The organism is Viridibacillus sp. NPDC096237, from assembly GCF_050278625.1.
Taxonomy (GTDB): Bacteria; Bacillota; Bacilli; order Bacillales_A; family Planococcaceae; genus Viridibacillus.
Window position 1 is genome coordinate 1 of sequence record NZ_JBNNTI010000004.1, and the last position, 50,361, is coordinate 50,361.

General features: G+C 36.3%; 51 protein-coding genes, 2 pseudogenes and 1 riboswitch. Of the genes and pseudogenes, 21 read left to right on the top strand and 32 right to left on the bottom strand.

The window, feature by feature from the left end; genetic code table 11:
* Window positions 1–414: 414 nt before the first annotated feature.
* Window positions 415–1,290, bottom strand: coding sequence for a nucleotidyltransferase-like protein (locus ACQKMD_RS04590; protein WP_427749877.1), 876 nt, complete (start codon window positions 1,288–1,290; stop codon window positions 415–417).
* 140 nt (window positions 1,291–1,430) lie between these two features.
* Here ACQKMD_RS04590 and ACQKMD_RS04595 point away from each other — a divergent pair, with 140 nt between their 5' ends.
* A complete protein-coding gene (locus ACQKMD_RS04595; protein ID WP_427749879.1) occupies window positions 1,431–1,787 on the top strand; it encodes a YgzB family protein in 357 nt (118 codons plus the stop codon).
* Window positions 1,788–1,905: 118 nt separating this feature from the next.
* Here the strand turns inward: ACQKMD_RS04595 and perR are convergent, their stop codons facing one another.
* The 3 genes from perR to bcp all read right to left on the bottom strand — a co-directional run bounded on the left by perR (window position 1,906) and on the right by bcp (window position 4,018).
* Window positions 1,906–2,349 (bottom strand): peroxide-responsive transcriptional repressor PerR, encoded by a 444-nt coding sequence (gene perR / locus ACQKMD_RS04600; protein ID WP_427749881.1) that lies wholly within the window; start codon window positions 2,347–2,349, stop codon window positions 1,906–1,908.
* Between the two features lie 247 nt (window positions 2,350–2,596).
* Window positions 2,597–3,541, bottom strand: a complete 945-nt coding sequence (locus tag ACQKMD_RS04605) for a D-2-hydroxyacid dehydrogenase (RefSeq protein ID WP_427749883.1) — start codon at window positions 3,539–3,541, stop codon at window positions 2,597–2,599.
* Window positions 3,542–3,544: 3 nt separating this feature from the next.
* Window positions 3,545–4,018 carry a thioredoxin-dependent thiol peroxidase gene (bcp, locus tag ACQKMD_RS04610; RefSeq protein ID WP_427749885.1) on the bottom strand — a complete coding sequence of 158 codons (474 nt, stop codon included), beginning with the start codon at window positions 4,016–4,018 and terminating at the stop codon, window positions 3,545–3,547.
* A 189-nt stretch (window positions 4,019–4,207) separates the two neighbouring features.
* Between bcp and ACQKMD_RS04615 the strand changes: the two genes are divergently transcribed.
* Entirely contained in the window at window positions 4,208–5,299 is a 1,092-nt protein-coding gene (locus tag ACQKMD_RS04615) for an FUSC family protein (protein ID WP_427749887.1), read from the top strand.
* A gap of 51 nt (window positions 5,300–5,350) precedes the next feature.
* Here the strand turns inward: ACQKMD_RS04615 and ACQKMD_RS04620 are convergent, their stop codons facing one another.
* The 9 genes from ACQKMD_RS04620 to mutY all read right to left on the bottom strand — a co-directional run bounded on the left by ACQKMD_RS04620 (window position 5,351) and on the right by mutY (window position 14,983).
* Window positions 5,351–6,247 (bottom strand): ABC transporter permease, encoded by an 897-nt coding sequence (locus ACQKMD_RS04620; RefSeq protein WP_427749888.1) that lies wholly within the window; start codon window positions 6,245–6,247, stop codon window positions 5,351–5,353.
* Between the two features lie 17 nt (window positions 6,248–6,264).
* Window positions 6,265–7,269, bottom strand: coding sequence for an ABC transporter permease (locus ACQKMD_RS04625; protein WP_427749890.1), 1,005 nt, complete (start codon window positions 7,267–7,269; stop codon window positions 6,265–6,267).
* A 97-nt stretch (window positions 7,270–7,366) separates the two neighbouring features.
* Window positions 7,367–8,980, bottom strand: coding sequence for an ABC transporter substrate-binding protein (locus tag ACQKMD_RS04630; RefSeq protein ID WP_427749892.1), 1,614 nt, complete (start codon window positions 8,978–8,980; stop codon window positions 7,367–7,369).
* A 31-nt stretch (window positions 8,981–9,011) separates the two neighbouring features.
* The gene (locus tag ACQKMD_RS04635; RefSeq protein ID WP_427749894.1) at window positions 9,012–9,995 is read right to left on the bottom strand and encodes an ABC transporter ATP-binding protein; all 984 of its coding nucleotides are present in this window, start codon (window positions 9,993–9,995) and stop codon (window positions 9,012–9,014) included.
* Window positions 9,970–10,989 (bottom strand): ABC transporter ATP-binding protein, encoded by a 1,020-nt coding sequence (locus tag ACQKMD_RS04640; RefSeq protein WP_427749896.1) that lies wholly within the window; start codon window positions 10,987–10,989, stop codon window positions 9,970–9,972. The genes ACQKMD_RS04635 and ACQKMD_RS04640 overlap by 26 nt, the downstream gene beginning before the upstream one ends.
* A gap of 180 nt (window positions 10,990–11,169) precedes the next feature.
* Window positions 11,170–12,918 carry an ABC transporter ATP-binding protein gene (locus tag ACQKMD_RS04645; RefSeq protein WP_427749898.1) on the bottom strand — a complete coding sequence of 583 codons (1,749 nt, stop codon included), beginning with the start codon at window positions 12,916–12,918 and terminating at the stop codon, window positions 11,170–11,172.
* Window positions 12,919–12,973: 55 nt separating this feature from the next.
* The gene (gene ntdP / locus ACQKMD_RS04650; protein ID WP_427749899.1) at window positions 12,974–13,519 is read right to left on the bottom strand and encodes a nucleoside tri-diphosphate phosphatase; all 546 of its coding nucleotides are present in this window, start codon (window positions 13,517–13,519) and stop codon (window positions 12,974–12,976) included.
* Window positions 13,520–13,655: 136 nt separating this feature from the next.
* Window positions 13,656–13,844: a hypothetical protein gene (locus ACQKMD_RS04655; RefSeq protein WP_427749901.1), complete on the bottom strand. Its 189-nt coding sequence runs from the start codon at window positions 13,842–13,844 to the stop codon at window positions 13,656–13,658.
* 65 nt (window positions 13,845–13,909) lie between these two features.
* Window positions 13,910–14,983 carry an A/G-specific adenine glycosylase gene (gene mutY, locus ACQKMD_RS04660; protein WP_427749903.1) on the bottom strand — a complete coding sequence of 358 codons (1,074 nt, stop codon included), beginning with the start codon at window positions 14,981–14,983 and terminating at the stop codon, window positions 13,910–13,912.
* A gap of 127 nt (window positions 14,984–15,110) precedes the next feature.
* On the opposite strand from mutY, the gene ACQKMD_RS04665 reads away from it, so the two are divergent.
* On the top strand, window positions 15,111–16,088 hold the full coding sequence (locus ACQKMD_RS04665) for a metal-dependent hydrolase (protein WP_427749905.1): 978 nt from the start codon (window positions 15,111–15,113) through the stop codon (window positions 16,086–16,088).
* 373 nt (window positions 16,089–16,461) lie between these two features.
* Here ACQKMD_RS04665 and ACQKMD_RS04670 read toward each other — a convergent pair whose 3' ends face one another.
* Genes ACQKMD_RS04670 through recX form a run of 3 tightly spaced genes read right to left on the bottom strand, consistent with a single transcriptional unit; the run spans window position 16,462 to window position 17,851 of the window.
* Window positions 16,462–16,722, bottom strand: a complete 261-nt coding sequence (locus ACQKMD_RS04670) for a YfhJ family protein (RefSeq protein ID WP_427749907.1) — start codon at window positions 16,720–16,722, stop codon at window positions 16,462–16,464.
* Window positions 16,723–17,049 (bottom strand): YfhH family protein, encoded by a 327-nt coding sequence (locus ACQKMD_RS04675; protein ID WP_427749908.1) that lies wholly within the window; start codon window positions 17,047–17,049, stop codon window positions 16,723–16,725.
* Complete coding sequence (gene recX / locus ACQKMD_RS04680; RefSeq protein WP_427749910.1) at window positions 17,042–17,851, bottom strand: recombination regulator RecX; 810 nt, start codon at window positions 17,849–17,851, stop codon at window positions 17,042–17,044. Before recX ends, ACQKMD_RS04675 begins: the two co-directional genes overlap by 8 nt.
* Before the next feature lie 181 nt (window positions 17,852–18,032).
* On the opposite strand from recX, the gene ACQKMD_RS04685 reads away from it, so the two are divergent.
* From ACQKMD_RS04685 to ACQKMD_RS04700, 4 genes are all read left to right on the top strand, one after another.
* A complete protein-coding gene (locus ACQKMD_RS04685) occupies window positions 18,033–18,932 on the top strand; it encodes a TIGR01777 family oxidoreductase (RefSeq protein WP_427749912.1) in 900 nt (299 codons plus the stop codon).
* Window positions 18,933–18,983: 51 nt separating this feature from the next.
* Window positions 18,984–19,805 (top strand): polysaccharide deacetylase family protein, encoded by an 822-nt coding sequence (locus ACQKMD_RS04690; RefSeq protein ID WP_427749914.1) that lies wholly within the window; start codon window positions 18,984–18,986, stop codon window positions 19,803–19,805.
* Between the two features lie 33 nt (window positions 19,806–19,838).
* Window positions 19,839–21,209, top strand: a complete 1,371-nt coding sequence (rlmD, locus tag ACQKMD_RS04695; protein WP_427749916.1) for a 23S rRNA (uracil(1939)-C(5))-methyltransferase RlmD — start codon at window positions 19,839–19,841, stop codon at window positions 21,207–21,209.
* A gap of 265 nt (window positions 21,210–21,474) precedes the next feature.
* The gene (locus ACQKMD_RS04700) at window positions 21,475–23,223 is read left to right on the top strand and encodes a methyl-accepting chemotaxis protein (RefSeq protein WP_427749918.1); all 1,749 of its coding nucleotides are present in this window, start codon (window positions 21,475–21,477) and stop codon (window positions 23,221–23,223) included.
* A 121-nt stretch (window positions 23,224–23,344) separates the two neighbouring features.
* On the opposite strand, the gene ACQKMD_RS04705 is transcribed toward ACQKMD_RS04700, so the two are convergent.
* The 3 genes from ACQKMD_RS04705 to ACQKMD_RS04715 form a co-directional block, all read right to left on the bottom strand.
* Entirely contained in the window at window positions 23,345–24,187 is an 843-nt protein-coding gene (locus tag ACQKMD_RS04705) for a class I SAM-dependent methyltransferase (protein ID WP_427749920.1), read from the bottom strand.
* A gap of 111 nt (window positions 24,188–24,298) precedes the next feature.
* Window positions 24,299–25,150: a D-alanyl-D-alanine carboxypeptidase family protein gene (locus ACQKMD_RS04710; protein ID WP_427749921.1), complete on the bottom strand. Its 852-nt coding sequence runs from the start codon at window positions 25,148–25,150 to the stop codon at window positions 24,299–24,301.
* 165 nt (window positions 25,151–25,315) lie between these two features.
* Entirely contained in the window at window positions 25,316–26,491 is a 1,176-nt protein-coding gene (locus ACQKMD_RS04715; RefSeq protein WP_427749923.1) for an MFS transporter, read from the bottom strand.
* Between the two features lie 428 nt (window positions 26,492–26,919).
* On the opposite strand from ACQKMD_RS04715, the gene ACQKMD_RS04720 reads away from it, so the two are divergent.
* The 3 genes from ACQKMD_RS04720 to ACQKMD_RS04730 all read left to right on the top strand — a co-directional run bounded on the left by ACQKMD_RS04720 (window position 26,920) and on the right by ACQKMD_RS04730 (window position 30,928).
* Window positions 26,920–27,111, top strand: coding sequence for an SE1561 family protein (locus tag ACQKMD_RS04720; protein WP_427749925.1), 192 nt, complete (start codon window positions 26,920–26,922; stop codon window positions 27,109–27,111).
* A 132-nt stretch (window positions 27,112–27,243) separates the two neighbouring features.
* A complete protein-coding gene (locus ACQKMD_RS04725; RefSeq protein ID WP_427749927.1) occupies window positions 27,244–28,779 on the top strand; it encodes a fumarate hydratase in 1,536 nt (511 codons plus the stop codon).
* 244 nt (window positions 28,780–29,023) lie between these two features.
* Window positions 29,024–30,928, top strand: coding sequence for a heavy metal translocating P-type ATPase (locus ACQKMD_RS04730; protein ID WP_427749929.1), 1,905 nt, complete (start codon window positions 29,024–29,026; stop codon window positions 30,926–30,928).
* A gap of 54 nt (window positions 30,929–30,982) precedes the next feature.
* On the opposite strand, the pseudogene ACQKMD_RS04735 reads toward ACQKMD_RS04730, so the two are convergent.
* From ACQKMD_RS04735 to ACQKMD_RS04750, 4 genes and pseudogenes are all read right to left on the bottom strand, one after another.
* Window positions 30,983–31,238: pseudogene (locus ACQKMD_RS04735) on the bottom strand (IS3 family transposase); the annotation flags it as partial.
* A 120-nt stretch (window positions 31,239–31,358) separates the two neighbouring features.
* Window positions 31,359–31,550, bottom strand: a complete 192-nt coding sequence (locus ACQKMD_RS04740; RefSeq protein ID WP_427749930.1) for a transposase — start codon at window positions 31,548–31,550, stop codon at window positions 31,359–31,361.
* A gap of 60 nt (window positions 31,551–31,610) precedes the next feature.
* Window positions 31,611–32,543, bottom strand: coding sequence for a YihY/virulence factor BrkB family protein (locus ACQKMD_RS04745; RefSeq protein WP_427749932.1), 933 nt, complete (start codon window positions 32,541–32,543; stop codon window positions 31,611–31,613).
* A 23-nt stretch (window positions 32,544–32,566) separates the two neighbouring features.
* A complete protein-coding gene (locus ACQKMD_RS04750; protein ID WP_427749934.1) occupies window positions 32,567–32,917 on the bottom strand; it encodes a YtxH domain-containing protein in 351 nt (116 codons plus the stop codon).
* A 211-nt stretch (window positions 32,918–33,128) separates the two neighbouring features.
* Here ACQKMD_RS04750 and ACQKMD_RS04755 point away from each other — a divergent pair, with 211 nt between their 5' ends.
* Both ACQKMD_RS04755 and ACQKMD_RS04760 read left to right on the top strand, forming a co-directional pair.
* Window positions 33,129–34,511 (top strand): alanine/glycine:cation symporter family protein, encoded by a 1,383-nt coding sequence (locus ACQKMD_RS04755; protein WP_427749936.1) that lies wholly within the window; start codon window positions 33,129–33,131, stop codon window positions 34,509–34,511.
* Between the two features lie 71 nt (window positions 34,512–34,582).
* On the top strand, window positions 34,583–34,807 hold the full coding sequence (locus ACQKMD_RS04760; RefSeq protein WP_427749938.1) for a DUF1128 domain-containing protein: 225 nt from the start codon (window positions 34,583–34,585) through the stop codon (window positions 34,805–34,807).
* A gap of 55 nt (window positions 34,808–34,862) precedes the next feature.
* Here the strand turns inward: ACQKMD_RS04760 and ACQKMD_RS04765 are convergent, their stop codons facing one another.
* The 4 genes from ACQKMD_RS04765 to motA form a co-directional block, all read right to left on the bottom strand.
* Complete coding sequence (locus tag ACQKMD_RS04765; protein ID WP_427749940.1) at window positions 34,863–35,771, bottom strand: pseudouridine-5'-phosphate glycosidase; 909 nt, start codon at window positions 35,769–35,771, stop codon at window positions 34,863–34,865.
* A 3-nt stretch (window positions 35,772–35,774) separates the two neighbouring features.
* Entirely contained in the window at window positions 35,775–36,866 is a 1,092-nt protein-coding gene (locus ACQKMD_RS04770; RefSeq protein WP_427749942.1) for a carbohydrate kinase, read from the bottom strand.
* 553 nt (window positions 36,867–37,419) lie between these two features.
* Window positions 37,420–38,211, bottom strand: a complete 792-nt coding sequence (motB, locus tag ACQKMD_RS04775) for a flagellar motor protein MotB (RefSeq protein WP_427749944.1) — start codon at window positions 38,209–38,211, stop codon at window positions 37,420–37,422.
* Complete coding sequence (gene motA, locus ACQKMD_RS04780; RefSeq protein ID WP_193737513.1) at window positions 38,195–38,998, bottom strand: flagellar motor stator protein MotA; 804 nt, start codon at window positions 38,996–38,998, stop codon at window positions 38,195–38,197. Before motA ends, motB begins: the two co-directional genes overlap by 17 nt.
* A 191-nt stretch (window positions 38,999–39,189) precedes the next feature.
* On the opposite strand from motA, the gene ACQKMD_RS04785 reads away from it, so the two are divergent.
* From ACQKMD_RS04785 to ACQKMD_RS04800, 4 genes are all read left to right on the top strand, one after another.
* Entirely contained in the window at window positions 39,190–40,422 is a 1,233-nt protein-coding gene (locus tag ACQKMD_RS04785) for an aminopeptidase (RefSeq protein ID WP_427749946.1), read from the top strand.
* Between the two features lie 192 nt (window positions 40,423–40,614).
* Window positions 40,615–40,749, top strand: coding sequence for a hypothetical protein (locus tag ACQKMD_RS04790; protein ID WP_427749948.1), 135 nt, complete (start codon window positions 40,615–40,617; stop codon window positions 40,747–40,749).
* A 236-nt stretch (window positions 40,750–40,985) separates the two neighbouring features.
* A complete protein-coding gene (gene mreBH, locus ACQKMD_RS04795) occupies window positions 40,986–41,993 on the top strand; it encodes a rod-share determining protein MreBH (RefSeq protein ID WP_427749950.1) in 1,008 nt (335 codons plus the stop codon).
* Window positions 41,994–42,064: 71 nt separating this feature from the next.
* A complete protein-coding gene (locus ACQKMD_RS04800) occupies window positions 42,065–42,625 on the top strand; it encodes a beta-class carbonic anhydrase (RefSeq protein WP_427749952.1) in 561 nt (186 codons plus the stop codon).
* A gap of 161 nt (window positions 42,626–42,786) precedes the next feature.
* On the opposite strand, the gene ACQKMD_RS04805 is transcribed toward ACQKMD_RS04800, so the two are convergent.
* The 3 genes from ACQKMD_RS04805 to ACQKMD_RS04815 all read right to left on the bottom strand — a co-directional run bounded on the left by ACQKMD_RS04805 (window position 42,787) and on the right by ACQKMD_RS04815 (window position 45,941).
* On the bottom strand, window positions 42,787–43,332 hold the full coding sequence (locus tag ACQKMD_RS04805; protein ID WP_427749953.1) for a GNAT family N-acetyltransferase: 546 nt from the start codon (window positions 43,330–43,332) through the stop codon (window positions 42,787–42,789).
* Between the two features lie 6 nt (window positions 43,333–43,338).
* Window positions 43,339–45,129: a M3 family oligoendopeptidase gene (locus ACQKMD_RS04810; RefSeq protein ID WP_427749955.1), complete on the bottom strand. Its 1,791-nt coding sequence runs from the start codon at window positions 45,127–45,129 to the stop codon at window positions 43,339–43,341.
* Between the two features lie 62 nt (window positions 45,130–45,191).
* Window positions 45,192–45,941, bottom strand: a complete 750-nt coding sequence (locus ACQKMD_RS04815; protein ID WP_427750069.1) for a polyphosphate kinase 2 family protein — start codon at window positions 45,939–45,941, stop codon at window positions 45,192–45,194.
* 242 nt (window positions 45,942–46,183) lie between these two features.
* On the opposite strand from ACQKMD_RS04815, the gene ACQKMD_RS04820 reads away from it, so the two are divergent.
* The gene (locus ACQKMD_RS04820; protein ID WP_427749957.1) at window positions 46,184–46,912 is read left to right on the top strand and encodes a tryptophan-rich sensory protein; all 729 of its coding nucleotides are present in this window, start codon (window positions 46,184–46,186) and stop codon (window positions 46,910–46,912) included.
* A 56-nt stretch (window positions 46,913–46,968) separates the two neighbouring features.
* Here ACQKMD_RS04820 and map read toward each other — a convergent pair whose 3' ends face one another.
* Both map and thiT read right to left on the bottom strand, forming a co-directional pair.
* On the bottom strand, window positions 46,969–47,721 hold the full coding sequence (map, locus tag ACQKMD_RS04825) for a type I methionyl aminopeptidase (protein ID WP_427749959.1): 753 nt from the start codon (window positions 47,719–47,721) through the stop codon (window positions 46,969–46,971).
* Window positions 47,722–47,926: 205 nt separating this feature from the next.
* Window positions 47,927–48,487: an energy-coupled thiamine transporter ThiT gene (gene thiT, locus ACQKMD_RS04830; protein WP_427749961.1), complete on the bottom strand. Its 561-nt coding sequence runs from the start codon at window positions 48,485–48,487 to the stop codon at window positions 47,927–47,929.
* A gap of 135 nt (window positions 48,488–48,622) precedes the next feature.
* Window positions 48,623–48,728: riboswitch (TPP riboswitch) on the bottom strand.
* 127 nt (window positions 48,729–48,855) lie between these two features.
* Here thiT and ACQKMD_RS04835 point away from each other — a divergent pair.
* The 4 genes and pseudogenes from ACQKMD_RS04835 to ACQKMD_RS04850 all read left to right on the top strand — a co-directional run.
* Window positions 48,856–49,032: pseudogene (locus ACQKMD_RS04835) on the top strand (M20/M25/M40 family metallo-hydrolase); the annotation flags it as partial.
* A gap of 356 nt (window positions 49,033–49,388) precedes the next feature.
* A complete protein-coding gene (locus tag ACQKMD_RS04840) occupies window positions 49,389–49,532 on the top strand; it encodes a hypothetical protein (protein ID WP_427749962.1) in 144 nt (47 codons plus the stop codon).
* A gap of 242 nt (window positions 49,533–49,774) precedes the next feature.
* Window positions 49,775–50,038 (top strand): hypothetical protein, encoded by a 264-nt coding sequence (locus ACQKMD_RS04845; protein ID WP_427750070.1) that lies wholly within the window; start codon window positions 49,775–49,777, stop codon window positions 50,036–50,038.
* Window positions 50,039–50,096: 58 nt separating this feature from the next.
* A complete protein-coding gene (locus tag ACQKMD_RS04850) occupies window positions 50,097–50,225 on the top strand; it encodes a hypothetical protein (RefSeq protein ID WP_427749963.1) in 129 nt (42 codons plus the stop codon).
* Window positions 50,226–50,361 lie beyond the last annotated feature (136 nt).

The window sequence follows — 50,361 nt, forward strand, 5'->3', positions numbered from 1 at the left end:
TGTATTAGGCACGCCGCCAGCGTTCGTCCTGAGCCAGGATCAAACTCTCCATAAAAGTAGTTTGAAAGCTCATTAGCTTTGCTAGCGTATCATCCGAAGATGATATCTATTTTTTCGTTTTGACCCACCAACAGAGTTGGTGTCCAAAAACATTTATTGATTAACGTCTTGCTTGTTCAGTTTTCAAGGTTCATTTTGTTGTTGATGTCGTTACTTGCGACAGCGACTTTAATATCTTAACACCATTCATTTTCTGTGTCAATAACTTTTTCAGAAAAGTTTTTCAAGTGAAAGTTTTAAGTTTCAACAACACGTCTTAGCGACAATTAATATAATACAATAGTGTCGATATATATGTCAACACTTTTTCAAAAAGAATTTTGAGGCGTTTTGAACGCCTCAATTACTATACAACTAATCAGCAATTTCTTCAACCTTATAATCTCTATGATATATGTTATTTCCCTTAGTCTCTACACGCTCTACAGAGATATATCCTTTGTCTATTAAGTATTCGATGAAAACTTCAAGGTTAACTGAATAGTTTTTTAGCTCCTCTTGTTCATGCAATTCTTGAATTGTCCAGAAGTCTTTCTGAGACATTACTTCTAAAACATGCGTTGCTCCATCTGCAGTACGAGAATGAATGAAGAACTCACTTGCTAAAAATAATAGCTCTAATCGTTTGTCCAATGATTCTTCACTCGTAATAAGTTCTTCATATAATTTATAAATGGCTGGATCAATTTGTTTTACTTGCGACCATACTGTAACCTCAGGATATAGTCCTCTATCCATTACAGCAAGACGCGCTAAATGATGCAATGATTCAACAACATGATTATATGCATCTAAGTAATTTTTCTCTTCGAAGCATACTTTGCCTTCTAAGTATCTGCGAATTAACTTTGCAAATTCAATACCCATTTTGATTTTCCGACCATAGAAAGGGAACTCTTTTAGTTCCTTTTTCAAATTAGAAAGATACTCATTACGATCAAATAGTACTTTTCCAAAGAATAGCCAATCTACTATCTTCTTATTAGTTCCTACTAATAACCATTTGTTTAACTGCTTCTCAGAAATAATATGCATAGCAGCCTTCTTATCTTTAAATGTATAGTGTTTTGTAAAGACAGGTCGCTCACTTTGTTTTGTTATAATAAGAAGAATCGTATCAAATGTATCTGTTATCGGGCTAACTTCTTCCCTTTTTTCTATTAAAATCACACCTATTGTATTCGGGTGACTTGCTCGTTCTTGGTATATGGGTCGTAGTAGCTGCTCCATAATGATCCTCCTATAGTCAATAGTCAATTTACTCTGTCTTAAACTTTCGACAAAAATAATAAGATTCCTGCATAAAATTTTCACTTCATATTACGATATCATTTTGTGTTATAGTATGTTGTAGATTAGGAGGCTTACAAATGAAACCATATAAAAACAAGATAAATAAAATTCGTTCATTTGCTTTATCTCTCATATTTATTGGGTTTATCATCATGTACGGTGCCATTTTCTTCAGAGAACACCAATGGTTAGTTATTATCTTCATGACGCTAGGTATCCTCTGTATTCTTGGAAGTACTTTTGTTTATGGATGGATTGGATTCCTTTCAACTCGAGCAGTATTAGTAGAATGTCCGGGTTGCCATAAACACACGAAAGTTCTTGGCCGTGTAGATATGTGTATGTATTGCAATGAACCACTTACTTTAGATCCTTCATTAGAAGGACAAGAGTTTGATCAATCACTCAACAATCGCACAAAGCGTAAAGATTAATGCCTTCGCCTCGTTACTAAATTGTAACGAGGTTTTTTTATCAAAAAGAGCATTAAATAGTTTACCATAAAAAGAAGCTACCTATGTGTCATTATTGACAGTTAAGTAGCTCCCTTTCTTATTGAACTTTCGTAGCTTGCTCAGTACACGTTGGACAAGTTCCGTAAATTTCCATACGGTGTGAATTGATTTTGAAGCCAGTGACATGAGCGGCGAAATGTTCAACCTCATCAAGCCCTGGGTAATGGAAGTCTACGATTTTTCCACAGCTTTCACAAATAATGTGATAATGCTTATTTGTAACAAAATCAAAACGACTAGCGTTATCCCCGTAAGTTAATTCTTTTACTAACCCTGATTCTCGGAATACACGTAGATTATTATAAACCGTTGCTACACTCATATTAGGGAATTTCCCTTCAAGTGCTTTGTATATTTCATCAGCTGTTGGATGTGACATTGATTCGATTAAGTACTCTAAAATAGCATGACGTTGGGGAGTAATCCTTACGCCAGTTGTCTTTAGCGTGTCTAGAGCGCTTTTTAATTGCACCTCAGTCATCGCCATGCACCTCAATTCATAAAAATTATTAGTTTATAATTGTTATAATTAGTTTACTTAACAACTAGGGCAAATGTCAACATATCCATCTACAAGTCACCTTTTTGGTCGTGTATTCAATAAGGTATTATTTATTATCAATAGAAAACCGGTATAAATTAGCATAAATTTATCATTTCATTCCTAATAGCATTCTCAATTGCCTTACATGAATGATACTTTCTCCATCAACTTTAAAAGTTCCTGATTAGTATCCCTTAGTAATATCCATTTTGTTAATGAGTTCTGTATCTCCCTCTAACCATTTTTTTAAGTTAGTTTTAAAAATTTCTAAACTACGCTCCAAATATCTAGAAGAGTGGCTTGAGACATGAGGTGAAACAGTTACATTAGTCATCTGCCAAAAAGGATGACTTGATGGAAGAGGTTCTTCTTCATATACGTCCAATATTGCATGTGCGATCTCGTCCTCATTTAACGCATCCATCAATACATCCGTTGACACTAAATCTCCGCGGCCAAAGTTCATGAATAAAGTAGTGTCTTTCATCGCTTCGAAATGTTCGCTTTGTAACAAATGACGTGTACCAGGAGTACTTGGCAAAACAGAAATAACTATATCCGAACTAGATAAAGCCTTTTGCAAAGTACTAAAAGAAATCATATCATCCATATAATCTGCCTGATGTCCTGAACGATTACATCCTATTGTATGTACACCAAAAGCTTGTAACAATCGCCCAATCTCTGAACCAATTGCGCCAGGTCCTAAAATGAGTGCCGTTGAACCATGAAGCTCTGTAGCTTTCGGCTTACGGCTCCATCCTGCTTTCTTCTCTTGTTCATATATCCATGTCAGTCCACGTTTATACGATAGAATATGTGCGAGTACAGATTCTGCCATTGGAATTTTATGAATACCACGTACATTTGAAACAACAATACCACGCTCAGCGATTTCCTTTTGAGGCATCTTCTCGATCCCTGCAGAAGCGACCATAATCCATTTTAACTTCTCTGCTATACTGACATGCTGTTCTCCAAGATCTTCACCATAAGTGACAACAACTTCTGCCTCTTTTAAAACAGCATGATCTATTTTTTCATGAAAGATAAACTCAATAGTAGGAAAATCTTGTAGGATTCCCTCTTTTAAATCCGGTCTCGGATCAAATGTAAAATATACCTTCATCTATTACTCTCCCTTCTCACGTATATAAGTTAGGACTGCTTCAATATGCCCCTTCACCCGGACTTTTCGCCACTCTTTAATAACTACCCCATTTTCATCTATTATTAAAGTAGTGCGTTCAATCCCCATATATTCACGACCATACATTTTCTTCAATTTCCAAACGCCGTATTCCTCCGCAACAGCATGATCCTCATCCACTAATAACGAAAATGGTAAACCATGCTTTTCTATAAATTTCTCATGTCTTTTTTCATTATCAGGACTTATACCTAAAACAACAGTATTTAAATCCGAAAAATCACCGTAATGATCTCTAAAATCACACGCTTCTGTAGTGCAACCTGGTGTCATATCTTTTGGATAAAAATATAGCACAACTGATTTTTTTCCATTATAATCTGCAAGTGATACCAGTTCGCCTAGCTCATTTTTTAATGTGAAATTTGGTGCTTGTTGACCTTCTAGTATTGTCATATTTTTCCTCCTGTTCACTTTTACAATAATTGTATCAATTTTTTTGAAGAAACGTCGTTTTTTTGTCTACACTATAGTTTATCAGCATAAGTTAATTAAGATAATGGATAATCCATTGTTGACCATTTTTAGGTAATCAGTTAAAGTAGCGGAATACTAGTATACAGAAAGAGAGGTTACCCATTTCAAATGAAATTAGGTGCCCGTATTTTAAAAACCGGTGTAGCAATTGTATTTGCACTATATATTGCAAATTTGCTTAACTTGCCATCGCCCGTCTTTGCTGGCATTGCTGCTATTTTCGCAATCCAACCATCTATTTATCGCTCATATTTAACAATTCTAGAACAAGTACAATCGAATTTAATTGGCGCTGCAATCGCTGTATCATTTGGGTTATTATTCGGCCATCAATATGTAGCTGTTGGATTAGCTGCTATCATAACTATTTCTATCGTCATTCGACTTGGTTTAGAAAATTGTATTTCCTTATCTCTTGTAACCGTCATTGCGATTTTAGAAGTCCAAGGTGATGATTTTCTTACTTTCGGTTTGATTCGATTTGTTACAGTACTCATCGGGGTACTTGCAGCCTTTGTTGTAAACCTTGTCTTTTTACCACCTCGTTATGAGACAAGATTATTTCATTCAATCCATCTATTGCAGGATGAAATTATTCGCTGGACACGTCTTGCTGTTCGTCAAGCATCTGAACATACATCAACGAAACAATCTTTGAGAAAATTAAAAGAGCATTATCTAAAGCTCAACCAGTTGTATTCATTTTATAAGGAAGAACGTAGATATATAAAAAATGAAAAGCATGTAAAAGCAAGAAAGCTAGTTGTTTACAGACAAATGATTACAACATCAAAAAAAAGTTTAGAAGTTTTGCAAAGACTTCATTTACATGAAAACGAGTTATCAAAACTTCCTGAGCAGTTTCATATTATGATTCAAGAACGTTTAGATTTCTTACTCACCTATCACGAACAACTCTTTTTGAAATATTCAGGGAAACTTAAACCAGAACATAAGGCATGGATTGGTCAAGAGGAGTATTTACAAAGAAACGAAGTAATGGATATTTTCGCAGAACAAATTGCAATTTCACGCGAAAATGATGAGGATGAAGAATTTTCAAGCTATCATTTACTGCATATACTCTCTCGTATTTTAGATTACGAGGAAAACTTAGAACATCTAGATACTCTTATAATGTCGTATCAAAATCATCACGGTGATGAAATCAAACTTGAAATTGAAGACAGCATATTCTAAAAAAAGCATCCAATGTATCGTTTTAACCGACACATTGGATGCTTTTATCATTTAGTTTTTCATTTTAGGATCAAGTGCGTCTCTTAAACCATCACCCATTAAGTTAAACCCTAAAACAGTTAGCATAATCGCTAAACCTGGGAAAATCATAGTCCACGGGGCATTTATTAAATAGATACGTGCATCTGCTAGCATTTTACCCCATTCAGGAGTAGGGGCTTCTGCTCCAAGCCCCAGAAAACCAAGTGCAGCCGCTTCAATAATTGCAGATGCGATGGCAAGTGTTCCTTGCACAACAACCGGTGTCATTGAATTCGGTAAAATATGCGAAAAAAGAATCCGAGCATCCTTCATACCGATCGCTTTTGCAGATGTAATATACTCTTCCTGCTTAATACTCAATACCTTCGAACGAATAAGTCTTCCAAAGTTAGGAACATTAATAATTGCAATAGCAATTAATGCGTTTTGCAAAGATGGTCCAAGTATTGATACAACTGCTATGGCAAGTAATATACTTGGAAACGCTAACATAATATCGAAAATTCGTGAGATGATTGTATCAATCCACCGGCCATAATAGCCAGCAATAATCCCTAACATACTTCCTACTACAACTGAACCAATTACCGAGAAAAAACCAACCCAAAGTGATATTCTTGCGCCGTGAACGACCCGTGAAAAAATATCCCGACCAAAATCATCTGTACCAAACCAATGATCAGCTGATGGTGGCTGTAATCGATTCTTTAACACCTGGTCATTAATTCCTTCTGGAACAAACAGTGGACCAAATATAGCGAGAAGGATGAAGAACAAAACGATTACTGCCCCAACAAGCGCAGCTTTACTTTTCTTAAAACTACGCCACGCTTCTTTCCATGGACCAACCGATTGATCTTGTTTAATAACTACGTCTCTAGTTGCATTCGGTGCCATTTCAGACATATTGGACTCCCCCTTCCTTAGTCATATTTAATCCTTGGATCAATAAGACTATATAAAATATCTACAATTAAATTAATCATGACGAAAACAAAAGCAATCACTAAAATACCAGATTGTATAACCGGATAATCTCGGAATCCAATAGCATCGTAAATGTAGCGACCAATACCTGGCCAACTGAAGATTGTTTCTGTTAAGATAGCCCCACCTAATAGGAGTCCCATCTGCAAACCAATTACCGTTAATACAGGAATGATGGCATTTTTGAGAGCATGTTTATATACAACCCAAAACATCTTCTGCCCCTTGGCTCTTGCTGTTCGAACATAATCAGAACGCATCACTTCGAGCATACTTGAACGAGTCATTCGTGCAATAATTGCCATTGGAATTGTCGCTAATGCAACTGCAGGCAATATTAAATGTTTTAATACATCCCAAAGCTGATCAAATCGACCATGAATAATCGTATCTACAACATACAAGTATGTAATAGGATCGACAGGATTCCTGGCATCCTCTCTACCTGATGTCGGGAGTAAATCCATTTGAACACCAAATACCCACTGCCCCATTAAACCTAACCAGAAAATAGGCATAGATACACCGATAAGCGCTAAAATCATTGCAAAATAATCAAACCAAGAATTTTGGAACCATGCTGAAACAATTCCTGCATTCACTCCAATGATTACTGCTAAAATCATTGCAAAGAGAGCCAATTCAAATGTCGCTGCTAAATACGGCCACAATTCACTTGATACAGCTGCTTTCGTACGCATTGACTCACCTAAATCACCTGTCAATAAGTCACCTAAATAATTAACGTACTGAATATACCAAGGGTTATCCAATCCTAGGCTTGCTCGCAATGCTGCTCTTGCTTCTTTTGTAGCCTGCTGTCCTAAAATTACTTGAGCAGGATCCCCCGGAATTGCACGTATAATTAAAAACACAATAAAGGTCATTCCGAGCAAAACCGGGATTAACTGTAATAGTCTTTTTCCAATATAGTGAAGCATCTTCTTCACCTCTCCATCTCAATCATGTTGAATAACTCTCGTTTGAAAAAACTCGCCCTCCGCCAAATAAGCGAAAGGCGTAGTTTAGTTGTCTATCTTATTTAAAATCTACTTTTTCTAATCTGTCAGAACCAGTTGGGTGTGGTAGTAAATGAATGACATCTGACTTACTAGCTAAAAGTGGTGTAGAGTGAGCTAGTGGTACCCAAGGTGCCTCTTCATTTAATATTTCTTGAACTTCTTTGTATAGCGCATTACGTTTCTCTTCATCTACTTCTGTTTGAGCTTCGATTAATAATTTGTGTGTTTTAGCATTTTGGTAGTAAGTGTAGTTGTTACTGCCGATGCTATCCTTATCAAGAAGAGCATATAAGAAGTTATCAGCATCTCCGTTATCGCCGGTCCATCCAAGTAAGAATGCATCTGCTTCTCCTTTTGAAGCTTTATCTAAATATACACCCCATTCATATGAAACAATTTTACTCTTCATACCAACGTCAGCTAAGTTCTTTTGAATTGCTTCAGCAATTTTTTTGCCATCTGGCATATACGGACGTGGTACAGGCATTGCCCATAATTCAATTTGTTTACCATCATAGCCTGCTTCTTTTAATAGAGCCTTAGCTTTTTCTGGGTCATATTCATAGCCTTTAGCATCATCATTGTAGCCACTAATTAATGACGGCATTTGGCTTTTCGCAACTTCAGCTTGACCTTCGAAGAAAGCATCAACAATCGCTTGCTTATCGATTGCATAGTTCATCGCCTGACGAACTTTTACATTATCAAAAGGTGGTCTCGTTACAGTTAAACCAAGATAACCAATGTTCATAGATGGACGTTTAAGTAATTGTAAATCAGCATTACCTTCAATCGATGCTGCATCCGACGGACTAATACCATCTGCTAAATCAATTTCGCCTGTAATTAAATCGTTTAAACGAGTTGAGTTATCTTGAATAGCACGGAATACCACTTTATCAAGCTTTGGTAGCCCTTCTTTCCAGTAATTAGGATTCTTCTCAATTGTAATTGAATCGTTGCGTTTCCAAGAAACAAATTTGAATGGTCCAGTACCTACTGGATTGTCACCAAATTTATCACCAAACTTTTCGAATGCCGTAGGACTCGCAATAGCAAATGGACTCATTGCAAGGTTTTTCAAGAATGGAGCTTGAGGTTGTTTTAAAGTAATGATTACTTTAAAATCACCTTCTGCTTTAACAGATTTAATTACTAAACTTTTATCATCTTTAAATCCACCAAATACCGATTTAAAGTAAGGAAATTTATCTGCATCGCCGTTCATCCAGCGCTCAAAGTTCTTCACTACTGCATCAGCGTTGAAGTCTGTTCCATCATGGAATTTTACGCCTTCTTGTAAGTCAAATGTGTAACTTAAACCATCTTTAGCTACCTTCCAAGACTTAGCTAAACCCGGATTTAATGTTGTATCTTGTTCACCAAAGTTGATTAATTTTTCATATAAGTTCTCTGTTACTTTGTAAGTCTCTCCCTCTGTAGTACCAATAGGATCAAGTGTTACAGAATCTCCTCCACGACCAAAGACTAACGTTTTTTCTTTTTGCTCTCCGCCGTTTTTCTCACCACCCTTACCAGCATCCTTTTTATCGGATGAACATGCTGTTAATGCTGTAGACAGTACTAGCAATAACATTAAGCCTAGCGCCAACCATCTCTTTTTCCTCATATACAAAACCCCTCCACACTTTGTTCTATTATCATTGTTGACCTTGCTCATTATATAAATGACAAGCAACAGAATGACCTTTCTCAACTTCCTTTAATACAGGTACTGTTCTAGCACAAGTATCCATTTTAAATGGACATCTTGTATGGAAAGTACATCCCTCAGGAGGATTCGATGGGCTTGGAATATCGCCTTTTATCAATATTTGCTCCCGCGTAAAGTTTGGATCTGGTACCGGAACGGCTGATAATAAAGCTTGAGTATATGGATGCAATGGCTTACCATATAAGGATTCACTATCTGCCAACTCAACCATCTTCCCTAAATACATCACCCCTACACGGTCACTAATATGACGAACAACCCCTAAATCATGCGCTATGAATATATAAGTAAGCTTTAAATCTTTTTGCAAATCTTGCATTAAATTTAAAACTTGAGCTTGAATCGAAACGTCTAAAGCAGATACAGGTTCATCCGCAATAATCAATTTTGGATTTGTCATTAATGCTCTTGCTATACCAATACGTTGCCTTTGTCCCCCACTAAATTGATGTGGATATCGTCTTGCATGGTAGCTACTGAGACCCACGATTTCAAGGAACTCATTGACCTTTTTCTTACGTTCCTTTGCATCTCCAATACCATGAACAACTAGAGGTTCCTCTAGAATTTTACCTATTGAGTGCCTAGGATTTAGTGAAGCATACGGGTCTTGGAAAACCATTTGAATTTCACGACGAGCTTTACGCATTTCCTCTTTAGATAAATCGGATAGTAACTTACCATCAAATTCAATGCTTCCTTCTGTTGGCTCTAGCAATCTCATAAGCATACGTCCTGTAGTAGATTTTCCACAGCCGGACTCTCCCACAATCCCAAGCGTTTCACCTTCATTCACATAAAAGGAAACATCATCAACTGCCTTTACCTGACTAGACACTTTTCCAAGCATCCCTTGGCGAATCGGAAAGTATTTCTTCAATCCTTTAACTTTCAACAACGGCTCTGTCAACTGCAGACACCTCCTTTCTTTCGTGCAAGAAGCATCTCGTCTTATGTTCTGGGCTTGTTTGATATAGATTCGGATTTTCTACATTACATTGCTCAAATGCAAACTCACAACGAGCAGCAAAACGACAACCAGTACGAACAGACCCCGGTTTTGGCACGTTTCCGGGAATAGAATATAGCCGCTCTTTTTTAAAGCGCATATCAGGTACAGAATGAATAAGCCCTTTTGTATATGGATGCTGTGGATCATTGAATATTAATTTGACAGGACCTTCTTCTACTACTTGCCCGCCATACATAACAATAACTCGCTCACAAGTTTCTGCCACAACTCCTAAATCATGTGTAATCATCATAACGGCTGTATTCAACCGTTCATTCAAGTCTTTCATCAATTGTAAAATTTGTGCTTGAATCGTTACGTCTAACGCAGTTGTTGGTTCATCTGCTATGAGCACCTTCGGATCACAGACAAGAGCCATTGCTATCATCACACGTTGACGCATACCACCAGATAGTTGGTGAGGGTATTCCTTAACCAATTCTTCTGCTCTTGGTAATCCTACTAACTTCATCATTTCAATCGCACGATTTCTAGCCTGTTTTTTTGACCAATCTTTTTGATGGATTAATATCGCCTCCATCAACTGATTCCCTATTGTAAAAAGAGGATTTAATGAAGTCATTGGTTCTTGGAAAATCATTGCAATATCTTTGCCACGTACTTTACGCATTTCTTTTTGAGAAAGCTTAGTTAAATCCTTGCCCTCAAATTGTATTTGACCACCTGTAATTTTACCCGGCGGAGATGGTACAAGCCCCATAATTGATAAAGCGCTTACACTCTTACCACAACCCGACTCTCCTACAATGCCTAGTATTTCACCTTCTCTTACTGAAAAATCAATATTATCTACTGCAGGGATTTCACCATCATCTGTGAAAAATGTCGTCTGAAGTCCTCTCACTCGTAGTAATTCTTTACGATCACTCATATAGTCCCCCCTTAAAATTCAATAATTCGATATTTTCTAAACATTTAAATCTTTTTATCTATTTTATACTGTTAATTCGAAAAAATGCAATACTTTTTATTATTAAGTATTTTTATGACAAAAAAATAAAGACTCCCCATAAACGGGAAGTCTTTATTTTATGCTATTTTTACAGTCCTATTATGCATCTAGCCTTTGCATATGGAACAAATTGTGATAAATGCCCTGTTGCTTTATCAACTGCTCATGTGTACCTTGTTCTTTTAGTTCACCATGATCTATAACTAGAATTTGATCTGCATGTGTGATTGTTGATAAACGATGAGCTACGACGATTGTTGTTCTATCATGTGCTAACTTGTCTAATGATTCTTGAATTAGTGATTCACTTTCTAAATCTAGAGCTGATGTTGCTTCATCTAAAATAAGGATTGGTGGGTTTTTCAAAAAGACTCTGGCAATAGCAACTCGTTGTTTTTGTCCACCAGATAATTTAACACCGCGTTCTCCAACCTTAGTATCGTAACCTTCTGGTAATGACATGATGAAGTCATGAGCATTAGCGGCTTTGGCTGCTAATATTACTTCCTCATTTGACGCATCTGGACGCCCCATTAAAATATTCGATTTAACTGAATCGCTAAATAGAATGTTATCTTGAAGTACGATTCCGATTTGTGAACGGAGCGAATGGTTTGTCGCCTCTTTAATATCAATTCCATCAACTTTTATAGCGCCTTCCACCACATCGTAAAATCGAGGTATTAATCCAACTATCGTGGATTTACCACCACCACTCATTCCGACCAGCGCAATCGTTTGACCTGATTGAATGTTAAAGCTCACATTGTTCAATACATTTTGCTCATCATCAGTATAACGGAATGATACATTTTGAAATTTCACATCTCCTTGTAGTGGAGGTAATGTAATTGCATTTGGCTGATCTTCTACATCGTATTTTTCATCTATTAACTCGAATACGCGGTCCATAGAGGCAATTGATTGCGTAAGTGTTGTTGACGAAGTTACAAGTCTACGTAACGGTCCATAAAGGCGATCGATATAAGCAACAAACGCTACCATCGCACCAACAGAAAGTGGTCCTTGAATAACCATATATCCTGCAAAACCAATAACAAGCAACGGAGCTACTTCGGTAATCGTATTGATTACAGCAAAAGCTTTAGCATTCCACTTAGTTTGATCAAGTGCCTTGTCCAAAAATTCTCCGTTTGTCTCATCGAAAATTTTCTGTTCATGCTTCTCTAAAGTAAAGCTTTTGATAATACTCATTCCTTGAACACGTTCATGTAAATAGCTTTGCACTCCTGCTAATGCTTGTGAACGTTTGCGTGTTAAATCACGCAGTCTACCAAAGAAATATTTTACACAAAACGCATAGAACGGAAAAACGATTAGCGTTACTAATGTCAGCTTCACATCTAATGTTAGCATTATCCCAATAGCAATTAGAATGGTTGCTAAGTCCAGCCAAACATTCATCAGACCAGTCATGATAAAGTTCTTTGTTTGTTCTACATCATTGATGACACGTGAAATGATTTCTCCAGCACGTGAATTTGCGTAATAGTTCATGCTTAGTTTTTGGAGATGTCCATACAATTCCTTGCGAATATCATATAATATCTTATTACTTACATGCTGTGCAAAATATTGTCGATAATATTCTATTGGGGGTCGTAAAATGAAAAATACAACCGTTGTCCCACCTAGCCAATAAAATAGCTGTACTGTTTTTTCATCACTTGTTAAATCTTTAGCCATCACGATATCATCAATTACAATTTTGATTAATATTGGAATGAACAATGGAATAGCAAATTTAACAACTCCTATAACAAGTGTTAATAGAATTTCCCAATTATACGGCTTTACGAAGCGCATATAACGTTTAATACTGTCCAAAAAATCACTTCCTTTTCAAGCGAAAAGCCTGCTGGTTTTCACCAACAGGCATTTATTAGTCATTTTCATGAAGCTTTCTTTGAAATTGATAACGGTTCGTCCAAGCCTCTATAAAGTCAGACGCAAAGGGTCCACGTCTTTGTTGAATCCAACTAAGTAACTTATCTACATTTGATTTTAATATTTGATCAATTACAGATGGATAACTCATTTCCTGCTTGTGTTGTTCATACTCATCTTCATCAAGTAAAGTATAAGACATATCTGGAAATACCTTTACGTCTAAATCATAGTCAATATACTTAATAGCGTTATTATCAAAAACAAATGGAGAGCTCATATTACAGTAGTAATATACTCCATCTTCTCTCAACATACAAATAATATTAAACCAGTGCTCTGCATGAAAGTAACAAATGGATGGTTCACGTGTTAACCATGTTCGACCATCTGCCTCCGTTACGAGTGTGCGTTCATTCGCTCCGATGACTATATTTTTTGTGCCTTTCAATACCATCGTTTCTTGCCAGACACGGTGGATACGGCCATTGTGTTTATAACTATGTATTTGTATTGTTTCACCTTCTAATGGAATCGCCATGTTAATGCCCACCTTTTCGATAAACACTTATTGGAAAAGCGCTCTTTGCTTAACATTATAACAATCATGAATAAAAACTTGTAGCAAAAAATAAGCGAAGGCCAAAAGCCTTCGCTCATTAGAGAGTAACCCATGATTAGTTCGAGTTATTTTGATTATTCTTAGCATATTTACCCGAAGCTTTTTGCTTATTTTGCTCAGCTTTATTATTTTGCTTCGCTACTTCGCTGAAATCAGTTTCAGCTCCAAACTCCTCAAACATATTTTGCGCATTATTTTGCGCATTGTTTTGTGATTTGTTTGCACCGTTTTGATTATTTTTCATGGAAATCACCTCCGTGCTATCTAATTTGCGTAGCTTGGAGAAATTTATTCTTGGTAATATTTCCTTTATAAATTGGACGTTTCGATTTGATAACTTTGCCACACTTTTTGCATTGGAACTGGCATTGGTAAAACAGCCATCTCTTCAACCGTGAACCATCGACAATTATCAGGTATAACCTGTTGCACTTCACAACCAACAAAGTAACTTTCAATATGCCAAGTTAAATGAGAAAAAATATGTTTGAATGAAGTCAATTTTTCGCGTGATAATAAACTTAAGCTATATTGTTCAACTAATGTCGTTTCGTTTGTAGTATCGTTATCTGCATTTTGCTCAATCATTGGAAATTGCCACATATTTGCTAGCAGGCCTTTTTCCGGACGCTTTTCAATTAAAAATTGGCCTTTAGTATTTCTCACAACAAACACATCATAAGGAATATGTTTCATCTTTATTTTTTTCATTTTAATAGGTAGCTTCTCCGTATTCCCCTCATTAAAAGCTGTACAAAATTCACGTACTGGGCATAATAAGCACTTAGGAGAAGTCGGAGTACAAATCATAGCACCTAGCTCCATCAACCCTTGATTAAATTCGGATGGATGAATTGGATCAATGAGTTCCATAACCGCATTTTCAAACGTTTTTTTCGTCTTTGGCAGTGTAATATCTTCCTCTATTAGTAAAACTCGGCTAAGAACACGCATAACATTGCCATCTACAGCATGCTCTGCTTTATTATAGGCAATACTAAGAACCGCTCCTGCAGTATATGGTCCAACGCCTTTTAATTTTGAAATTTCTAGGCGATTATCGGGCACTTTACTATTGTAATTTTCAACTACTTCTCGAACACCTGCTTGTAAATTACGCGCACGTGAATAGTACCCTAGCCCTTCCCATTGCTTCAACAATTTTTCCTCTGGGGCTTCCGCCAAATGTCGAATTGTTGGAAATTCACTAAGGAATCGTTCATAATATGGGATAACCGTGTCGACTCTTGTCTGTTGCAGCATCACTTCTGATACCCAAATTTTGTAAGGATCATTTGTTCTTCTCCACGGTAAATCTCGTTTTTCTTTTTTAAACCACTCGACTAATGCTTGTTGAAATTGATGTTTATATTGATAGTACACTTTTTCCTCCTAGGTATTTTCGATTTATTTTAAAAATGTATAAAGCTATAAAATGTAAACCAACCGATAATTTCACCTTATAAATTTAAAACAATTTCTCTCCCAATATTTAAGGAGCTGATTATTTTTGGATTCAGGTACACATTTAGTAATGGGTATTGCACTAGGTGGTTTAGCATTAGCTGACCCAGTTGTAGCAGGTAGTTCCATGACAACAGCTGCAGTTATTACAGCAACAATCATTGGATCACAAGCACCCGATATTGATACAGTTTTAAAATTGCGCAATAATGCAGTTTATATACGGAACCACCGTGGTATTACACATTCTATTCCTGCAATTATATTATGGCCTATTTTGATTACAGGGGTAATTTCTTTGTTATTTCAAGGCGCCAATATATTGCATCTATGGCTTTGGACATTTTTGGCCGTTTTTCTTCACGTTTTTGTTGATATTTTTAATGCTTATGGAACACAGGCACTACGGCCAATATCGAAAAAATGGATTGCACTCGGTGTTATTAACACGTTCGATCCTATAATCTTCAGCTTACATGTAATAGCACTTATGCTATGGGCATTTGGCTTCAATCCCGTTTGGACGATAGCCAGTTTATATTGCATCCTTGTGCTTTACTATTTAATTCGCTTTACCTTACAGCAAGCCGTTAAGTATGCTGTCAAAAAGACCATACCAGATGCCGAAAAAATAATACTCTCACCTACAATGCGCTTTTTCCAATGGCGTGTTGCAGCCAACTCAAGCTCTACTCACTTCGTCGGACGAGCATATGGGCGTTCTATCACCATATACGATAAATTCCCAATCGAACCACTACCAGACACTCCATTATTCCACGCAGCATTAGAAGATTCCAATTTAGCTGCATTTGTATCATTCTCTCCCCTTTACCGTTGGGAAGTAAGTGAGCTTGAAAATAATTATCACGAAGTACGATTAATCGACCTACGTTATCGAAGCGAAAATCACTATCCATTCGTAGCCGTCGCCGTACTAAACGCCAATCACGAAGTAGTCCAATCCTACACAGGCTGGATCTTCAGTGAAGATAAACTACAAAAGAAACTAATTGTGGAATAACTTTAATGCTGAAGGCGCTCGACCAGCTGCGAGGTCGTTGGAAGGCGGAAGCCAAAGTCGCTCTTTGACTTTGTGCGCCCGACTGAAACGACCCGAGCCCTGATTGTTGCACTAACTTGATTGATTGTTGCACTAACTTGATCGATTGTTGCACTAACTTGACTGATTGTTGCACTAACTCAATTCATTGTTATTTAGCAGAATATTCACGTCCTAAGACCACTATATTTCTGCTCTGTGGAGTTGCTCGATAAGGATTATGAACCAGTCTCCATTCATAATGAATTATCTCATTTTAAGAATGTTATCAATAAAAAAACAGCCTCAACAAACTGACCGCTACATATTGAACGTAGCGGTCAGTTTATTATTATCAGTTGTTAGTTGCATCTAATAAGTGAGCGTATTTTGGATTACGTCCTGCAAATTCATGTAGCTGATGACCATAACCTTGGATCCATTGGCGAATAATCTTCTCAGTCATTTCAGCTCCTTGATAATCATAACCAGCCTTTGCGTATGTCGCTTCAAAATCAGACCACAATAATTCAATCCACACGCGAGCGCGTTCTTCAGTTATTAATTCATTGCTATCTTTTAACTCTAATACAAGTTGATCTATTATTGCTTCCAATTACATGCCCCCCTTTACTGGTGTTAACATTGAAATTGGTAAAGCTTCTTCATAATGATCGCCGCCAAGTCTATATCCCCATCCAAAGCGCCCTTTTAAGTATTCCAGTTGGAAGAACACTCCAGGATCGCCTTCTATACGATACATTTCACCTGGTTTAAAATCGTCTGGATTCAATAAAAAAGCTTGCGCCATCAATGCTTTACGTTCATAAACGGCAAATTCATTGAGAATACCTAGTTGCTCTGCTTTTCTCGCTTTTTCTTTTAATGTTGCGATTTCTTCACGTAATTCTGATGGTGTCATATCGCTATATTTTTTATCCATGATCTTGCTCCTTCTCTTCTATGAAAGTTTCTATAATATCAGCTGGAAAGCCTTTTTGATATAGTGTTTGCTTTACACGCATATGTAGATCATAACCACTATATTTTGTAACATATTTACGCCACGCTTTATCACCTTGTACCTGAATCATTTGTTGCCATTCATCAACTTCTCGTGAAAATTCTATTTGTTCGAGTACTTGCTCTATTATCGCAAACGAATATCCTTTACGCATTAAGTTATCTTGAATTTTCTGCTTTACTTGAGTTGGCGTTTTACGTCGTTCAGAAAAAGCTACTTTTTCGCCTAGCTTTAAAGCAATACTAAGCTGCTCTTTCTCTGAAAAAGTTTCAAGCACTTCTTCTTGTAATTTCTTATCTATGCCCTTTTTTTGCATATCTTGTCTAATCGCCCGAGGACCTTTTTTAGCAGTCTTTTTCTTTGTTTCAAGTAGTGCCTTTGTATATGTGGCATCATTTAAAAAGCCATGTTTATTTAGTTTTTGAATAGCCTCTTGAATAACAGCCTCTCCAAATTCTAAGTCAAGAAGCTTCTTCCTCACTTCATATTCACTACGCATTTGATAACTCAGAAAGCTCAGTGCACGATTGTACGCTCTTTGAATTTCATCATCAAAGGCAATCTCATCTAGTTCAAGCCCTTGAATCACTTTGCCCTTTGTCAGGCCAAATTGAATTAGAATGGTTTCATCGACACTAAAAGCATATTCTTCATTTAAAAAAATATTATAGCGCTCTTGATTTTTCTTTTGGCGCGTAATTTTTGTGATTACTCGAGTCATTGAAACACTCCTTCACTAAAATATAGTATACAACTTTTCTCTGTTACCTTCATTTCATCTATACTTACATACAATGAAAGCATACATATAGATAGAAAGCCATTACACTTATTTAATTGGAGCTTTCTTACTGAAGTAGTTCATGTTATTTACAAAGCTTATATGGAGGGACGGCGAGAATATGAAAATTGCAATTACAGGTGGTACAGGTTTTGTAGGAAGTGAGCTTACAAAACTTTTACAACAACAAGGTCATGAAATTTTTATTTTAACACGAAAAAAAAGCCATAAAACTAATGGTATTCACTTTATACAATGGCTTACCGAAGATGCGATGCCTGAAGCGCATTTACAAAATATAGATGCCTTTATTAATCTAGCTGGTACTTCCTTAAATGAAGGTCGATGGACAGATAAGCGAAAAAAGGACATCTACGACAGTCGTATCTCTGCTACTAAAGAAGTTCTACGTATTATTGAAACACTTGATGTGAAACCTACAGTACTAATAAATGCCAGTGCAATTGGCATCTATCCTTCTTCAAAAGCTGCAACCTACACAGAAAGCTCCGTACAAGTGGCAAAAGACTTTTCAGGTAAAACCGTCAGACACTGGGAGCAAGAAGCGAAAAAGGCAGAAAACTTTGGGGTTCGAGTAGCAATGGCTCGTTTCGGTGTTATTTTAGGTAAGAATGCTGGTGCACTACCTCTAATGGTTTTACCATATAAACTTTTTGTAGGTGGTACAGTTGGTTCTGGCTCACAATGGGTTTCTTGGATTCATGTCAAAGATGTCGTATCTGCATTAAGTTTCGCATTAGAAAATGATCATATAGTTGGACCATTTAATGTAACATCACCTAATCCAGTTCGGATGAAGCAAATAGGCGAAATAATTGCTGCAGTTCTTGACCGACCTCATTGGTTTCCAACTCCATCATTTTTACTAAAAATTGCATTAGGTGAAAAAAGCAATCTCGTTTTAGAAGGACAGCATGTTTTACCTAAAGTTTTACTAACAGAAAACTTTCAATTTGAATTTCCCACTTTAAAAGCTGCATTAGAAAATTTGTACGCATAAAGAGCGTTCCTTGGCGCAACCTACTATTAAAAATAGAAAGGTTGCGTTTTTATGTGGAAAAACCATTTGCTCGGAATTGTCATTGCAAGTGCAATCGTTTTTGTTGGTGCCATCGTCAATCCGTTTAGCGCCTTTGCAGATGAGCTTCATTGGGGTTTTAAAAAGGCCCAAAACGAACAACAAGCAGAAGCTGGTGCAGCTTTTGATCAAACCTTAGAAAAGTACGGCGCTCTTTATAAGGGAAGTCCAGATGAAAAGGTTATTTATCTAACTTTCGATAATGGTTATGAAAATGGCTATACAGCAAGCATACTAGATACTTTAAAAAAGGAAAAAATTCAAGCAACATTTTTCTTAACAGGTCATTATTTAACGAGCGCTACCCCTCTTGTTAAACGTATGATTGAAGAAGGCCATGATATTGGAAATCACTCGTATGGTCACCCGAATATGGCAAGATTAAGTGAAGAAGAAATATTGAAGGAATGGAAGAAATTCGACGATAAGCTAAGAGAGATTACAAAAGTTGAACGAACTATATTCGCAAGACCACCGGAAGGTTCTTTTAACGAAAAATTACTTCAAGTAGGTAACGATGCTGGCTACAGACACATTTTCTGGTCAGTTGCCTTTAAAGACTGGCTTGCTGACAAACCTCAAGGCTGGCAATATGCATATGACAACCTTATGTCTCAGCTACACCCTGGAGCCATCGTCCTCATGCATACAGTGTCACCTGATAATGCAGAAGCTTTACCAAAATTCATCGAAGCTGCACGCAAGAAAGGTTATCGATTTGACTCCATCAATAATCTTGTAAACGAAAAAGCTGGCTTAGCTGGTTCTTTCAATCCACACGACCGTTCGTTATAATGAAGGAACATAGCGAAAAAGGACGTGTAATTTTTGACGCAACAATCAATCATGGAAATGGGACAAAAACTCAATATAACAATTAAAAGGCTCGGTATTAATGGTGAAGGAATCGGCTACTATAAACGAAATGTCGTTTTCGTCAAAGGCGCGCTTCCTGGTGAAGACGTCATTGCACAAGTGACGAAAGTTAATCGCAACTTTGCAGAAGCTGAGGTTGTGAAAATTCACAAAAAATCATCAATACGCCAAACACCACCATGTCCAGTTTATGAGGAATGTGGTGGTTGCCAATTACAACATATAACATACAAAGGACAATTAGCAGCAAAACGAGATGTCATCGTCCAAGCTCTAACAAAGTATGTAAAATCACAAGCAAGTAAAATCCATGTTCGACCTACTATTGGCATGGAAGATCCTTGGCATTATCGAAATAAGAGCCAATTCCAAGTACGTAAACCTGGCAATAAAGTACTTGCTGGCTTGTATTCTGCCAATAGCCACAAGCTGTTGAACATTGAAGAGTGCTCCGTACAACACCCAGCAACAACGAAGATCACGACAGCGACAAAACATATTTTAGATGAGCTAAACATTCCAATCTACGATGATCGCTCAAAAGGAATCGTCCGTACAATTGTTGTTCGTACAGGAATAAAAACAGGTGAAGTACAACTAGTACTTATTACGACACGTAAAAACTTCCCTAAAAAAGAAGTACTCGTTGAACGTCTAAAACAAATTGATCCAGCTGTCGTATCCATCGTACAAAATATAAATGCTGAAAAAACCTCATTAATATTTGGTGACGAGACATATACGCTAGCCGGAAAAGAGACAATTCACGAAGAACTTGGTGAACTTGCTTTTGATTTATCAGCGCGTGCATTCTTCCAACTCAACCCTACACAAACTGTCCATCTCTATAACGAGATTAAAAAAGCAGCTGCACTTACAGGGAAAGAGACTGTTGTCGATGCTTATTGTGGCGTTGGTACAATCGGTCTTTGGTTGGCAAAAGACGCAAAAGAAGTGCGTGGAATGGATATTATTCCTGAAAGTATTCAAGATGCTAAGCTTAATGCGAAAAAACATGGCTTTGAGCATGTTAAATACGTGAAAGGCTCTGCTGAAGAATGGTTAGCAAAATGGCGAAAAGAAAAATTCGTACCTGACGTACTAACAGTAGATCCTCCTAGAACAGGTCTTGCACCAAGTCTGCTAAATACAATTGTACAAGTTAAACCAAAGCGCTTTGTCTATACTTCTTGTAACCCTTCAACTTTAGCTAAGGACTTACAGGAGCTTACAAAAGTATATGACATTCAATATATTCAACCGATTGACATGTTTCCTCAAACTGCACATGTTGAGTCAGTCACTTTATTAACGTTAAAATAATGTATAAAAAGATTGGAGTTCTTATGAGCTTCAGTCTTTTTTATTGTCCTTCTTTGCCCTTTTCTATAGATTTAAATTCCTAAATGCTAATGACAAATAAAGTACAAATCCCTACTAATAACGTAACGTGATTTTCTAAAATAAAACATTTCTCTCTTAATTGTGATAAAATATTACAATTTTCTATGATTTTTCTCATTGCTTATCATAGTTCTCGAATTCATAATAGAATTAACATATTTTTTACAATGAAGGAGGGGTCTCAATGCAAAGGATACGTAACTCAATTCAATGGAAGCTCATGCTAAGTTCGTTTCTTCTTGTTGCAATACCTTGTATTATTATTGGTTTTTTCAGTTATCAAAGTGCAAAATCTAATATGGATAAATTAGGTGAAACGATTGTTAAAAACAGTGTACAGACGACAATGCAACTAATCGCTTCACTTGATACTGAAGTACAAAAAGGAAACTTGTCATTAGAAGATGCACAAGAAGCTGTTAAGGTTCAAATCATTGGTGAAAAGACAGAGGATGGACACCGAGAGATTACATACCCTGGTGACTTAGGGAAAAGTGGTTATATCTTCATTTTGCAAGAAGATGGCTTAATGCTTGCCCACCCCAATATAGAAGATCAACAATCTTGGGAGTTAAAAGATAGTAGTGGACAATATTTTATCCAAAAGATTATAAAAAACGCTCAAGCCGGTGGCGGATTTGTCGAATATCCATTCCACCTACCTGATAATGAAAAGAAGCTTGCTGAAAAAATTACATATGCAGAAATTGATCCGCACTGGGGTTGGGTAGTAAGCGCGGGAAGCTACAAAAAAGACTTCAACTCATCCTCACAACACCTACTTGTCGTCATGGGTATTGCATTAATTGTATCATTTATCATCGCTACTATTGTTATGTTCTTCTTAGCAAAACATTTTGGTAATCCAATTTTAAAACTAACAAATAAAGTAAAGAAAATTTCTACTGGCGACTTAACAGTTCAATTACATGAATTAAATCGCGGAGATGAGATAGGTCAATTAAATAGTCATTTTGACGTGATGGTAACACAATTAAAAACATTAATAAGCGAAGTCGATACGACAATAAATGATATTCAAGATGCCTCTACAACTTTAACAGCCGTATCAGAAGAGGCTACTGCTTCTACTACAGAAATCACACGTGCTGTATCGGATGTCTCTGCAGGCTCATTACAGCAAGCAAAAGATGCCGAGGAAACTAAACTAGTTATCATAGGAATATCTGAACAAATAAAAAATCTATATCAAAAAAATGAGTATATGCAACAATCTTCAGAACAGATGCAAAATTCTAATAAACAAGGGCTTAGCAATTTAACATTATTAAAAGAGAAATCGATAAAATCAGCTGACCTAGTAGATCATGTTCAGAAAGTATTCCAATCCCTTTCTTCAAAAATGAAAGACATAGAAAATATTATTCAAACGATTAATCAAATATCAGCTCAAACAAATTTACTGGCTCTTAATGCAAGCATTGAGGCCGCTAGAGCTGGTGAACATGGTAAAGGGTTCGCCGTTGTTGCGAACGAAGTAAGAATACTAGCTGAGCAAACTGCATCTTCAACAGAAAGCGTTCAACAAACACTACGTGGTATTGAACATGAGACTTTACTAGCAAATCAAGAAATTGACAAAACATCTGCGATTGTCAAAGAACAAAACGAGGCTGTTGGGAATACAGAAACGTCTTTTGAAGATATTAAGTTGAATGTAGGTACTATTATTACCTCCATAGAGGATGTATCAGAAAGCGTCAATATTCTAATGGCTTCTACGGAAATGTTTACTTTTGCAATTGAAAGTATTGCTAACGTAAGTGACCAAAACGCTAAAGCTTCCACAGAAGTATTTGCTTCGGTTGATGAACAGCAAGATGTCATCGATATTGTAGCTAAGTCCGCAACGCAATTATCGGATGAAATTAATACGTTAAAGTCGTCGATTGCACAATTCAAACTAAAATAAGCGACAAAAGGCATTCAGAATACTTACATCCTGAATGTCTTTTGTTTTTTTATATACTTTGGTTATTGTAGATTCTCTTTTATACCGCCGTCCTCTATTTTAATGCGGACGGCTTTCTATTTTATAAGCAACTAGGTCTCCAATATAAAATGGCAGCTTTAAATTGATGTTTATATATATATTGCCCTTCTTTGTATTCAACATATCTCTGCACGGCCTCCTCAACTTGCGACCGTTCTACATTTGGCGTCAATAGCTTCACACTATTAGCTTCAATCATTTCATCATAAGATTCATACGTATATGTTTTCTCCAAGTCTACTATCTGACAATTAGTATGGATATCAAGCTCATAAAGAATATTCATCAAATCTATATAATCTCTTCTAGGATACTTCAACGAATAGCCGAAGTTATTATGTAAATCAATATAATGCGGACGCATCGGTGCAAAAGTCACACCAATGATGGCTAACTTCTTGGCACTATTATGTATTTGTTGAAGAGCTCTTTTTATTTCATATATACGATAAAAACAATTTATCCCAAAAACAATATCGTATTGCTCAGGTCTCTGATAATCCTCCCACTTTTCATGAATGAAGGAAATATTACTATAACCATCGGTATCACATTTATTTTGTAAATAATTTATCATACTTGCAGAACTATCAACACAAGTTAACTTCTCTACATGCTCAGCAAGTGGGAACGTATAATTTCCCCAACCAGGTCCGATTTCTAGAACGGTATCAGTTTGGTCAATAAACTTACTAATTTCTTGAAAGATATCGTCTGCATAAGGATCTGTCTCCTTACCTGCATTTTTTTCAATATATCGTGCCCAAAACTGCTCTTCTAACTCATCATTAATCATACGCTCGGGCATCTTACCAGACCAATCTTTCATCCCTTCTTGCCAAACCTTTTCGAAATCCACTTTATTTCTCGTTTCAATAATCATTGCACACTTCCTTTTCCACTATATTCAAGTACCTTATTATCTTTATCATATAGTGACAATATCACTCTCGCAACGATAAAAGGGTTGCACTCACAAGTACAATCCTTATTTTTAGAACGTTTGATTATAAACCGTAATAGCATCCGTCATATGAAACTGCTTCGTATTATGATTTCCAGGTGCTCCCGTTGTAATGAATATATACTGCTTTCCATCTTTCTCAGCTAAACTAGCCAAACAAAGACCGGCATTATCTGTATAGCCTGTTTTGCCACCTAAAATCGTACCGCCTTTAATAGAAGTAGATGGTAGTCTTTCAAACATTGAGCTGTTAAAAGTAATGCCATCTGGATGTACATTTGTTGCAGAAGTTGTATAACGCTTTGCGGTAAACACTTCATAGAATTTTTCATTCTGTAAGGCATAACGTAATAACTTCGATAAATCCTTAACAGTCGAAAAGTGCTTATTATCATGTAAACCTGTCGCATTCATGAAATGTGTATCATTCATACCAAGCTTTTTAGCCTTATCATTCATTATCTTTACAAAGTCTTTCTCTGAGCCAGAAACAGCAATAGCCAAGCTAATGGATGCCTCCGCTCCAGATGGTAAAATATTGCCGTATAATAAATCACGTACACTCACCTGTTCCTGTGCGACAAATCCTGCTACTGAGGCATTTTCAGCGCGGATTTTATCAAACATTTCATAAGGAATTGTGATTCGTTGATCTAAATTAGGTAAGCTCTCTATTGCTAAAATGGCGGTCATCATTTTTGTTAGAGATGCAGGATAAATCTCCACCTTACTTTGTTTATCAAACAAAACTTTTCCACTTTTCAAATCAACCAGAATGGCATTTTCACTAAATAACCTTTGTTCTTCTTGAATTATTTGTTGCCTATCATTTATAAATAAATTAGCAGTCCATAGTATGCTTAATACTAATAGTACTATCACTATTTTAACTCTTCTTTTCAACTTTCTTGCCTTCACATGAAACAACTCCTTTCAATTCTATTAAACCAAATAGAAATGAAGGAAGTTTAAAGGAAATCTGATTTTTTTCTTAATTTTCCAATATAAAAGGCCTTCGTCACTTTTATAAGTGACAAAGACCCTACATTATATTACTCGCTTTAAAGTTCTTCCTCCAATTAAAGAGATAAAGAAGACAATTAGTAACATGATTGATACAAGTAATAGGAAGCTATACTGAGTGACAAATTGTAAATAGAGTCCGCCCAAAAATGGACCGCTCAAGCTACCTAAGCTAAAAAATATCCCACATAATAAATTGCCAGTTGGCAGTAATTCTTTAGGAGTTAAATCTGTCATATATGTAATCCCTAATGAGAATAGTGAACCTGCAAAAAGACCTGCACTTAAAAAGACCATCGCTACTAAAATTTCAGATCCCTCGAGGAAACTGCCTATACCGAAAATCGTTCCCCCACCTGCTAAGGCACTTAATAGAACTTTGCGACGTCCAACCTTATCCCCCAGCATCCCTAATGGCACTTGTGAGATAATCCCACCTACCGAGAAAGCTGACAAAATAATAGATAACATGGCTACATCAAACGAAAGTCGTAGTGCATAAACCGGGAACAATGCATTTAATGAAGACTCTAAAAAGCCATAACAAAACGGTGGTAAAAATGCTACCCATGCATATTTTAATGTCGATACATAACGTCCCCATGCTTTTTCGTCTACTTTTGACATTTGAATCGACTCTGGACGCTCATTTTTCAATAAGAAGATAAGCGACCATGCTACTATACAAAGAAGAGACGATACGATAAATGGTAACGCTTCGAAAATTTTCATCAATGGGACAAATAAAGGTCCCAATGCAAAACCTAGACCAAATGATAAACCATAAATTGCAATGCTTTTACCCATGCGATGTGCTGGTGCTGTACTAGTAATCCATGTTTGAGTAGCATAATGCAATGCGTGATCTCCTATACCAATCAGTAAGCGTAACACAAACCAAAACGTGATACTTTTCCATAATGGAAACATTAATAATGATAAAAAAACAAGCGCTCCGCCAACCACAATAATTGGCTTATACCCAAACTTACGTAATGGTTGTTCGATAAAAGGAGATATTAATAATGTCCCAATATATAAACCTGTTGCATTCAAACCATTTAAAGCAGAAGAAACCCCATCCTGCTCGAAAATTACCGACACAAGCGGCAATAACATACCTTGAGAGAAGCCTGAAATGGAGACCATAATTACCAAAATCCAAAATCTTCTCTTTTCAAAATTAGTACTATGTCCCATTTCTTCCCCCTTATGATTATAAAACAATTTAAGTATTACTTAATTCTTGTACAATATTACCATAATTATGTTGGAAGCTGATATAATTTTTTCCATAAAAAATGAAGGCCCAGTTCACATTAATAACATGTGTACTGAGCCCTCTAACAATGACTATTATTCATTTTAATTTGCAGTTGCCTTTAAATCCTTAGCGGTAGTTCGCCGTTGACTGCTATATCCCTCCCTCTACTACAGATTTTCATAGTTACTTTCCTTATTGTCCTCCTTCCCTTTTCTTATATATACCTTATCACAATGTTTAAATAATGTAAATTTTCAAAATATAAATAACATGAAAATATTTAATAAGTCCTAGTATTTCCTTATTTCAATTGAAAAAACTATATAAATCAGCTACTATTGGGTAGAAGAAATGGGGTGTAATAATGGGTAAATCAATTACAGATAAAGATCAACAAGTGACCTACCTAAAAGAACGTCTTCAAATCTTTTTAGAAGTGCTAGACGCAATCGACCCTGAAACTACTGAATTAGAAGATATCGATCGCCTTATTCAGATGATGGACGATTTAGAAGAAAAAATGGATCAATTCAATGACAGACCTGAAAACCAATAAGTAAAATGAATGATTTCTTTCATTTTCATCAGTTTCTAAAAGAGCGAGAATTCACGCTCTTTTTTTCATATTTTGAAAAGGGTATAATAAGTATGGAATTAATACATTTCCTTATTTGAGGGGGCAATTTACATGAATTTAGAAAAGCTTGAACAAAGCATTTATGATTTAGTAACTGAAACATCGACAAACTTACCAAAAGATGTACGCCGCGCTATAAAAAAAGCAAAAGATGCTGAAAATGCTGGTACTCGTGCTGCTATGAGTTTAGATACAATCTCTACTAACATTCATATGGCTGACGATAACATTTCACCCATCTGTCAAGACACTGGTCTTCCAACATTTAAATTAAAAACTCCAGTTGGTGTAAACCAAATAGAAATCAAAAAGGTTATAAAAAAAGCAATTGCTCGAGCTACTGCTGATGCGAAGTTGCGTCCAAACTCAGTAGACTCATTAACTGGTGCAAACAGTGGTGATAACTTAGGTGAAGGTCTACCTGTTATGAAATTTGAACAATGGGAAAATGACTTCATCGAAATCAAGTTAATCTTAAAAGGTGGCGGCTGTGAAAACAAAAATATTCAATACAGCTTACCAACTGAATTAGAAGGACTTGGACGAGCTGGTCGTGACCTAGATGGTATCCGCAAATGTGTTCTTCACTCTGTCTACCAAGCACAAGGACAAGGCTGTTCTGCTGGATTCATCGGCGTTGGAATTGGTGGAGACCGCTCATCGGGATATGATCTAGCAAAAGAACAATTATTCCGTAACGTTGATGATACAAACCCAAATCCTGATTTAGCCAAATTAGAAGATTATATACTTGAAAAGGCTAATACATTAGGTATCGGTACAATGGGCTTCGGTGGTGAAGCAACTTTACTTGGCTGTAAAGTTGGCGTTATGAACCGTATCCCGGCATCATTCTATGTATCTGTAGCATATAACTGTTGGGCTTACCGTCGTATGGCAATCAATGTTGATGCTACTACTGGCGAAATCAAAAACTGGCATTACCAAGACGGCGAGAAAATCTCGTTCAAAGATGAACCCCAAACAGAAGAACCAAAATCAGAGAAAAAAATTGTTGAGCTAACAGCACCAATCTCTGAAGAACAAATTCGTTCATTAAACGTTGGTGATGTAGTCAAAATCACTGGTCGTATGTATACTGGCCGTGACGCTATCCACCATCACTTAATGAGTCATGATGCTCCAGTTGATTTAAACGGCCAAATCGTTTATCACTGTGGTCCAGTAATGGCAAAAGATGAAAATGACAATTGGACAGTAAAAGCTGCTGGTCCTACAACTTCTATCCGTGAAGAACCATATCAAGGCGATATTATGAAAAAATTCGGTATCCGCGCTGTTATGGGTAAAGGCGGTATGGGACCAAAAACACTTGCTGCTTTAGCTGAACACGGTGGCGTTTACTTAAATGCAATCGGTGGCGCTGCACAATATTATGCTGACTGTATCAAATCAGTTGATGGCGTTGACTTAATGGAATTTGGTATTCCAGAAGCAATGTGGCATTTATCAGTTGAAGGCTTCACAGCTGTTGTAACAATGGACTCTCACGGTAACTCTTTACACGCAGACGTTCAAAAATCATCTCTTGATAAATTAGCTCTACATGCTGAACGCGTATTTTAATAGAATATAAATGTTACTCTCGAAGACTACTTACAGTTTTCGAGAGTTTTTTTATTATCTAGATGCACCTTTTCTCATAAATTAACATTTATTAAACAATACTCTTCCACAATTCCCGCCCCTATGTTATAATAATTCTAAATTAAAAATAATTTTAAAAACTACTGGTAAACCCTTGTGGATAGCCAGTTTTATTCATTAATTAAGATTTTGATATTGATATTCATTATCAGGAGGTATGACAATGGAAACTGTAAAACAGCAAAACCACTCTCTAATTGAGAAACTAAAAGAACATGCTGAACTAACTGCTGCATTAACTTCAGGTGTCATCATTTTAATAGCCTGGCTACTAGAAAAAAATGATTTGAACACTTTATCCATACCATTTTTCATCCTTGCCTTTGTAATCGGAGGCTTTGCAAAAGCTAAAGAAGGTGTTGAAGAGACAATTGCTAACAAGGAACTAAATGTAGAATTCCTTATGATTTTAGCGGCAATCGGCTCTGCAATCATTGGTTATTGGACTGAAGGTGCAATTTTAATCTTCATCTTTGCAGTAAGCGGTGCACTTGAAACGTATGCAATGAATAAAAGCCACAAAGAAATTTCAGCACTTATGAATTTACAGCCTGAAGAAGCATGGTTAGTAGATGATCAAGGTGAACTAACTCGCGTCTCTGTTCCTGCTTTACAAAAAGGTGACCATCTTTTTATTAAACCAGGTGAGCGTGTTCCTGCTGATGGAGTAATTATCGAAGGGACTACAGCTATCGACGAGGCCGCTATTAGCGGTGAGGCTTTACCAGTAACTAAACTTGAAGGTGATGAAGTATTCGCAGGAACTGTTAATATGAGTGGTGCAGTGACTATGGAAATGACGAAACCAAATTCCGAATCACTATTCCAGAAAATCATTGACCTTGTACAATCTGCTCAAGATGAGAAATCACCTTCTCAGCAATTTATTGAACGATTTGAAGGTACTTATGTAAAATTTGTTTTAATTACCGTTGTCCTAATGATGTTCATCCCCCACTTTTTACTTGATTGGGATTGGACAACTACTTTCTATCGTGCAATGGTATTACTTGTTGTTGCATCACCTTGTGCTCTCGTTGCATCTATTATGCCAGCAACACTCTCAGCCATTTCTAATGGTGCAAAAAGCGGTATTTTATTTAAAGGTGGCATTCACTTAGAAAATTTAAGTGTATTAAACGCAATTGCATTTGATAAAACAGGAACACTAACAAAAGGGAAACCAGTTGTAACAGAGTTTATAGTTCGTGATGGTTTGGATCAACAACAATTACTTTCAATTGTCGCTGGTATTGAATCACAATCAAACCACCCGCTTGCTCAATCGATTACCACTTTTGCGAAACAACAGGGAATAAAAACCTTTCATAAAGCGCAAATTGAAGACGTACCTGGCTGGGGTCTAAAAGCGGTCGTCGATGACATTACTTATAAAGTAGGGAAAGCCGATTTCGTAGGTCATGAAGATGCGATGAGTTTTGCAAAGGGTATTGCACCTTCCTTAGCAGATGAAGGTAAAACGGTTATTTTCGTTCGTGATGAAAAAGGTATTGTTGCCATTGCTGCGATGAAAGACACCGTTCGTGAAGAAGCAAAACGCGCAATTGCTCTTCTTAAAGAGCTAGGTATTCACACAGTTATGTTAACCGGCGATAATGAAAATACAGCGAAAGTGATAGCAAACGAAGCAGGTGTTGATGCTTATATTGCAGAGTGCTTACCTGAAACAAAAGTACAACATATGAAGGATTTAATGGCTAAGTACAAACATGTCGGAATGGTCGGCGATGGAATTAACGATGCCCCTGCCCTAGCAACAGCTACGACAGGTATTGCAATGGGCGAAGGAACAGACGTTGCTTTAGAGACAGCTGATGTTGTATTAATGAAAAATGACCTTTCTAAAATTGCTTATGCGGTTAAACTTTCACGTAAAATGCAAAAAACAGTAAAGCAGAATATTGCATTTTCCATTTCAGTTATCGCATTGCTTATTATCTCAAACTTCCTACAAACAATAGATTTACCTTTAGGCGTTGTCGGGCATGAAGGTAGTACAATTTTAGTGATTTTAAACGGTTTAAGACTTTTAAATAAAAACATCTAAAAAAGAGTGACCTCTAAATGAAGTGACCCCTAAAAGTTAGACACGGTTATTTCATTAGGCAGCCAAGGTCTGAACTCGGTATTGTACCGGGCTCAGGCCTTTTAGTTTCGCCTTAATTCGTTTGTGATTATAATAATCGATATATTTTTCTAATTCTACCTTAAAATGTTCTACACTCTCAAATTCTTTTAAGTAGAGGAATTCAGATTTCAATGATTCCAAAGAAATTTTCCACGACGGAGTTGTCGTAACAGTTGCTTTTACGAGACATGCTTTGTGTAATGCCATGTTCTTTTAATGCATGACGATACTGTTTGTTTCTAACAAGCGTTGCCAATTCCAAAGTATAGAATCAGAAGACAAATTAAAGATCGCAGCTGTTTCGAAGATAGACGTCCCATTTTCGTTCATATAGTTAAGTACGTCTAGTTTATATTGGACCGGATAATTTGTAATAGTTTTTGAGAAAAGCTTTTTTTCCATGATATTGATATTTTTTCACCCAAAATTGAAGTTTACTATAATGAACTCCAATGTCTTTTGCAATAGTTGAATAACCGTCAGCTCCATTTAAGTAGCGTGTTATTGCATTGATTTTTTCTTCAATTGTAAATTTAACCAAAATAATAGCACCCCAAATTTTAGACTATGTCTAAAATTTGGGGTGCAGTTCAAAAAATGGTCACTCTCTTTTTTGTGCTTCTAGTCTAATCTGCATAATAGCATTAATCTGTCCACTGGCCATTAAAATCATTCCTGTGAAATATAGCCATAACATTAGTATGATAATCCCACCGATACTACCATATGTAGCAGAGTAATTTGCAAAATTACTAACATAGTATGAAAATCCATAAGATAAAACAAGCCATGCAATCGTTGCAACAGCAGAACCCAATAATACACTTCTTAAGTATAATTTCATGTTAGGTACTATCCAATACATTACCGTTAATACTGTGAAAATTAACAATGGAGGAATAATCGAACGAATATTATTCCACAACTTCAAAAAATCTACAGCTATTCCAAAATTAGAAAATAATATAACACCTATTTGTCTTCCAAAGACCGATAATAATAATGCAACAATTATTAATCCTACTAATAAAAATGTGAAAATAACAGACACTAATCTCGCAATGATAAAAGGTCTTGTTTCGTCTTTATCATAGGATCGGTTTATGGATTTGATCAGTGCATCTACTCCTTTAGATGCTGACCAAATCGTAGCGATAAAACCGATGGACAATAATCCACTATTTCTATTTTCTAGTACTTCACTAATTGTCCCATTGATTAATGAATATACTTGATCAGGTAAAATCGCATTTAAAAACAAATAAACTTGATCTGGATCTATATTTAAGAACGGTAGTAGTGTCATTAAGAATATGAGTAAAGGAAAAAAGGATAACAGGAAGAAATAAGCTAGCTGCGCACTAAACCCTGAAATGTCCGCATCTTTTAGTCGCTGTATAAACTCCATCATAAATCCTTTTGATGTCGTTACATCATTAACCTTCCCATTCTTACCTTTTTTCTCTATTCCCATCATCTTCACCTTATCAAATACCTCTGAAGATCTTGAATCGTAACGATTGTTTCTACTCATGTCCCTCCTCCCCTTTGTTCAGATCAAAGATGAATTATATTTGGATCTTCTTCTGTTTCTTTTGGAGATACAAATGCATTTTTAGTATCTGCTATCAGGTTTTTCACTTGTGGTGTATAAGTTCGAATCTCATCGATTTTTTCCATTAAGTAATCTTTTTCTGATGAAAATGAATCGTATAGCGTTTGATACTTTTCCACTTTATTTTGTACCTTTTCAACAAACTCATCGCGATTTTTTGCATAGTACTTTACATCCTTTGAAATACTTTTAGCTTTGTTGCATGTGCTTTCACGTGTACTACGATCCAACATACTAATTGCTGCTCCTGCAATTGCTCCAATTGTAATTCCTACAAATAACTTATTCGACATTATAAATTCCTCCTTGCATTTAATTTCTTTGAAATAGTATGCCCTTATACTTTAACAATAAAACTAAAGTGATGGCTATTCAATGTAATCTCTTAAAAAATTATTTCTTGACTTATAGACGGAATATTTAGAATAATAGAATATAATGGAGAAATAAATAGAAATAGGGAGAATATTTCACAAAAAACAACGTACAAGGGGGAAGTATTAAATGGATAAGTTAAATGAGATTTTAAGTTCGATATCAGGCGTATTATGGGGAATCCCATTAATTGTCTTAATCGTTGGTTCAGGGATTTATCTCACTATTCGAGTGGGTGTATTACAACTTAGACTATTACCAACAGCTCTTAGACTAGTATTTTCTAAAAAACATGCTTCAGATGCTGAAGGCGATATTTCACAATTTCAGGCACTGACAACAGCTCTTGCTGCTACAGTTGGTACAGGGAATATCGTTGGGGTTGCAACAGCTGTTATTTTAGGGGGACCTGGTGCTATATTCTGGATGTGGTTCTCTGCATTCTTTGGTATGGCAACGAAGTATAGTGAGGCCATCTTAGCAGTTCGCTTCCGAGTAAAAGATTCGAAGGGTCAAATGGCTGGTGGACCAATGTACTATCTTGAACATGGTCTTAAACAGAAATGGCTAGCTGTATTATTCGCATTATTTGGTGTTTTAGCTTCATTTGGTATCGGGAACGGTACACAATCTAATTCAGTTGCTGGGGTTGTAAATTCTACTTTTAAAATTGATCCATGGATTACTGGTATTATTTTAACTATTTTCGTAGGCCTTGTTATTTTAGGGGGAATTCAATCTATCGGTAAAGTAACAGCTGTTTTTGTTCCAGTTATGGCTGTTTTCTATTTAGCTTCTGGTTTAATCATTATTGTCATGAATATTACTGCTGTACCTGAAGCATTCATAACAATTATTAAAATGGCATTCTCAGGCGAAGCTGCGGCAGGTGGTGCAATTGGTGCGGCAATTCGCTATGGTGTTGCTCGTGGGGTATTCTCCAATGAAGCTGGTCTTGGTTCTGCTCCAATCGCAGCAGCTGCTGCGAAAACAGATTTACCGGGAAGACAAGCACTTATATCAATGACACAAGTTTTCTTCGATACTTTTTTAATCTGTTCGATCACTGGCTTAACAATCGTTATGTCTGGTGTTTATACAAATCCAAATCTAGAAGCAAATGCATTAACAACACAAGCATTTGGTCATTTCTTAGGTAACTGGGGACCAATTGTTGTAGCGATTGGATTGATATTCTTCGCTTCTTCAACTATTTTAGGTTGGGCTTATTATGGGGAAAAATGCTTCCAATATTTATTTAAAAATCCGTATGCTCTTTTAGTTTACCGTCTTATTTTCGTTGCTTTCGTATATATCGGTGCAACAATTCCACTTAATATTGTTTGGACATTCTCTGATGTTGCAAACGGCTTAATGGCAATACCAAACTTAATTGGTCTTATCGGCTTATCAGGTGTTGTCGTTATAGAAACGAAACGTATTAAAGAAAAGCTAAAAGAAGAAAAAGAAGCAAAATTAAATAAAGAAGCTGAGCAAACTGCAAAGGCATAATCAATTTGTAATTGACATTCAATTCATTGCATGAAATGATACTATGTATTGAACGAAAGGTAGGGAATCCTATGAATCTAACTGAACCCTCTACTGAGAATGTCATCTATATGATTGATATGATCAAAGATAAACTTCGTATGGTAAATGCAGATGCAATGAAACCAGAGCATTTTGATACCTCACAATACGAAGACCTTGTCTATCTTTATGAAATGGTTATGAAACGTGATGCGTTTAGCCCAAGCGAAATGCAAGCAATCGTAACTGAATTAGGTTCACTTCGTAAATCATAAAAAAGCTAGGAACAGCCATACTTTTATGGCTTTGTTCCTAGCTTTTTTCATCAAATTATTTATTTAAAGCTACTGCAATTTTAGATCCAACTACTGCATTGTATTTTACTAATGCAATATTAGCTACTAAGCTCTTGCCTTCTGTTAATTCTTTTACTTTACCTAATAAAAATGGTGTTACTTGTTTACCATTAATACCATTTTCTTTAGCTTCTAGTAGTGCTGTTTCAATGATGTTAGTGATGAAATCGTGATCCATTGCATCTACTTCTGGAATTGGGTTAGCAATTACTGCTCCACCTGTAAGTCCTAGATCCCATTTTGTACGTAACATTTCAGCTACTGTTTCAGGATTATCTGCGCGGAAGTTTACAGAGAAATCACTTTCACGAGTGTAGAATGCTGGTACTAAGTCTGTTTCATATCCGATTACTGGAACACCTTTTGTTTCAAGATATTCTAGAGTCAAACCGATATCTAGAATAGATTTTGCACCAGCACATACTACTGCTACATTAGTTTGTGATAGCTCTTCTAAGTCTGCTGAAATATCCATTGTTGTTTCAGCGCCACGGTGAACACCACCGATACCACCTGTTACGAACATTTCAATGCCAGCTAATTCTGCACAAATCATTGTTGCAGCTACTGTTGTAGCACCTTTTTGTTTTGTTGCTAGTAAATAAGCAAGGTCACGACGAGATGTTTTTGCAACGTCTGATGAGTTACCTAGTACTTCTAATTCATCATCAGAAAGACCGATTTTGATTTTACCATCTAAAATAGCAATTGTAGCTGGAACTGCACCGTTATCGCGGATAATTTGTTCCACTTCACGTGCAGTTATAACGTTTTGCGGGTACGGCATACCATGTGAAATGATTGTAGATTCTAATGCTACGATTGGTAGCCCTTTTTCTTGTGCAGCTTTTACTTCTTCTGAGAATGATAGATATTGTTTCATGTATTATTCCTCCAGCTCATTTTTTAGTTTATTCGCGGATAAATCTGGTCTTACTGTAAATGCGCATTGTAAAGTTTTTGCTGCATTCATCAAACCATTTTGAATATTTTCAGCGAAAGGCTCTTGTAGAATCCAGCTATGTAGCAATGCCCCTACAAAAGCATCTCCAGCACCTGTAACATCTTCAACATGATCAATTTGTATAGCAACATAATCCTTCGCCGCCAGGTCTTTAGATGCGGCATAGACCCCTTTACTACCTGCTGTTATAACAACATTTTCTGCGCCTTTATCTAACAATGCTTGCACTGCATTTTTCCAGTCTTCCTCTGAAGAAATCGTAATATCCAAATACGTTTCTGCTTCATCTCGATTACAGATAAACCATGTTACGCCGATTAAATCTTTTGGCATACGATCCATCTTCGGTGACGATACTGGAATTAATGCAAATGGTATATGTCTTACCATTGCAAGCTCTTTAATGCTTTCAACTGTTTCTTTAGGACAATTTAAATCCATTACGATACATGCTGCATTTGACATCGCTGCCTCGTGCTTCATTAGCAACTCTGGCTTTAATAATTCATAAACTTCCATGTTCGCTACAGCTAAAAGCATTTCTCCTTGCTCATCTAAAACAGCCGTATACGAGCCAGTTGATGCGTTTTGAAATAGTTCTACATTAGAAACATTCATATAACTTGTTGAAGCTTCTTTAATCGCATTCCAATCTGAATCCTTACCTGCACCTGTTAAAAGTGATACATGATGTCCTAGACGACCTAAATTTTCTGCAATATTTCGAGTTACACCACCGATACTTTGTGTAACGGCTGCAGGATTAGAAGTACCTAACTGAGCTTTACCTTTAATGTGAAATTTACGGTCCATATTGGCTCCACCAATACAAATCACTTCATTTTCTTCCGGCAATATATAAGCCCTCCCGACAATTTTACCTTGACGAGTTAAACCTGAAATAATATTCGCTAAAGCGGGTCTAGACATCTTTAATTCTTCAGCCATTTCTTGTTGGGACAAAAATGGATTTTGGCGAATAAGCTTTAGGATCATTAACTCTTTATCATTCATGTCATCACCCTCATTACATTTGTTTAAATTATAAACTTTTGTTTTATGAATGTCAAAAAAAAAAAAAACGTATGTAAAATACATACCGTTCAGTATGTCGACAAAAGGCATTTAGATTACATCTTAATTGTCTTTTGTTATTTTCACATATTTTAGTTATTGTAGGTTCTCTTTTATAGATGAAATGCACTTCGAATATTAACTTTTATACCATTATTGGACTTTCCTAAGTCCAATTGGCAGTTTCTTTAAATTCATAGTAGCAAAAGTAAGCATCGCCTGCATGGACACTATTCTAAGACCTTTTAAGGTTGTCTGATTGTAGCGGAAGTGACGACTCCTGCGGGAAAGGCGGACAGTCCAAGACCCTCCAAGCCCCTACAGGAGCGAAGCGACGAAGTGGCTTGGCGCGCCCGCGGAAAGCGTCCACCTCAGTGGAAATCAACGGTCTTAATGTTTTATTTTCAGAAGAAAAAAAGACTGTAGATAAACCCGAATTTCTTCGAGTTTGTTTACAGTCTGAAACGATTTGTGAAATACAGATCGTTTTCTCTTATTCTGATTTTTTTGATGCTTTTTGTTCGCTTGTATTTGTACCGTCCTTTTTCACTAAAGGTTGAATAAGTACTTCTACACGTCTGTTTTTTGAACGACCTTCATCCGTATCATTTGTAGCAACAGGCTCATTTTCTCCGTACCCTTTTGCACTAAAGAACGCAGTATCTAGATTAGCATTATCGTCTACAACTAATTTCAAGAAATTAACTGCACGCATAACACTTAGCTCCCAGTTTGAAGCAAACTCTGCATTATTCATAGGTACTGTATCTGTATAACCTGTAATTATGACATGACGTGGTGGATCAAATACAAGTAACTTGGACAATTCTTTTGCAAGGCTTTGATACTCTTTTTTAACATCTGCTTTACCCGGATCAAAAAGAATACTATCTCGGATTGTTACGAGCAACCCTTCATCTGTGAGCTTTGTTGCAAATTGCTTTTCAAGCTCATTGACAGCTATAAACTCATCTACATTCCCTTTAATTTTCGATAGAGCTTCTTGATCTTCTAAATAAGCTGCGTCTGCTTTGCTATCTTTTTCAGTACTTTTTGGCTTTAGTGGTTCGACTGGTGATGGCTGCTCAAAAACGCCATCACCTGAATCGAAGATAGAACTAAAAACAGTAGAAAGCTGTTGCATTTTTTGTACATCAACAGTACTTGATGCAAATAGTACGATAAAGAGCGCTAATAATAATGTCAAAATATCGGCATATGGAATTAGCCAAGATTCATCTGTATGTTCTTCATGCTTTTTCCTTCTTCTAGATCTCTTTGCCAAGGCCACTCGCCCCGCTTTCGTCCATTATTTGAGAGCGATCTTCTTTAGTTAAGTAAGATGCCAATTTCTGTTCGATTACGCGAGGGGCTTCACCTTCTAGAACCGATAAAATACCTTCAATCATCATTGTTTTTTGACGAATTTCTTGGCTAGATTTACGTTTTAACTTATTTGCAAATGGATGCCATAGTACATAACCAGTGAAAATACCTAGAAGTGTCGCTACGAACGCTGCTGAAATAGCATGTCCTAATTTTTCAATATCGTTTAAATCTCTTAGTGCTGCAATCAGACCAATTACTGCACCAAGTACCCCTAAAGTTGGGGCATATGTACCTGCTTGTGAAAAAATTAAAGCTCCGCTTGCATGGCGATCTTCCATCGCTTCTACTTCTTCGTTTAATACGTCGCGGATATAATCTGCATTTTGACCATCAATAGCCAAAGTCAATCCATTTTTCAAAAATGGATCATCAATTTCGGATACTTTGCTTTCAAGTGCAAGTAGCCCTTCTCGACGAGCTAAATCTGCCCATTGCGAAAACATTTTAATAATCTCTACATCACTTACTAACTTTTGCTCCTTGAAGATAAGACCAAACAGCTTAGGTATACGTTTTAGTTCACTCTTAGGAAATGCGATCGTAATCGCTGCGATCGTACCGAAGATGATAATAAGTATCGCTGCCGGATTCAGTAATGCATCAGGAGTAACACCTTTAAAATACATCCCTGCTAATAGCGAAACAAAAGCTATTATTAAACCAATAATCGATGATAAATCCATTTTAGTACCCCCAAAATCGTCATTCTTTTTTTTATTTCGGTTTATATTTCATTATCTTAATAATCTATTACAAACAATAGGAGATATTTGCCGAAATTTCGTGAAAAGGACAAAAATATGTTCCTTGACTTTTTCTTTTCTAATCTTTCGAAAATTGTTACAATTGACTTAATTTAAGGAGGAATGTCGTCATGATTTCATTCAATGAGAAATTAGATCGTTATGCTGAACTTGCTATTAAAATTGGTGTCAACATCCAACCCAATCAATTTCTATACATTAACTCTTCTGTTGATAATGTAGAGTTAGTCCGGTTAATAACTAAAAAGGCTTATGAAGCTGGTGCCAAACAAGTATTTGTTGATTTTGCGGATGATCAAATTAGTCGTCTACGTTACGAGTTAGCTCCTGCCGACTCTTTCGACTTTTACCCGCATTGGAAAACGGAAGAACGTAATTGGTTAGCAGAACATGGTGCTGCCTTCATAAGCATTGTTTCTCAAAGCCCAGATTTACTAGCTGGGATTGAATCTAGCCGTATCGTCTCTTTCCAAAAAGCGGCAGGTAAAGCCTTAAGTAAGTATAGAGAATATGCTCAATCTGACAAATTTAGTTGGAATGTTATTGCAGCATCTTCAAAAGATTGGGCCGCCAAAGTTTTTCCTGAACTGCCTCAAGACCAACAAGTTGAGCATCTTTGGGAAGCTATTTTTAAAGCTGTAAGAGCTGATGTAGCAGATCCAATTAACGCTTGGAAAACACTCGATGAATCATTGCATGACAAAGTATCCTATTTAAACGAAAAAAAATATCATAAATTGCACTATCGTGCTCCTGGAACAGATCTTACAATCGAACTTCCTAAAAACCATATTTGGTGTGGTGGCGGTAGTGTCAATGTGAACGGCAAAGAATTTATGGCTAATATGCCAACAGAAGAAGTATTTACTGCACCATTTAAAACAGGTGTTAACGGTTATGTATCCAGTACTAAACCATTAAGCTATGGTGGCAATATTATTGATAATTTTAAAATTACTTTTGAAAATGGCCGAATCATAGACGTATCTGCAGAACAAGGTGAGGAAGTACTAAAACAACTTGTGGCTACTGACGAAGGTTCACATTATTTAGGTGAGGTTGCTCTAGTTCCCCACAATTCACCTATTTCACAATCGGGTCTATTATTCTATAACACACTGTTCGACGAAAATGCTTCTAACCATTTGGCTATTGGTAGTGCTTACGCTTTCAACATAGAAGGTGGTAAAACCATGTCTCGTGAAGAGATTGCAGAGAACGGCTTAAACCAAAGTCTAACACATGTAGATTTTATGATTGGTTCTGACAAAATGGATATAGACGGTATTTCGGAAGATAACAATGTAGAACCAATATTCCGTCAAGGAAATTGGGCATTTTAATATCCTTACATGTATTCTATTAAAATAACAATATAATTCTCATATCATATCTTATTTTTATTAAAATTTGCAATTTAAACCAGTAAAAGCATGAGTAAATAGATTATCCATAAATTAGACTTATCTTCAAACAAAATATCATGTATACTGGTAGATAATGAATCTTTAATAATGGTAGAGAGGAGTTTTATAATGTTTACATTTATTTTAACAGTTTTAGGATTTTCAGCACTTATCCTAATCACTGGTGGAATCCTTATTCACTATTTACTAGTAGGATTAGATACATCAACTGCAACTCTTGTTGATCCAAAACCTAAAAACTAATAATCCAAAACAGTTACTTATAAGTAACTGTTTTTTTATTTTTTTCTCACAATTTTGTAACAAACTTGTGACATTTTAAACCTATTTACCCTTAAATTCCCCAATAACTGATTATTTATAAATACTATCTCCACACTTATTTCCTAAACAACTTACAACTTCCAATATGTAACATAGGGGTTTTGCTGTTTTTCCTCTATACTTAGGAGGCAATGTTATAAAGGAGGAAATACACTATGTTTTCAACAACTGCAATTGGAATCGATCTTGGCACAGCCAATACGTTAGTATATACAAAAAGCAAAGGAATTTTATTAAATGAACCATCAGTTATTTCAGTAAATACAACTACAAATGAAGTAATCGCAATCGGTACGGAAGCAAAGAGTATGATTGGGAAAACGCCCGCGAATATTCAAGCAATCCGTCCCCTTCGTGATGGTGTCATTGCCGACTTTGATATGACTACCGCAATGATTAAAGCCATTATGCAAAAGGTAGGGAAAGTTATTGGTGGCTCAATCCGTAAACCGAGTGTAATCGTCTGTACTCCATCTGGTGCTACTTCAGTTGAGCGTTTAGCTATAAGAGATGCTGTTAAACAATGTGGAGCTAAAGAAGTCTTTTTAATCGAAGAACCTGTTGCTGCAGCAATCGGTGCTGATCTTCCTGTTAGTGAACCAATCGCAAGTGTCATCGTTGATATCGGAGGAGGCACAACAGAGGTTGGAATCATCTCATTTGGCGGCGTTGTTACTTCAAACACTATGAAACTGGGTGGCGACCGAATGAATGAAGAAATCATTCATTTTGCACGTAAAGAATACAGCGTACTAATTGGTGAGCATACTGCTGAGAATATAAAAAAAGAAATTGGTTATGCTTTAATCCAACATGACAAAGAGTACATGGAAGTGCGCGGTAGAGATATTGTAACTGGTTTGCCAAAAACGATCACGGTAAATTCAGAAGAAATTCAAAGTTGTCTTAAAGAATCTCTTCTTTCAATCTTAGAGGTTATCCGTAGAACTTTAGAAAGCTGTCCACCTGAGTTATCTGGAGATATTGTAGACCGTGGCGTTGTATTAACAGGTGGCGGCTCTCTATTAAAAGGTATGCCTGAATGGCTTTCAGATGAACTTCTTGTTCCTGTTATTCTAGCTCCATCACCATTAGAATCTGTTGCAATCGGTACAGGGCGTTCTTTAGATACAATGAATCTTTTACAAAAATTAAATTCATAATTTCTTTAAAACTTATTCTCTTTTCTGAATAGTTATTCTAAAATAAGTATGTAAGGAAAGGGGAAAGTTTTATGTCAATAATAAAAGATATTCTTACATTCAATGAAACCTTCGTAGAAGAAAAGCAATATGAGCCTTTTATTACAAGCAAATTCCCGGATAAGCATTTTGTAATTTTAACATGTATGGATACTCGTCTTGTAGAACTCTTACCAAAAGCTATGAATTTACGTAATGGAGATGTCAAAATTGTCAAAAGTGCAGGTGCCACTTTAAATCATCCTTTTGGTGGTATTATGCGTAGTCTACTTGTAGCAATCTATGAATTACAAGCAGATGAGATTTTTGTCATTGGGCACTACGATTGTGGTATGAGTGCAGTTAACCCTGACAAAATGCTAACTAAAATGGTTGACCGTGGCGTCTCTCAAGAAGCAATTAATCTATTGAATTATTCTGGTGTAAACTTACATGATTGGTTACGTGGCTTTGACGATGTAACAGAGAATGTACGACATAGCGTTGAAGTAATTCGAAATCATCCACTAGTTATCGACTCTATTCCCGTTCATGGTTTAGTAATCGACCCAAGTACAGGTCGTCTTGATGTAGTTGAAGACGGTTCAAAATAATCGATATTACAAAAAGCGAGGGTCACCTTCTAGGTGCCCTCGCTTCTTCTTTTTTAAACAAAAATCGACGCATTTCCCAGGAAATGATTCGCTAATTATTTCATTCCGTAAAGCATTCCTCTGACAGTACTTTTCCATCTCCGCCAGACGGCCTTACCCTTTCAAAAATCATCATCTATATAAGAATACAAATAATGATCTTCCCAATTCCCATTAATGTACAATAGCTTTCTTAATAACCCTTCACGTTGGAATTCAGTTTTCTCTAAAACGCGAACAGAGCCAATGTTTTTCGGCGATACATACGCTTCCATCCGATGCAGCGACAAATCTTCAAATCCAAATTTCACTACTAGCTCTAACGCCTCAGATGCAATTCCTTGACCAATATAACGTTTATCTACTGAATAACCGACAAAAGCACTTGCAAATGGTAATCTCTTGATAGAATAAATCGATATATGTCCTACAAGATCCGACGTTCCCATTGCAAATATTGCAAAACTATACTCACGGTTTAATCTCATACGCTGAATAGACTCAATAATTTTCTTTCTTTGAGTGTGTTCTGTATAAAACTCATCCTCATGTAATGGCTCATAGATCGACCAATAACGCTTATTCCGCTTTACTAGATTTGTGAATGCCGAAACATCGGCTTCTTCTAATGTTCGTAAATAGCAGCGATTTCCTTCAAGAAACACCATATTAGATCACCCTTTTTGAGTGGTTAATTCTAAAAATTGTTCAACATCCTGTTCACATATACGAATTCCCTTTTCCCAGAATGTCTTTTCTGTAATATCCTCACCTAAATGTTTCATCGCTAAATCTTCTACTGACATAACAGCTGTATCTTGTAATAAAGCGATATATTTATCTTCAAAGCTACTACCTTCTTCTTTAGCTTTAGCATAAATACTTAATGAGAACAAATATCCAAATGTATATGGGAAATTATAAAACGGTACACTTGTCATATAGAAGTGCAATTTTGAAACCCAGAAATGTGGATGAGCAACATTTAGCGCACCTGCATAAGCTTCCTTCTGTGCCTCTTCCATTATTTCATTCAAGCGTTGAGCTGGTACAATTCCTGACTCACGTTCTTCATAAAAACGTGTTTCAAATAAGAATCGAGCATGAATATTCATGAAAAATGCTACACTGCGTTGAATTTTATCTTCAAGTAATGCTATTTTTTCATCTTCTGATTTTGCTTCTTGAACAGCTGCATCTGCAACAATCATTTCAGCAAATGTAGAAGCTGTTTCTGCCACACCCATTGCATAGCTAGTATTCAAAGTATGAATAGGACGTAATGCATACGAATGGAATGCATGACCAAGTTCATGTGCTAATGTTGCAACATTAGACATAGTACCACTATAAGTCATGAAAATACGCGATTCCTTCGTTAATGGTAATCCGGTACAAAATCCACCCGGACGTTTATTTGGGCGGTTTTCAGCTTCAACCCAGCCATTTTCAATTGCATTTGTAGCAAAGGCTTCTAGCTTTTTGCCAAATCGTCCGAAATTTTTGATAACAAATGCTGCGCCTTCTTGATAAGAAATCGTCTCAGTTGATGCAGTAATTGGAGCATCTAAGTTGAACCAATCTATTGTACTCGTATTTAATAGCTCTGCTTTACGCTTTAAATATTCTGCGAAAGGTGCTTTATGATCTATAATTGCACCCCACATAGCATCAATTGTTTTAGGCTGCATACGGTTAGTTTGAAGTGGCTCTTGTAATACCGAATCCCAACCTCTTTTTTTGTATGTAGCTAACCGGAACCCTGCTATATGATTCAACGTTTTTGCAAAGAATTCCTCTTTTTCAGTCCATGTTTTTTCAAGAGCTTCATAAGCAGCTTGACGTACTGCCGCATCCGGATGTGAACTTAAGTTATTTGCTTGACCTACAGATAGTTCTTTTTCTTCACCATCAATTATAAAAGGAATTTTAATATCACTAATCAATAGATCATACATTTCTCCCCAAGCATTATAACCATCAACCTTTAATGCAGAAATTATGTTCTCTTCTTGCTCAGAAAGTTTTAATTTAGTTTCATCTCGCCATTCATTTAAGGTGAATTTGAATTGTGATAGCTCTTCAGTAGCTAGTAGCGCTGTCCATATTTTTTCTTCTATACCACTTAGCACTTGCTGAAATTGCAATTTAATTGGTGCAAAACTTGCAGCTAGTGATGAAATTTCGCCTCGCAATAGGGAAGCTTTTTTGTCTGTCATATCTTGTGCTTGTAAACACGAGATAAATGAACCAATTTGCCCTATATTAACATATACTTCTTTCATTAATTCTAGAACATCTAAAATGGATCTTGCATCTTCTACTATAATACTTGAAACGGCTTTTTGTAATATTTCTAATTCAACTGGAATTTCGTCTAACTGTACTCTTAGCTCTTTTGAATTGCTACCCCCAGCAAATATAGACTCTAAATCCCATACTTCTGGATATTGTTGTTTTGTCATATTCAAGCCTCCATTACTAAAATAGATTACATATTAGTATAATGCTTCTAGACACGAAATAGTTATACTTCTTCGCTAATAGTTTCTAATGGATCAGTAATTTGTAAACCTCTAAGTTCACATTCCTTTGTAACATGTGCGATTACTTCTTTTAGAACTTGAATACGTGCGTATTTTTTATCATCACCTGATATTAAAATCCATGGTGCTTGTGGTTTATCAGTCTTCTCAAACATATCATTTGCTGCCTCAACATAAATTGGCCATTTGTCACGATTTCGCCAATCTTCATCCGTTAGCTTCCATTTTTTATAAGGATTTTCTTGTCGTTCTTTAAATCGATTTAATTGTTCTTCATTTGACACTTGAATCCAGAATTTTGCTACGATATAGTTATCATCTGTAAGTAGTTTTTCAAATTGGTTAATTTCTTCGTAGGCACGTTGCCATTCTTCTTTTTTAGCAAAGCCTTCAATACGTTCTACTAGTACACGTCCGTACCATGTACGATCAAAAATACCAATTTGGCCTTTGTAAGGTAGGCGCGTCCAAAAGCGATGTAGATAGTTATATTTCAGCTCGAAGGGTTGCGGTGCGGCAATTGGATGAACGATATATCCACGAGGATCCAGTCGTTGTGTTAAACGTTTAATGGCGCCACCTTTACCAGCTGCGTCCATTCCTTCAAATGCTAATACGAGCCCAATATCATGATTGAATAAGAACTGTTGAATATTTAACAATTCAAATTGTAGTTTTTTTAGTTCCTTTTTGTAGGAAGGCTTATCGTTTAGATGTTTGTCTAATTTCATATCTTCAATGCGTTTACTCACTTTAAACACTCCTTTTACTTTTATAGTAGTATTTTACAGCAAATTGTTCTGAAATGATATTTGTTGTTCTAACTAATCAAATGTATACTTTATACATACGCACTATAATTGGTAGTGATTATTTGTATATTTACGCAATTGCTAACAAGATATTTTTCTACTTCAGACTGCAACGAAATTTAGGATTTTATATTAATCTCAACATGAAGGAGGAGATTTTATTGGGGAGATTACTAATTATTACTATTGCTTATATTGCAATGGTAACTGTAAACTTAGCTGCTAATATTCTTCCACTAAACGGTCAAACTACTGGCGACATCTCCGAAAGTTATACGGTTCTTTTCACTCCAGCACGATATGTTTTTAGTATTTGGGGCTTTATATACATAATTTTAGCTTACTGGATTTACAAACATTGGTACAATTACCAGAGAGAGAACACGATATCTATTCAACAAACGCTGTTATTTACAGCCAGTTCATTACTTAATATTTTTTGGATTTTCCTGTGGCATTATAACTACTTCCAAATTTCAGTTATCGTAATGCTATTATTATTAGCTTGTCTAGCACTTCTATATTTCTCATATAGTAACGATGAACAAGCATGGTCAAAACGCATACCGATCTCTATTTACTTTGCTTGGATTTGCGTAGCAACAATAAAAAATATCGCTTTCGTACTAACGTATAACCATTGGAGTGGCTTAGGATTAAGTGATCCTTTATGGGCTGTTATTATGCTCACTCTAGGTACCGCTATTGCACTTCATATGCGTTTCCACTATTTCGATATTAACTTTCCTACCGTCTTCATTTGGGCTTATATTGGAGTTGCGATAAAAAATGGATTTGAGGAATTACTCGTAACGACTGCTGCCCTTTTTTTAAGTGGTGTCTTATTGGCAGGAATATTATTTATAAAAAAACAAAAGCCTTCTAAATAACTGTATAACAAAAAGGCCTTCCTTGATGAAATTTCAAGGGAGGCCTTTTCAATATTTTAATCTAATTTAGTTGTAATAATCGGTTCACCATCTGTTACGATGATTGTATGTTCATATTGTGCAACTAGTGATTTATCAGGCGTTATAAATGTCCAACCATCACCTGACTCAACGATGTGTTCTGCTTTTTGTGAGATGAACGGTTCAACAGCTAAAACCATTCCTTCTTTTAAAATTGTACGATCCCATGCATCAAAATAGTTCAATACATGTTGTGGATCTTCATGAAGTGAACGCCCAATGCCATGCCCAGTTAAGTTCATAATAACCGCTAAGCCATTTGCTTTCGCTTCACGTTCTACAGCTTTACCGATTTGATTTAAACGGGCACCTGGTTTTACTTTCGTCATCGCACGATCAAATGCACTTTCTGCAACTTGGCAAAGTTTATCGATTTCTGGATAAGATCCACCACCTACAACAAATGACACACCTGTATCTGCAAAGTAGCCATCAACATGACCTGAAACATCGATATTAATAAGGTCTCCCTCTTTTAATGTAAGGTTCCCTGGAATGCCGTGTGCAACTTGTTCGTTCACACTTATACATGTATATCCCGGAAAATCATATTCACTTTTAGGTCCTGAAACGGCTCCATTTTCTTCAAATAAACGGCCACCAATTTCATCTAATTCTTTTGTTGTAATTCCTGGCTTTGTTGCAGCCTTCATCGTTTCACGGATTTGGGCCATTACACGTCCAGCTTTTTTCAATGCTGCAATTTCCTCTTGAGTTATAGCTATCATTTTATACGATCCCTTCTTCTCATATGTCTACTCTCTACTATAACACTTTTTTCGCAAAATGAAGAACATGAAATTCGAGTATCTCTCCATTTCAAATGTCTATATATTTAGAAAAGTTTCGTTTAGTTCTTATATTAATATATGAAATTTTGTTACTGAAAGTACTAAAAGAGGACTCCATCTATAAGGAATCCTCTTTTTTGTATCAATTTTTTTGTTGTAATAAACGAGGTGCTGAAGTAAATAATAATACCGCTACAACGGCTGTTAGTATAGTAGCTGGCAACATATACGTACCATTATAAATTATAGAATACAAATAAACATTTTGATCACCTGCATATTTACTAAAGAATACAACCCCTGCTGTAGTATGTGCCACATATCTCAATAACCCTCCAAGAGTAGTACCTAGTACAATATACAAAGTGATTTCTTTTTTGTTTAATTGCTTACTTGCCGCAAACACTAGATGTCTCACAACACCAGCTAAACCGACTACAGTAAATGCTATAAAATAATCGATAAATCCTTGAACAGGTGTAAAAATTGAGGCACCCATCGACACTTGCAATAAACCAACTAAAAATCCCGTAATCAAACCACCTGATACACCCCAACGAAATGCCATTAATACAATCGGTACCATAACAAGACTTATAGAACCACCTTGAGCCCATAGCTTAAATGACAACTGATCCAAAATTAAACCGATTGTAGCAAAAATTGCAATCTCGATTAAAAACAATAATCTCTTTTTATTCACAATAAACATCCTCCCGTAGTTCTGATGTAGAACACACAAGACCTAAAACGTATCTCATTTGTAAATGAGCTCTAGATAGTAAAACTTTCGGCAACAAAAAAACGACATCAGGACAGGTCCTGACATCGGTTATATGTCGATTTCTATCCACATTCCTACGCAAGCATTAACTTACAGGTTCAAAGGGTTAGAACTTTGGGTTCACTCTCAGCCGACCATTTCGGCTCCCCTTGTGGTAAATACATCATTTAATTGTAATTATCGAACTCCCCTATTGTACTCAAACGATTCTTATTTTTCAATAGATTACTCTAAAATGTTAAAGAACTCTCTGCCAAAAACAAATATAATTTCCCACTGTAGATGATGACCTTTTATACGGGCGTGGAGCTACTGATATGAAAGCCGGAGTTGCGGCGGCGATGATAGTCAGCTTTGTTGAGCTATCTAAATCAGCTGATAAGCTGCCTAGACGCCTTCAACTCCATCTGGTGACAGACGAAGAAACTGGAGGTGAAAATACATTAGGATGGCTTAACTCCTAATGGGGATAATGGCCAATTTGTTATTTATGGTGAACCGACACGTCTGCAAATTGGATTACAAGCAAAAGGCATTTTACAATTCGAACTTTAATTCAAAAGTAAAGCATCACAATGGTAGTCGCACTTTGGATGGGATAAATGCTATTTTACAAGCCATGCACTTCCACTCAAAACTGCTAGAATCACCAATAAAAATGCCCGTATTGCTTTTTATGACTCTCCATCGATTAATTTGGCTACAATACAAGCAGAAGAACGTTTTAATATCGTCCCAGATCCGTGCAATGTACGTTACGATTTCCGATGCGTGGACAATTAGCAGAAGGTATTCTAAAAGATATTAAAAAAATTTCTCGATGACGAAACAATCCAAGTTGAAATCATTATTCACAGTATTGCTCCTTGCAGTTACAACAAATGCTGAAGTTTGTGACAAGAAGGCCATGCTAGTTGGACAAACGGCTCTACTGATACTAGATTTTATGCAGCAGATGGCGTAGCAGCAATCAAATTCGGACCAGACGGAGCAGATTGGCATGGTCCTTCTGAATATATCAGTATTTCATCTATATAATCTATATACCATTTCGCAGATATAATAAAAAGACATGCATTAAGTTGAATCTTTTTGGGCGCTGTAGCGTAAATAATAATATGAATGGAGGTGCTTGTGCTGGATAATAATCGAGTATTATCTGCATTATGTTATTTCAGTATATTTTTTGCAGGATTTCTTTTGCCAGTGATTGTTTATTTTGTAAGTACTGATTCGGATGTAAAACACCATGCTAAACGAGCATTCATATCACACTTATTACTTATTATCCCCTCAATTATTGGTTTCTTTATTTTCTTTATCGTATTTGGTTTTTATGGAACTAGTTCTAATAATGTTTTGAGTGCAGGACCTATTTTAGTTATCTCGTTTATTGTTGTAGAAATATTATTATCTGCGGCAGTAATCATTTGGAATATCATACAAGGTGTTCGTGTACTACGCGTTTAAGATGAAGCATTTAGGGAATAAAAATAGTATTAGCTTTTAAGAAATGGAGTGCTACTAAATGAAGGTAAGAAACGTAGTAAAAACTGCAATTAAATTAGCACCAATTGTTTACCCAATTGTTATTAAAGTTATTGATGCTCGTAAATCCAAATCGAAACAAATACCAATGAAAAGATATAAACCATAGTATTATTGCTCTTATGCGGATAAATTCATGCATAGGGGTTTTTTTATGGGTTTTTGATTGTTGCTCTAACTGGGATGTTTGTTGTGATAAGTCATTTGATTGTTGCGCTAACTCCTTTGATTGTTGCACTAACTGA

Excerpts from the sequence above, each read along its gene's own strand:
- ACQKMD_RS04590 (WP_427749877.1), bottom strand. The coding sequence starts at position 1,290 with ATGGAGCAGCTACTACGACCCATATACCAAGAACGAGCAAGTCACCCG.
- ACQKMD_RS04595 (WP_427749879.1), top strand. The coding sequence starts at position 1,431 with ATGAAACCATATAAAAACAAGATAAATAAAATTCGTTCATTTGCTTTA.
- perR (WP_427749881.1), bottom strand. The coding sequence starts at position 2,349 with ATGACTGAGGTGCAATTAAAAAGCGCTCTAGACACGCTAAAGACAACT.
- ACQKMD_RS04605 (WP_427749883.1), bottom strand. The coding sequence starts at position 3,541 with ATGAAGGTATATTTTACATTTGATCCGAGACCGGATTTAAAAGAGGGA.
- bcp (WP_427749885.1), bottom strand. The coding sequence starts at position 4,018 with ATGACAATACTAGAAGGTCAACAAGCACCAAATTTCACATTAAAAAAT.
- ACQKMD_RS04615 (WP_427749887.1), top strand. The coding sequence starts at position 4,208 with ATGAAATTAGGTGCCCGTATTTTAAAAACCGGTGTAGCAATTGTATTT.
- ACQKMD_RS04620 (WP_427749888.1), bottom strand. The coding sequence starts at position 6,247 with ATGTCTGAAATGGCACCGAATGCAACTAGAGACGTAGTTATTAAACAA.
- ACQKMD_RS04625 (WP_427749890.1), bottom strand. The coding sequence starts at position 7,269 with ATGCTTCACTATATTGGAAAAAGACTATTACAGTTAATCCCGGTTTTG.
- ACQKMD_RS04630 (WP_427749892.1), bottom strand. The coding sequence starts at position 8,980 with ATGAGGAAAAAGAGATGGTTGGCGCTAGGCTTAATGTTATTGCTAGTA.
- ACQKMD_RS04640 (WP_427749896.1), bottom strand. The coding sequence starts at position 10,989 with ATGAGTGATCGTAAAGAATTACTACGAGTGAGAGGACTTCAGACGACA.
- ntdP (WP_427749899.1), bottom strand. The coding sequence starts at position 13,519 with ATGGCGATTCCATTAGAAGGTGAAACAATACAAATACATAGTTATAAA.
- ACQKMD_RS04655 (WP_427749901.1), bottom strand. The coding sequence starts at position 13,844 with ATGAAAAATAATCAAAACGGTGCAAACAAATCACAAAACAATGCGCAA.
- ACQKMD_RS04675 (WP_427749908.1), bottom strand. The coding sequence starts at position 17,049 with ATGGATAAAAAATATAGCGATATGACACCATCAGAATTACGTGAAGAA.
- recX (WP_427749910.1), bottom strand. The coding sequence starts at position 17,851 with ATGACTCGAGTAATCACAAAAATTACGCGCCAAAAGAAAAATCAAGAG.
- ACQKMD_RS04685 (WP_427749912.1), top strand. The coding sequence starts at position 18,033 with ATGAAAATTGCAATTACAGGTGGTACAGGTTTTGTAGGAAGTGAGCTT.
- ACQKMD_RS04690 (WP_427749914.1), top strand. The coding sequence starts at position 18,984 with ATGTGGAAAAACCATTTGCTCGGAATTGTCATTGCAAGTGCAATCGTT.
- ACQKMD_RS04700 (WP_427749918.1), top strand. The coding sequence starts at position 21,475 with ATGCAAAGGATACGTAACTCAATTCAATGGAAGCTCATGCTAAGTTCG.
- ACQKMD_RS04705 (WP_427749920.1), bottom strand. The coding sequence starts at position 24,187 with ATGATTATTGAAACGAGAAATAAAGTGGATTTCGAAAAGGTTTGGCAA.
- ACQKMD_RS04715 (WP_427749923.1), bottom strand. The coding sequence starts at position 26,491 with ATGGGACATAGTACTAATTTTGAAAAGAGAAGATTTTGGATTTTGGTA.
- ACQKMD_RS04720 (WP_427749925.1), top strand. The coding sequence starts at position 26,920 with ATGGGTAAATCAATTACAGATAAAGATCAACAAGTGACCTACCTAAAA.
- ACQKMD_RS04725 (WP_427749927.1), top strand. The coding sequence starts at position 27,244 with ATGAATTTAGAAAAGCTTGAACAAAGCATTTATGATTTAGTAACTGAA.
- ACQKMD_RS04730 (WP_427749929.1), top strand. The coding sequence starts at position 29,024 with ATGGAAACTGTAAAACAGCAAAACCACTCTCTAATTGAGAAACTAAAA.
- ACQKMD_RS04745 (WP_427749932.1), bottom strand. The coding sequence starts at position 32,543 with ATGAGTAGAAACAATCGTTACGATTCAAGATCTTCAGAGGTATTTGAT.
- ACQKMD_RS04750 (WP_427749934.1), bottom strand. The coding sequence starts at position 32,917 with ATGTCGAATAAGTTATTTGTAGGAATTACAATTGGAGCAATTGCAGGA.
- ACQKMD_RS04755 (WP_427749936.1), top strand. The coding sequence starts at position 33,129 with ATGGATAAGTTAAATGAGATTTTAAGTTCGATATCAGGCGTATTATGG.
- ACQKMD_RS04760 (WP_427749938.1), top strand. The coding sequence starts at position 34,583 with ATGAATCTAACTGAACCCTCTACTGAGAATGTCATCTATATGATTGAT.
- ACQKMD_RS04765 (WP_427749940.1), bottom strand. The coding sequence starts at position 35,771 with ATGAAACAATATCTATCATTCTCAGAAGAAGTAAAAGCTGCACAAGAA.
- ACQKMD_RS04770 (WP_427749942.1), bottom strand. The coding sequence starts at position 36,866 with ATGAATGATAAAGAGTTAATGATCCTAAAGCTTATTCGCCAAAATCCA.
- motA (WP_193737513.1), bottom strand. The coding sequence starts at position 38,998 with ATGGATTTATCATCGATTATTGGTTTAATAATAGCTTTTGTTTCGCTA.
- ACQKMD_RS04785 (WP_427749946.1), top strand. The coding sequence starts at position 39,190 with ATGATTTCATTCAATGAGAAATTAGATCGTTATGCTGAACTTGCTATT.
- ACQKMD_RS04790 (WP_427749948.1), top strand. The coding sequence starts at position 40,615 with ATGTTTACATTTATTTTAACAGTTTTAGGATTTTCAGCACTTATCCTA.
- mreBH (WP_427749950.1), top strand. The coding sequence starts at position 40,986 with ATGTTTTCAACAACTGCAATTGGAATCGATCTTGGCACAGCCAATACG.
- ACQKMD_RS04800 (WP_427749952.1), top strand. The coding sequence starts at position 42,065 with ATGTCAATAATAAAAGATATTCTTACATTCAATGAAACCTTCGTAGAA.
- ACQKMD_RS04805 (WP_427749953.1), bottom strand. The coding sequence starts at position 43,332 with ATGGTGTTTCTTGAAGGAAATCGCTGCTATTTACGAACATTAGAAGAA.
- ACQKMD_RS04810 (WP_427749955.1), bottom strand. The coding sequence starts at position 45,129 with ATGACAAAACAACAATATCCAGAAGTATGGGATTTAGAGTCTATATTT.
- ACQKMD_RS04815 (WP_427750069.1), bottom strand. The coding sequence starts at position 45,941 with ATGAAATTAGACAAACATCTAAACGATAAGCCTTCCTACAAAAAGGAA.
- map (WP_427749959.1), bottom strand. The coding sequence starts at position 47,721 with ATGATAGCTATAACTCAAGAGGAAATTGCAGCATTGAAAAAAGCTGGA.
- ACQKMD_RS04840 (WP_427749962.1), top strand. The coding sequence starts at position 49,389 with ATGACGAAACAATCCAAGTTGAAATCATTATTCACAGTATTGCTCCTT.
- ACQKMD_RS04850 (WP_427749963.1), top strand. The coding sequence starts at position 50,097 with ATGAAGGTAAGAAACGTAGTAAAAACTGCAATTAAATTAGCACCAATT.